General features: G+C 64.5%; 59 protein-coding genes (2 of these 59 cut by a window edge). 24 read left to right on the forward strand and 35 right to left on the reverse strand.

What is annotated here, in order from left to right; genetic code table 11:
* Positions 1–720 carry the 5' portion of an SDR family NAD(P)-dependent oxidoreductase gene (locus DT070_RS13035; RefSeq protein WP_122955788.1) on the reverse strand. The gene continues 45 nt to the left of window position 1, outside the view, so only the first 720 of its 765 coding nucleotides appear in the window; it begins with the start codon at positions 718–720; its stop codon lies off the left edge, out of view.
* Positions 721–759: 39 nt separating this feature from the next.
* Positions 760–1,467: a pseudouridine synthase gene (locus DT070_RS13040; protein WP_122955789.1), complete on the reverse strand. Its 708-nt coding sequence runs from the start codon at positions 1,465–1,467 to the stop codon at positions 760–762.
* Between the two features lie 44 nt (positions 1,468–1,511).
* Between DT070_RS13040 and atpE the strand changes: the two genes are divergently transcribed.
* The gene (atpE, locus tag DT070_RS13045; protein ID WP_092127043.1) at positions 1,512–1,748 is read left to right on the forward strand and encodes a F0F1 ATP synthase subunit C; all 237 of its coding nucleotides are present in this window, start codon (positions 1,512–1,514) and stop codon (positions 1,746–1,748) included.
* Between the two features lie 23 nt (positions 1,749–1,771).
* On the opposite strand, the gene DT070_RS13050 is transcribed toward atpE, so the two are convergent.
* The 6 genes from DT070_RS13050 to DT070_RS13070 all read right to left on the reverse strand — a co-directional run bounded on the left by DT070_RS13050 (position 1,772) and on the right by DT070_RS13070 (position 5,281).
* Positions 1,772–2,086, reverse strand: coding sequence for a VF530 family DNA-binding protein (locus DT070_RS13050; protein ID WP_122955790.1), 315 nt, complete (start codon positions 2,084–2,086; stop codon positions 1,772–1,774).
* Between the two features lie 7 nt (positions 2,087–2,093).
* The gene (locus tag DT070_RS21370; RefSeq protein WP_164483755.1) at positions 2,094–2,237 is read right to left on the reverse strand and encodes a hypothetical protein; all 144 of its coding nucleotides are present in this window, start codon (positions 2,235–2,237) and stop codon (positions 2,094–2,096) included.
* Positions 2,238–2,279: 42 nt separating this feature from the next.
* A complete protein-coding gene (locus DT070_RS13055; protein WP_122955791.1) occupies positions 2,280–3,602 on the reverse strand; it encodes an NAD(P)/FAD-dependent oxidoreductase in 1,323 nt (440 codons plus the stop codon).
* 121 nt (positions 3,603–3,723) lie between these two features.
* Positions 3,724–4,185: a DUF3995 domain-containing protein gene (locus tag DT070_RS13060; RefSeq protein ID WP_122955792.1), complete on the reverse strand. Its 462-nt coding sequence runs from the start codon at positions 4,183–4,185 to the stop codon at positions 3,724–3,726.
* Between the two features lie 2 nt (positions 4,186–4,187).
* Positions 4,188–4,706: a thioesterase family protein gene (locus DT070_RS13065; protein WP_122955793.1), complete on the reverse strand. Its 519-nt coding sequence runs from the start codon at positions 4,704–4,706 to the stop codon at positions 4,188–4,190.
* On the reverse strand, positions 4,703–5,281 hold the full coding sequence (locus DT070_RS13070) for a helix-turn-helix domain-containing protein (protein ID WP_122955794.1): 579 nt from the start codon (positions 5,279–5,281) through the stop codon (positions 4,703–4,705). The genes DT070_RS13065 and DT070_RS13070 overlap by 4 nt, the downstream gene beginning before the upstream one ends.
* 293 nt (positions 5,282–5,574) lie before the next feature.
* Here DT070_RS13070 and DT070_RS13075 point away from each other — a divergent pair, with 293 nt between their 5' ends.
* On the forward strand, positions 5,575–6,810 hold the full coding sequence (locus DT070_RS13075) for an MFS transporter (RefSeq protein ID WP_194965921.1): 1,236 nt from the start codon (positions 5,575–5,577) through the stop codon (positions 6,808–6,810).
* Positions 6,811–6,838: 28 nt separating this feature from the next.
* Here the strand turns inward: DT070_RS13075 and DT070_RS13080 are convergent, their stop codons facing one another.
* From DT070_RS13080 to DT070_RS13105, 6 genes are all read right to left on the reverse strand, one after another.
* Positions 6,839–7,270, reverse strand: coding sequence for a hypothetical protein (locus DT070_RS13080; protein ID WP_153976369.1), 432 nt, complete (start codon positions 7,268–7,270; stop codon positions 6,839–6,841).
* A gap of 130 nt (positions 7,271–7,400) precedes the next feature.
* Positions 7,401–7,778: a hypothetical protein gene (locus DT070_RS13085; RefSeq protein ID WP_122955796.1), complete on the reverse strand. Its 378-nt coding sequence runs from the start codon at positions 7,776–7,778 to the stop codon at positions 7,401–7,403.
* Positions 7,779–7,837: 59 nt separating this feature from the next.
* Positions 7,838–8,275 carry a DUF4262 domain-containing protein gene (locus DT070_RS13090; RefSeq protein ID WP_122955797.1) on the reverse strand — a complete coding sequence of 146 codons (438 nt, stop codon included), beginning with the start codon at positions 8,273–8,275 and terminating at the stop codon, positions 7,838–7,840.
* Between the two features lie 54 nt (positions 8,276–8,329).
* Positions 8,330–8,626, reverse strand: a complete 297-nt coding sequence (locus tag DT070_RS13095; RefSeq protein ID WP_153976368.1) for a hypothetical protein — start codon at positions 8,624–8,626, stop codon at positions 8,330–8,332.
* A 263-nt stretch (positions 8,627–8,889) separates the two neighbouring features.
* A complete protein-coding gene (locus DT070_RS13100; RefSeq protein WP_122955799.1) occupies positions 8,890–10,176 on the reverse strand; it encodes a cytochrome c in 1,287 nt (428 codons plus the stop codon).
* Entirely contained in the window at positions 10,173–10,973 is an 801-nt protein-coding gene (locus DT070_RS13105) for a c-type cytochrome (protein ID WP_122955800.1), read from the reverse strand. The genes DT070_RS13100 and DT070_RS13105 overlap by 4 nt, the downstream gene beginning before the upstream one ends.
* Positions 10,974–11,095: 122 nt before the next feature.
* Between DT070_RS13105 and DT070_RS13110 the strand changes: the two genes are divergently transcribed.
* Complete coding sequence (locus DT070_RS13110; protein WP_122955801.1) at positions 11,096–12,556, forward strand: PLP-dependent aminotransferase family protein; 1,461 nt, start codon at positions 11,096–11,098, stop codon at positions 12,554–12,556.
* On the opposite strand, the gene DT070_RS13115 is transcribed toward DT070_RS13110, so the two are convergent.
* The 5 genes from DT070_RS13115 to DT070_RS13135 all read right to left on the reverse strand — a co-directional run bounded on the left by DT070_RS13115 (position 12,557) and on the right by DT070_RS13135 (position 16,213).
* A complete protein-coding gene (locus DT070_RS13115; protein WP_122955802.1) occupies positions 12,557–12,979 on the reverse strand; it encodes a hypothetical protein in 423 nt (140 codons plus the stop codon).
* A gap of 146 nt (positions 12,980–13,125) precedes the next feature.
* Positions 13,126–13,896: an alpha/beta fold hydrolase gene (locus DT070_RS13120; RefSeq protein ID WP_122955803.1), complete on the reverse strand. Its 771-nt coding sequence runs from the start codon at positions 13,894–13,896 to the stop codon at positions 13,126–13,128.
* Positions 13,896–14,999 (reverse strand): M14 family zinc carboxypeptidase, encoded by a 1,104-nt coding sequence (locus DT070_RS13125; protein WP_228778500.1) that lies wholly within the window; start codon positions 14,997–14,999, stop codon positions 13,896–13,898. Before DT070_RS13125 ends, DT070_RS13120 begins: the two co-directional genes overlap by 1 nt.
* 134 nt (positions 15,000–15,133) lie before the next feature.
* Positions 15,134–15,457, reverse strand: a complete 324-nt coding sequence (locus DT070_RS13130) for a multidrug efflux SMR transporter (RefSeq protein WP_122955804.1) — start codon at positions 15,455–15,457, stop codon at positions 15,134–15,136.
* A 15-nt stretch (positions 15,458–15,472) separates the two neighbouring features.
* On the reverse strand, positions 15,473–16,213 hold the full coding sequence (locus DT070_RS13135) for a 3-oxoacyl-ACP reductase family protein (RefSeq protein ID WP_122955805.1): 741 nt from the start codon (positions 16,211–16,213) through the stop codon (positions 15,473–15,475).
* A gap of 160 nt (positions 16,214–16,373) precedes the next feature.
* Between DT070_RS13135 and DT070_RS13140 the strand changes: the two genes are divergently transcribed.
* A complete protein-coding gene (locus tag DT070_RS13140) occupies positions 16,374–16,976 on the forward strand; it encodes a TetR/AcrR family transcriptional regulator (protein ID WP_122955806.1) in 603 nt (200 codons plus the stop codon).
* A 12-nt stretch (positions 16,977–16,988) separates the two neighbouring features.
* Here DT070_RS13140 and DT070_RS13145 read toward each other — a convergent pair whose 3' ends face one another.
* Positions 16,989–17,891: a LysR family transcriptional regulator gene (locus DT070_RS13145; protein ID WP_122955807.1), complete on the reverse strand. Its 903-nt coding sequence runs from the start codon at positions 17,889–17,891 to the stop codon at positions 16,989–16,991.
* 73 nt (positions 17,892–17,964) lie between these two features.
* Between DT070_RS13145 and DT070_RS13150 the strand changes: the two genes are divergently transcribed.
* Complete coding sequence (locus DT070_RS13150) at positions 17,965–18,564, forward strand: GNAT family N-acetyltransferase (protein ID WP_122957394.1); 600 nt, start codon at positions 17,965–17,967, stop codon at positions 18,562–18,564.
* On the opposite strand, the gene DT070_RS13155 is transcribed toward DT070_RS13150, so the two are convergent.
* Positions 18,549–18,821, reverse strand: a complete 273-nt coding sequence (locus DT070_RS13155; protein WP_122955808.1) for a 2Fe-2S iron-sulfur cluster-binding protein — start codon at positions 18,819–18,821, stop codon at positions 18,549–18,551. The two genes, DT070_RS13150 and DT070_RS13155, sit on opposite strands and share 16 nt — an antisense overlap.
* Positions 18,822–18,997: 176 nt before the next feature.
* Between DT070_RS13155 and DT070_RS13160 the strand changes: the two genes are divergently transcribed.
* Positions 18,998–19,519, forward strand: coding sequence for a GNAT family N-acetyltransferase (locus DT070_RS13160; RefSeq protein WP_122955809.1), 522 nt, complete (start codon positions 18,998–19,000; stop codon positions 19,517–19,519).
* 335 nt (positions 19,520–19,854) lie between these two features.
* Here the strand turns inward: DT070_RS13160 and DT070_RS13165 are convergent, their stop codons facing one another.
* Positions 19,855–20,034: a hypothetical protein gene (locus tag DT070_RS13165; protein ID WP_122955810.1), complete on the reverse strand. Its 180-nt coding sequence runs from the start codon at positions 20,032–20,034 to the stop codon at positions 19,855–19,857.
* A 257-nt stretch (positions 20,035–20,291) separates the two neighbouring features.
* Between DT070_RS13165 and DT070_RS13170 the strand changes: the two genes are divergently transcribed.
* Both DT070_RS13170 and DT070_RS13175 read left to right on the forward strand, forming a co-directional pair.
* A complete protein-coding gene (locus tag DT070_RS13170; RefSeq protein ID WP_122955811.1) occupies positions 20,292–20,627 on the forward strand; it encodes a YqjD family protein in 336 nt (111 codons plus the stop codon).
* 198 nt (positions 20,628–20,825) lie between these two features.
* The gene (locus DT070_RS13175) at positions 20,826–21,767 is read left to right on the forward strand and encodes a DUF808 domain-containing protein (protein WP_122955812.1); all 942 of its coding nucleotides are present in this window, start codon (positions 20,826–20,828) and stop codon (positions 21,765–21,767) included.
* Between the two features lie 283 nt (positions 21,768–22,050).
* On the opposite strand, the gene DT070_RS13180 is transcribed toward DT070_RS13175, so the two are convergent.
* Positions 22,051–23,085: a LysR family transcriptional regulator gene (locus tag DT070_RS13180; RefSeq protein ID WP_228778499.1), complete on the reverse strand. Its 1,035-nt coding sequence runs from the start codon at positions 23,083–23,085 to the stop codon at positions 22,051–22,053.
* A gap of 458 nt (positions 23,086–23,543) precedes the next feature.
* Between DT070_RS13180 and DT070_RS13190 the strand changes: the two genes are divergently transcribed.
* The 9 genes from DT070_RS13190 (at position 23,544) to DT070_RS13230 (ending at position 35,530) form a co-directional block, all read left to right on the forward strand.
* A complete protein-coding gene (locus DT070_RS13190; protein WP_122955814.1) occupies positions 23,544–24,416 on the forward strand; it encodes an alpha/beta hydrolase in 873 nt (290 codons plus the stop codon).
* Between the two features lie 313 nt (positions 24,417–24,729).
* The gene (locus DT070_RS13195) at positions 24,730–25,968 is read left to right on the forward strand and encodes an efflux RND transporter periplasmic adaptor subunit (protein ID WP_122955815.1); all 1,239 of its coding nucleotides are present in this window, start codon (positions 24,730–24,732) and stop codon (positions 25,966–25,968) included.
* 33 nt (positions 25,969–26,001) lie between these two features.
* Positions 26,002–29,235, forward strand: coding sequence for an efflux RND transporter permease subunit (locus tag DT070_RS13200; protein ID WP_122955816.1), 3,234 nt, complete (start codon positions 26,002–26,004; stop codon positions 29,233–29,235).
* 37 nt (positions 29,236–29,272) lie between these two features.
* Positions 29,273–30,679 carry an efflux transporter outer membrane subunit gene (locus DT070_RS13205; protein WP_122955817.1) on the forward strand — a complete coding sequence of 469 codons (1,407 nt, stop codon included), beginning with the start codon at positions 29,273–29,275 and terminating at the stop codon, positions 30,677–30,679.
* A gap of 315 nt (positions 30,680–30,994) precedes the next feature.
* Positions 30,995–31,537: a hypothetical protein gene (locus tag DT070_RS13210; RefSeq protein ID WP_153976367.1), complete on the forward strand. Its 543-nt coding sequence runs from the start codon at positions 30,995–30,997 to the stop codon at positions 31,535–31,537.
* Positions 31,538–31,763: 226 nt separating this feature from the next.
* Positions 31,764–33,014 carry a class I SAM-dependent methyltransferase gene (locus tag DT070_RS13215; protein ID WP_122957395.1) on the forward strand — a complete coding sequence of 417 codons (1,251 nt, stop codon included), beginning with the start codon at positions 31,764–31,766 and terminating at the stop codon, positions 33,012–33,014.
* A 21-nt stretch (positions 33,015–33,035) separates the two neighbouring features.
* Positions 33,036–34,061, forward strand: a complete 1,026-nt coding sequence (locus tag DT070_RS13220; RefSeq protein ID WP_228778498.1) for a tRNA-dihydrouridine synthase — start codon at positions 33,036–33,038, stop codon at positions 34,059–34,061.
* 104 nt (positions 34,062–34,165) lie between these two features.
* The gene (locus DT070_RS13225) at positions 34,166–34,576 is read left to right on the forward strand and encodes an RcnB family protein (protein WP_122955819.1); all 411 of its coding nucleotides are present in this window, start codon (positions 34,166–34,168) and stop codon (positions 34,574–34,576) included.
* 96 nt (positions 34,577–34,672) lie between these two features.
* Entirely contained in the window at positions 34,673–35,530 is an 858-nt protein-coding gene (locus DT070_RS13230) for a PA4780 family RIO1-like protein kinase (protein WP_122957396.1), read from the forward strand.
* On the opposite strand, the gene DT070_RS13235 is transcribed toward DT070_RS13230, so the two are convergent.
* On the reverse strand, positions 35,527–36,729 hold the full coding sequence (locus tag DT070_RS13235; protein ID WP_122955820.1) for a multidrug effflux MFS transporter: 1,203 nt from the start codon (positions 36,727–36,729) through the stop codon (positions 35,527–35,529). The genes DT070_RS13230 and DT070_RS13235 overlap by 4 nt on opposite strands.
* Before the next feature lie 316 nt (positions 36,730–37,045).
* On the opposite strand from DT070_RS13235, the gene DT070_RS13240 reads away from it, so the two are divergent.
* Positions 37,046–39,466, forward strand: a complete 2,421-nt coding sequence (locus DT070_RS13240; RefSeq protein ID WP_122957397.1) for a cellulase family glycosylhydrolase — start codon at positions 37,046–37,048, stop codon at positions 39,464–39,466.
* Here DT070_RS13240 and DT070_RS13245 read toward each other — a convergent pair.
* Together DT070_RS13245 and DT070_RS13250 are read right to left on the reverse strand one after the other, a co-directional pair.
* Complete coding sequence (locus DT070_RS13245) at positions 39,463–39,681, reverse strand: 2-hydroxymuconate tautomerase family protein (protein ID WP_122955821.1); 219 nt, start codon at positions 39,679–39,681, stop codon at positions 39,463–39,465. The two genes, DT070_RS13240 and DT070_RS13245, sit on opposite strands and share 4 nt — an antisense overlap.
* A 53-nt stretch (positions 39,682–39,734) precedes the next feature.
* Positions 39,735–40,478, reverse strand: coding sequence for an SDR family NAD(P)-dependent oxidoreductase (locus DT070_RS13250; RefSeq protein ID WP_122957398.1), 744 nt, complete (start codon positions 40,476–40,478; stop codon positions 39,735–39,737).
* 202 nt (positions 40,479–40,680) lie between these two features.
* Here DT070_RS13250 and DT070_RS13255 point away from each other — a divergent pair, with 202 nt between their 5' ends.
* Entirely contained in the window at positions 40,681–41,601 is a 921-nt protein-coding gene (locus tag DT070_RS13255) for a LysR family transcriptional regulator (RefSeq protein ID WP_122955822.1), read from the forward strand.
* A 10-nt stretch (positions 41,602–41,611) separates the two neighbouring features.
* On the opposite strand, the gene DT070_RS13260 is transcribed toward DT070_RS13255, so the two are convergent.
* Together DT070_RS13260 and argE are read right to left on the reverse strand one after the other, a co-directional pair.
* On the reverse strand, positions 41,612–42,571 hold the full coding sequence (locus DT070_RS13260; RefSeq protein ID WP_122955823.1) for a tripartite tricarboxylate transporter substrate binding protein: 960 nt from the start codon (positions 42,569–42,571) through the stop codon (positions 41,612–41,614).
* 41 nt (positions 42,572–42,612) lie between these two features.
* Entirely contained in the window at positions 42,613–43,833 is a 1,221-nt protein-coding gene (gene argE, locus DT070_RS13265; protein ID WP_122955824.1) for an acetylornithine deacetylase, read from the reverse strand.
* A gap of 198 nt (positions 43,834–44,031) precedes the next feature.
* Here argE and DT070_RS13270 point away from each other — a divergent pair, with 198 nt between their 5' ends.
* Positions 44,032–44,541: a DUF1993 family protein gene (locus DT070_RS13270; protein ID WP_122955825.1), complete on the forward strand. Its 510-nt coding sequence runs from the start codon at positions 44,032–44,034 to the stop codon at positions 44,539–44,541.
* Positions 44,542–44,567: 26 nt separating this feature from the next.
* Here the strand turns inward: DT070_RS13270 and DT070_RS13275 are convergent, their stop codons facing one another.
* Both DT070_RS13275 and hmpA read right to left on the reverse strand, forming a co-directional pair.
* A complete protein-coding gene (locus tag DT070_RS13275; RefSeq protein WP_153976366.1) occupies positions 44,568–45,008 on the reverse strand; it encodes a hypothetical protein in 441 nt (146 codons plus the stop codon).
* A 235-nt stretch (positions 45,009–45,243) separates the two neighbouring features.
* Positions 45,244–46,437 carry an NO-inducible flavohemoprotein gene (gene hmpA / locus DT070_RS13280; protein WP_122955827.1) on the reverse strand — a complete coding sequence of 398 codons (1,194 nt, stop codon included), beginning with the start codon at positions 46,435–46,437 and terminating at the stop codon, positions 45,244–45,246.
* Between the two features lie 158 nt (positions 46,438–46,595).
* On the opposite strand from hmpA, the gene norR reads away from it, so the two are divergent.
* Entirely contained in the window at positions 46,596–48,170 is a 1,575-nt protein-coding gene (norR, locus tag DT070_RS13285) for a nitric oxide reductase transcriptional regulator NorR (protein WP_122955828.1), read from the forward strand.
* 101 nt (positions 48,171–48,271) lie between these two features.
* Here the strand turns inward: norR and DT070_RS13290 are convergent, their stop codons facing one another.
* From DT070_RS13290 to DT070_RS13300, 3 genes are all read right to left on the reverse strand, one after another.
* On the reverse strand, positions 48,272–49,327 hold the full coding sequence (locus tag DT070_RS13290) for a bifunctional 2-polyprenyl-6-hydroxyphenol methylase/3-demethylubiquinol 3-O-methyltransferase UbiG (protein ID WP_122955829.1): 1,056 nt from the start codon (positions 49,325–49,327) through the stop codon (positions 48,272–48,274).
* 118 nt (positions 49,328–49,445) lie between these two features.
* A complete protein-coding gene (locus DT070_RS13295; RefSeq protein ID WP_122955830.1) occupies positions 49,446–49,889 on the reverse strand; it encodes a DUF4864 domain-containing protein in 444 nt (147 codons plus the stop codon).
* Positions 49,890–49,962: 73 nt separating this feature from the next.
* Complete coding sequence (locus DT070_RS13300) at positions 49,963–50,841, reverse strand: PhzF family phenazine biosynthesis protein (RefSeq protein ID WP_122955831.1); 879 nt, start codon at positions 50,839–50,841, stop codon at positions 49,963–49,965.
* A 133-nt stretch (positions 50,842–50,974) separates the two neighbouring features.
* Between DT070_RS13300 and DT070_RS13305 the strand changes: the two genes are divergently transcribed.
* Together DT070_RS13305 and DT070_RS13310 are read left to right on the forward strand one after the other, a co-directional pair.
* A complete protein-coding gene (locus DT070_RS13305) occupies positions 50,975–51,379 on the forward strand; it encodes a TspO/MBR family protein (protein WP_122955832.1) in 405 nt (134 codons plus the stop codon).
* Between the two features lie 16 nt (positions 51,380–51,395).
* The gene (locus DT070_RS13310) at positions 51,396–52,172 is read left to right on the forward strand and encodes a GDSL-type esterase/lipase family protein (protein WP_164483756.1); all 777 of its coding nucleotides are present in this window, start codon (positions 51,396–51,398) and stop codon (positions 52,170–52,172) included.
* Positions 52,173–52,174: 2 nt separating this feature from the next.
* Here DT070_RS13310 and DT070_RS13315 read toward each other — a convergent pair whose 3' ends face one another.
* A complete protein-coding gene (locus tag DT070_RS13315) occupies positions 52,175–52,411 on the reverse strand; it encodes a hypothetical protein (RefSeq protein WP_122955834.1) in 237 nt (78 codons plus the stop codon).
* A 166-nt stretch (positions 52,412–52,577) separates the two neighbouring features.
* Between DT070_RS13315 and DT070_RS13320 the strand changes: the two genes are divergently transcribed.
* Complete coding sequence (locus tag DT070_RS13320; RefSeq protein WP_122955835.1) at positions 52,578–53,240, forward strand: alpha/beta hydrolase; 663 nt, start codon at positions 52,578–52,580, stop codon at positions 53,238–53,240.
* Between the two features lie 93 nt (positions 53,241–53,333).
* On the opposite strand, the gene DT070_RS13325 is transcribed toward DT070_RS13320, so the two are convergent.
* Positions 53,334–54,315: the 3' portion of an MFS transporter gene (locus DT070_RS13325; protein WP_122955836.1), read on the reverse strand. 302 nt of this gene lie beyond the right edge of the window; 982 of the gene's 1,284 nt are visible here — the last part of the coding sequence; the start codon falls outside the window, past its right edge; it ends in the stop codon at positions 53,334–53,336.

A 54,315-nucleotide genomic window follows, 5' to 3' on the forward strand; every position in this document is an offset into this window, starting at 1 on the left:
TTCCAGGAATGCCAGGATTCGCGCCGCCGCATCCTCGGGTGATGTCAGCACACCACCCGTCTTCAAACCCACAAACGACTCGCGATCTGGAAAGGCTTTCGGGTCTGCCGCCCGCAGTTGCTCCTGCATGCCGGTGTCGATGACGCCTGGGGCGAGTGAGCAGACTTTGGCGCCGTGCGGCTTCAGGGCTTCTTCCAGTGCCAGGCAGCGGGTGAAGTGGTCCATGCCGGCCTTGGCGGCGCAGTAGGCGGCCTGCGAGGCCATGGCGCGGCGGCCCAGGCCGGACGAAATATTGAGCACCTTGCGCGGCGCCTGCCAGCCGCCGGTGGCGCGCAGGAAGGCGGCGGTGATTTGCATCGGCGCCTCCAGCCCCACACGCAGCGCCCGCGCCAGGTCGCCTTCGTCAATCTGGTCCAACGAGCCGATCTGCGGGATCACACCGGCGTTGTTGATCAGCGTGACGCTGGCCCAGGGCGTTGCGGCTTGCGAATCCTTGAGCCAGCTTTCCAGCTTGTCATTGAGCGAGCCGCTATCCGCCAGGTCGTGCTCCCATTGCAAAACGCTTGAGCCCACATGCCGCGCATGTTCGTCAAGTTCTGGCATAGCCGTACGCGAAATGCCAAGCACCGTGTGGCCGGCGGTGAGCAACTGGCGCGCCATGGAAAAGCCCATGCCGCGCGAGGCGCCTGTGATGAGGGTGAGGTGTTTGGGTTGGGTCATGGCTGCATGGTAGCGCCGGCGCCGCCGAATTGCTTACGCCTAAAACTCCGGCGCGCTTTCAAACGCCATCGCCAGCCCGCTGGCGGGGTGCGTGAACTTCAGCGCTGCGGCGTGCAGCAGCAGCCGTGGCGCTGCAGCCTGCACCGTTTCGGGGGCATACATCGCGTCGCCCAAAATCGGATGACCCAGCGCTTTGAGGTGCACACGCAACTGATGTGACCGGCCGGTGACGGGTTCGAGTTCTACGCGTGTGGTGTTGGCGGCCACGTCATGCGACAGTACCTGCCAGCGGGTCTGGCTGGGTTTGCCGCGTTCGGTATCGATGATGCGCAGCGGGCGGTTCGGCCAGTCGACGACGATGGGCAGGTCGATCAGGCCCCAGCCACTTGGATCATCGGGCGTGGGCAAGTGGCCGCTCACCACCGCCACATAACGCTTGCTGACTTCACGCGTTTCAAACGACCGGCTCAGCGCCCGCTGCATGGCCGCGCTGCGGGCCATCAGCATCAAGCCCGAGGTGGCCTGGTCCAACCTATGAACGATGAGGGCGTCAGCAAAGACCGCCTGCACGCGGGCGCTCAGGCAGTCCTGTTTGTCTTCGCCGCGCCCCGGCACCGAGAGCAGGCCGGCGGGCTTGTCCAGCACGAGCAGGGATTCATCGGCGTGCAGCAACTTCACACCTTGAATGACTGGGGTAGCGACGACATTACCTGCGGGGTAATTGTTCTGCGGCGGGCTGGCCTTCATGATTCAGTCATCGAAACAAGTTTTAAACCAAAGGAGAAAACATCATGACTGACGCAGGCGCCATTGCCATTGCATGTGGACTGATCATCGGCCTGGGCGCCATCGGCGCCTGCATGGGCATCGGGGCGATGGGAGGGCGATTCCTGGAGGGCGCCGTGCGCCAGCCCGAGTTGATGGAGCCGCTGCAGGTCAAGATGTTTTTGCTGGCGGGGCTGATTGACGCCAACTTCCTGATCGGGGTGGGGATCGCCATGATGCTGTTGTTCGCCAACCCCCTGTAGGCCCCCCTTAGGACTCAAGCGGATCAAGCCTTGGGCTTGGGCGGCGGGAAGTTATGAACCGGCGGGCTGCTGCGTTTGACTTCCCGCAGCATGAAGAGGTAAAGGCTTTCAACCTTTTCGCGGGCCCAGGGCGTCTTGCGCAAAAACTTCAGGCTGGAGGCGACGCTGGGGTCGCTGGTGAAGCAGCGGATGTTGATGCGCTGGCCCAGCTCTTCCCAGCCGTAGTGGTCTGAGAGGGCCGTAACAATCGCTTCGAGCTTGACGCCGTGCAGCGGATTACCCGGCTGGGCAGGAGCCGCAGCCAGGGTGTTCACAGGCAAGTCGCTAGAGCCGGCCATCAAGGCCTTATTTGTTCTTCAGCTTGCCGCGCAGGGGAACCTGCGTGACGATGGTCGGGCGCACCGCATCAGGAGACACCGTCTTGGGCGGCGAGGTGTCCTTCTTGGGCTTTTTGACCATCTTGTTGTTGTTTTGCTGTCCTTTTGCCATGGTTTTCTCCGTTGGTGAAGTTGAGTTGGGATGCCGTGATTATCAGTGCAACTTGATGCGCGGGCGATAGGTGCGGTCCAGCATTTCAGACAGCGTGATGAGCGCCGTTTTCTTGAAGCCGCCCAGCGCCAGCTGGTGCTGCTTGTGCAGGCCCCAGTACATGAATTTGGCCAGCTGGCCCTCGATAAAAAAGCTGCCTTTGGTCAGGCTGCCCATCAGGCTGCCGACCGACGAATACTCTGACAGCGACACCAGCGAGCCCTGGTCCTTGAAGATAAAAGGCGCCACCGTTTTTCCCGCGATCAGGTCGGGCAGCGAGCGCGCCAGGTACATGGCCTGCTGGTAGGCGGCCTGGGCGCGCGGCGGCACCCAGGTGCCGTCGGGCTGCTGGCAGGCCGCGCAATCGCCAAAGGCGTAGATGCTCGCGTCGCGTGTAGTTTGCAAATTGCCATTCACGACCAGCTGGTTGAGCTTGCTGGTCTCCAGCGCCTCGCCGCCTTCGGGCGTGCCGCCCAGGGTGCGCAAAAAGTCGGCCGCCTTCACGCCGGCCGCCCACACGGTGATGCTGGATGAAACCACCTTGCCGCTGGCCATCTTCAGGCTGTCGGCGGTGACTTCCACCACTTTTTCGTTCGTGTGCACTTCAATGGCCAGCTTGCGCAACTCTCGCATGGCCGACTCGCTCAGGCGCTCGGGCAACTGGGCCAAGAGGCGCGGTGCGGCTTCGACCAGCACGATCTGCAGGTCTTTTTCAGGGTGAATGTGGTCAAAGCCGTAGTTGGCCAGCACGCGGGCCGCGGCATGCAGCTCGGCGGCCAGCTCGACGCCGGTGGCGCCGCCGCCCACGATGGCGACTGTCAGGCGCCCGCTGCCGGCCATGCGCGGCACGGTTTGCGCGCGTATGCAGGCGTTGATGAGGCGGTCGTTAAAGCGCTTGGCGGCCTGGGGGCTGTCGAGCTTGATGGTGTGCTCGGCCGCGCCGGGCGTGCCGAAATCGTTGGTCTGGCTGCCCACGGCGATCACCAGCGTGTCGTAGCCCAGTTGCTGGGCCGGTGTGATTTCGCGGCCGGCTTCGTCGTGGCTGGCGGCCAGTTGCAGGGTTTTGGCCTGGCGGTCTACGCCAGTCAGGCTGCCCAGGCGGAACTTGAAGCCGTTCCAGCGGGCCTGCGCGAGGTATTCGATTTCTTCGGCGTGCGTGTCATAGCTGCCGGCGGCCAGCTGGTGCAGCAGCGGCTTCCAGACGTGGGTGCGGGCGGCGTCGACAAGGGTGATCTCGGCCAGCCCCTTTTTGCCCAGGCGTTTGCCCAGTTGCGTGGCCAGCGCGAGGCCTCCTGCGCCCCCTCCGACGATGACGATGCGTTGCATAACTTCCTCTCAGTGCAGCGTTGCTGTTGTTATGCCGCCATGTTAACTGCCACAGGCGCGGGCAAGGGCAACGCGCGCTGTTGTTAAGCCGCTCGCCCTAATCGTTCCGGGGATGTTGCAATCAGGAAAACGCCGTCCAGCCCACACCCAGGCCCAGCACCACACACAGCGGCGAATACACCCAGGTGTCCATGCGCGCAAAGGCCGAGCCCTTGATGCGCTTGAAAACCCCCACCAGCCGGAAGTCACCGATGGCGCGGGCGAACATCACCAGCGCCACGGCCGCCAGCATGGCCTGCAATGCGCCGTGCCGCACCGGCGCACCGAACAGCCCGCCGCGCAGGCCCACAGCCACACCCACGGCTATCAGCAGCGCCGCCACGGCCAGCGTGGTGCCGCGCCGGGGGTCAAAGGCGTTCAGCATCTGCGGCTCGCCGTGTTGCTGCCAGCCCGCCGGCACCGGCAACTGCGGTAGCGCCGCCTTGAGTCCCAGTCGCCCGCCCAGCGCCCAGTACGCGTGCACCAGGCCCAGCAGGGTGAAGGTGGCGGTCACGCCGAAAGCCAGAGATAACAAGGGTTGCATGGCTAGCCCCGGATCAGCCGGTCCGCTTCAATCCACGCGCTGACGGTGGGCGGAAACGCCGGCGAGGCCTGCCGCAGGCCCAGTGCGCCGTAGGTGTCATGGCTGCTCACAATGCCGTCTTTGCCGACGACGGCGCCCTTGGTAAAACCCACCGCCATGGTCTGGCCATGGCGCTCGAACTCAAAGCGCATGTAGTTCCAGCGTTCGTCCCAGCATTCCAGGGAAAAGCGCAGCGTGTAGACGGTGAAGGGCTTGAGCCCGCGGCGAAAGGAAATCATGCTGCCGCCCAGCATGGGCCGCCAGCCGCGCTTGAGTGCCACCGGCAAAAAGCCGGCGCGTGTGAAGTATTCAATCAGCGCCAGATCGACGATGGTCATGTAGCGGCCGTTGTTCATGTGGCCGTTCACGTCGAGGTCGTTGGGCCACACGCGCAGCTGCATCGAGATGGTGTCGCCCATCGCGATAGCGGGCTTCATGCGCGCGCGCAGCCAGGTCCAGATGAGGCGAAAGTAGAGGTTCATGAGGCGGTCACTTTTTTACGGCGCGAAGGGGAGGGCGCGTTTTCAGCACCGGCCTGGGGCACAGGCCGCGGCCCGGTGCGGCGCTGGGTTTCATAGGCCGCCACCAGCGGCGCCATCAGCGGGTGGCCGGCGCCGGGGCCCGGTTCCCAGTCCAGATCGGCCAGGCCCAGCAGCTTGCCCGCGGCGTTGCGCACGCTGATCGGCGGCAAGGCTTTTCCGGTGGCGCGTTCGACCACACGAACAGGCACGGTGTCGGGCGTTTGCAGCCAGCGGTCGCCCCACTGCATCAGCGCCATCAACACTGGCAGCAAATCCTCGCCCATCTCCGTCAGGCGGTAGCCCTGGCGGCGGCCCTCGGCCTGCAGCGGCTCCTGCACCAGGATGCCGGCATCGACCAGTTTGGCCAGCCGCGCCGACAGCACGTTGCGGGCAATACCCAGGTGCGCGGCGAAGTCGTCAAAGCGGCGCGTGCCGAACACCACTTCGCGAATCAGCAGCAGCGTCCAGCGGTCGCCCAGCAAGTCCAGCGAGCGGACAACGGAACACAGGGATTCAGACGGCTTGAAACGGGGCATAAGGACTCTTTGCCAGTCAGGTGTTGGAAACGCCCCGGAAAGCGGGGCTTTTGCCGGATGATAGTTATTTAAGTTTCTTTATGCAACTAATTTAGTTCGTAAAAGAAACTTAAACAGGTTGAGGCCACTGGCTCCGGGCAATTCCCGGTGAGCTCAAAATAAGTGATAAAAAGTGCCTCCAGCCAATACCTTGTATTGACTTTTAGCTATCAATTTCGTAGCAAAAACGGATTTACCGCGCAAGCCCCCGGGCGGCGTGACGTTGACATGGCGCTGTTAAGCTTCAGCCCCGCATGCCGACACACTCGTTTCAGGAACTCACCCGCCAGCGCGCCTTCATGCGCATGTGGTTCGCCCGGATTTTCGGCACCACCGGCAACCAGATGCTGATGGTGGCGGTGGGTTGGCAGATGTATGAGCTGACCGGCAGCGCCTGGGACCTGGGCCTGGTCGGTCTCTACCAGTTTGCGCCGGCGCTGCTGCTCACCCTGGTGGCCGGCCATGTGGCCGACCGCGTGCACCGCGGCCGCATCATCGCCGCCTGCCTTGTTGTGCAGGCCGCCGTGGCGATGATCCTGGTCGCCGCCACGCAAGGCTGGGGCGCGCACCACAGCTGGGCTTCGCGTGAGCTGCTGCTGGCGGTGTCCGTCATGCTGGGCGTGGCCCGCGCCTTCCAGATGCCGGCGCAGCAGGCGCTCACCCCCATGCTGGTGCCGCCGGGCATGCTGCCGCGTGCCATGGCTTTCAGCTCGGCCGGCATGCAGGCGGCCGTGATCGGCGGGCCGGCGCTGGGCGGCGTGATCTTTGTCGCCGGCGCCACCGCGGTCTACGCCACCTGCGCATTCCTGTTTGCCGCCGGCTGCGTGCTGATCGCCGTGCTGCGTTACGACCACGTGCCGCCGCCACGCGAGCCGGTCACGCTGCGCACGCTGCTGGCTGGTGTGGAGTTTGTCTGGCAGCGCAAGGCCCTGCTGGGCGCCGTATCGCTCGATTTGTTTGCCGTGCTGCTGGGCGGCGCTACCGCGCTGCTGCCCATGTTTGCCAAAGACATCCTGCACGTCGGGCCCTGGGGCCTGGGCCTGCTGCGCGCAGCGCCTGCGGCCGGCGCATTGCTGATGTCGGCGGTGCTGACGCGCTGGCCGCTGGAGCGCCGCGTCGGGCCGACCATGCTGTCTGCCGTGGCGCTCTACGGCGTTTGCATGATAGTGTTTGGCCTGTCGACCAGCTTTGTGCTGTCACTGCTGGTGCTGGCTGTCTCCGGCGGCGCCGACATGGTCAGCGTGGTGGTGCGCCAGACCCTGGTGCAGATCGAAACGCCGAACGACATGCGCGGCCGCGTCAGCGCCGTGAACTCGGTGTTTATCGGCGCCTCCAATCAGCTCGGCGAGTTTGAATCCGGCGCCACGGCGGCGATGCTGGGGCCGGTGGGCTCGGTGGTGGCGGGTGGTGTGGGCACGCTGCTGGTGGCGGCGGCCTGGTTCAGGCTGTTTCCGTCGCTGTCGCGGCGGGACAGGATGGTCAGTCAGTAGCTCTTATGGCCGCCTGGACCGGGGTGGGTTACTTCACCTTCTGAACCTCAGCAAAGCAGGACTTCATGTCCTCTGACCGGCAAAGAAAGAATTTCTTCCCGCTGGAATGAAGGCGGACATAGCTTACGGCCACATGACCCCGCGTTGCGGTTGCTCCCGAGCAATCGGGTTTACCGTTGGTTTTGGTGATCTTGTCCGTCCACTTGTAGACACCTGTCCCGCCTGGCGCCGGCGAGATCGCAAACTCGGACTCGTTGCGCTCTGCGCCGGAGACGGACGACTTGGTTCCGTCAGGGCGAATCTCGTATTCCTCAAAGCACTTGAGCTCCGGGATATCTATTCGCCAGGTGCCGACGAGCGGATGCCGCTCGGCCAGCTTTGTGCGGGTGGAGTCCTGTGACGACGCACCGGATGACAGGACGATGCCCATCGCTAATGCGGCAAGTGGAGTGATTTTCATGATGGGGTTCTCGGTGGCGGCCCACTTTGATGCAGAAAATGGGTGGAGGTCACGGGCGATTGATCGCAACTGATTTGAGCGCCCGGTGATGTTCGGGTAAAGACTAACGGGCATGTAGCAGGGTTAGCAGTCATTTTCCTGGAAGATTTATTTGTTGGGTACTGCCTGCATAGGCCACGCCGGGCTCACCTTCGGTTTCTGCATAAAAGGCGCTTCCATCTGACTTGACGACAAGATACCCGCCGCCGCCCTGGTCAATCTTCGCCTTGGCGTCTGTCCATGAAACGGCGGTGAAGGGCGAAGACCAACCGAGGAGCAGGCATTGATCGTCGACTTGAAAGGCTGCGGGTCGGCCCCTGTATGAGCCGTCGAAAATCTTCTCAATGTCATGGCACACGCGCCGATGGAGATCCTTGGGCTTCTTCACAGCTTCATGCAGGAAGCGGTCGCGGAACTCCGCTTTGACAAAACGGCCGACGAAGGCGGCAAGGGCTTCTGGGTTTGTCATCGTAGTGAATGTTTGATCTGAAGGGCTTGCATTGGAACCACGTCACTGCCTTTGAATGATCAGGCTGGCTTGAGAATTGGCTGCAAGTCCTCATAGCTTTTGTCGTAATCGGGATCACCGGGAAATCGGCCCTCGCGATCGGGCCAAACGATTTGGGCAATGGGAAAGCGCTCTTCGTAGAACCCAAGCGCAAATCCAAAATATCGATCCAGGTGTGCTTTGTTCGCAGCCATTACCTGGATACCGTAGCTGCCACCGATGTCCTGATGGGATCGGGGAAGTTCGCGCGTCGCGCTATTTTTCATCTTTGTCACGACGGCGTTGAGAATGTTCGCCATGACCTGCTGCGGTAACCCAAAGATGATTAGCTCTGGATGCCGCTGTGTCTGCCAAAGCCCTACGGTATAAGCGAAAGGCGGTTCTTCGTCCGAGATGGAGATAACCGAGCATCCGTAGCGCGCGATGTCTTGACGAACAGAGTCTATGAACTGGCTCATGCGGCTGCCTTACGCGTATCGGGTGTGGTTCTCACGTATGCGTCCCTGGTACAGCTATTCATCATCCGCATCGCGGAATCTCGTCCATTGACCACCAACGTCCATCCTTTCCGCCCCCATGTCCAGGGGAAGGTCGATTACCGCATGGAGTGTGGGGTCCATCGCCACGAGATGCGCGAGATGCACTGTCACCAAGTCCCTTTTCATCGCTTGCGCATCATTGAAGTCGTGATTCTCGGCGCGACAGTACATCTGCCAATCACCGCCCGCATGGGAAACAAACAGCACTGGCTTTGAGTGGTTGACGACGCATCGGCAGGCGATGACGCCAAGAGTTTCCGTGGAAGTCATTTTTGTGATGTCAGGGTAATGTGTGTTGCAAAGTCGCTGCGGTCGGCGATTCCTATCTGGTCGGGCACCAGGGGTTCCTCAAAGCTGATTGAGGATTAAATTTTAGGGACGCTTACAGAATCCGTACGAATATGGTTTCCCCGAGGGTCCGCAACAGGCTGTTGGCGTCAGCCTGGTTGCTGGATCAGACGGAAAATCGGTCGTCTGTGAGTGCACGTGGCGGCTGTGCAACCGGCCTTGCATGCGAAGTCGGGGACCTTCGTCTACCGCCCCGAATTCGCCCGTATCCGGTTCACTTCCACCGGCGTGATTTCGCTCGCGCGGTTGCCCCATGACTGCCGGATGTGGGTGAGGACCAGCGCCATGTCGGCGTCGTCGAGTACCAGCACAAAGGGCGGCATGCCGAAGGGGCGGGGGTTGCCTTCGGTGGCGGGCGCGTAGCCGCCGTTGAGGACGATCTGCACCAGGTTGGAGGCCTGGGGCATGGTCACTGCGCGATTGCCTGCAAGGGCCGGGTAGGCGTTGGCGATGCCTTCGCCTTTTGCGCCGTGGCATTGCGCGCAATTTTGTTCATAGAGTTTGGCAGCGCGCTCCACCGACTCGCCCTGGGTTTTGATGGCCGCAGGCTGCGGTGCCGCGGTGTGCGAAGCGGGCAGCTCTTTCAAAAACTGCGCCATCGCGCCCAGGTCGGCGTTGCTTAAATATTGGGTGCTGCGCTGCACGACTTCGGCCATGGGGCCGGTGACGGAGGCGCGCGGCGACACGCCGTTTTTCAAGAGGCTCACGATGTGCTGCTTGTCCCAGTCGCTCACACCGGCCTCATACGGTGAGGTGAGTGAGGGCGCATACCAGTTTTGCATCGGGATCAGGCCGCCGGCCAGGTCCAGGCTCTGCTCTGTGGCGCCCAGTGCGTTGCGCGCGGTGTGGCAGGCCGCGCAGTGGCCCAGGCCCTTGACCAAGTAGGCGCCGCGGTTCCATTCGGCGTTGCGGGCGGTGTCGGGTTCATACACGCCGGGGCTGAAGTAAAGCGCGCGCCACACGGCCAGCGCCGCCTGCGACTGGTAAGGAAAACGCAGCGCGTGCGGCTGGTTGGGTTGCACCACGGCGGGCAGGCTGCCCAGGTAGGCAAAGATCGCGTCGGAGTCTTCACGCGTGACCTGCGTGTAGCTGGTGTACGGGAAGGCCGGGTACAGCAGGCGCCCGTCTTTGGAGCGGCCGTTGTGCATGGCCCGCCAGAAGTGGGACGACGACCACGCGCCTATGCCGGTCTTGTCGTCGGGCGTGAGGTTGGAGGTGAACACGGTGCCGAAAGGCGTGGCGATGCCCAGGCCGCCCGCATAGGGCTGGCCGCCCTGCGCGGTGTGGCAGGTCTGGCAGTTGCCGGCGCGCGCCAGGTAGGCGCCGCGGGCCACCATGCTGTCGCTGGGCGCGGCGGCGGCGACCGGGGTTTTGACGTCGACCTCGCCGCGCACATTCAGGGCCCAAACCAGCGCACCCGCAGCCAGTGCCAGCAACACCAGGGCCACCACAATTTTCAGAGTTGTTTTCATCGCTGCGCCTTTGCTGGCGCGGTGCCTGCTGCGGGCACAAGCGGCACCTCAGGCGCACTGCCGCAGGTAATGCCCTGCGCACCCGCCGCCAGCGGCGGCAGCGATGTCGCCGGCTTGGTACTGGCGGGCAGCGGCTGCGCGGCCAGCCAGCTGGCCACGGCGTTGATGTCTTCGAGCGAGAGGCGCGCCACCACGTCTTTCATGCAGTCGGGCGCATGGGCGCGGCGCTGGCCGGCCTTCCAGGCGCCCAGTTGCGCATTGAGGTAGTCGCGCGGCAGGCCCAGCAGGCCCGGGATGCCCGGCGCCACGCCCGTCATGGCCTGGCCGTGGCATTGCACGCAGGCGGGCACCTGGCGTGCGGCGTCGCCTTGCATCACCAGCTGGCGGCCGTGGTTCAGGGCTTCGGGCGAAACAGCTGGGGGCAAGGGGGCGGGGTAGGGCACCTCAAGTTTGGAAAAGTACTGCGCGATTTCCATCAGGTAAGCATCGCTGAGCGGCGCGATGAGCTGCGTCATCAGGCCGTAGTGGCGGCGCCCGTCGCGAAAGTTGAGCAGCTGGTTGTAGAGGTAGCCGGCCGGCTTGCCGGCCAGGCGCGGGTAGTAGCCGTCGGGTGCGGCGCGCCCTTGCGGGCCGTGGCAGGCAGTGCAGGCCATGGTGCGCTGTGCGATGGTGTCTTCAAACGGCGGCGGGGCGGCTGATGCGGGGCTGGCGGCCAGCCATGCCGCGGCGGCAATGGCGGCGAGCGGGCGGAGCAAGCGCAAGAACAAGCGAGCGCTTGCAGGACGGGTCTTTTGCATGGGGCCATCATGCCCCAGCCGGGCTGTGGGCGTAAGGCTCAGATGCCGCCAGAAAAAGCGTATCAGATGAAAAATGGATGAAAATTGCAGTATCAGATGACATCCCATGGGAATCCTCCTTCATGAAGCGCTACGAACAACTGGCCGAGTTGCTGGCCGCCGACATCCGCACCGGGCGCCTGGCCCCCGGCACGCGGCTGCCGTCCATCCGCACCATCACGGCCCAGCACGGCCTGAGCGCGTCGACCGCCTTCAAGGCCTATTACCGGCTGGAAGAAAAAGGCCTGGTGCGGGCGCAGACGCGCTCGGGCTATTACGTGACGGCGCTGGCCGCGCAGCAGCTGGCGGCGCCGGCCCGCGGCGCGGTGGTGGCCGGCAAGCCGGGCAAGGCGCCCGCCCGCGCGTCCGCCACGGTGGCGCAGCGGCCTGATGTCAGCGAACTGGTGTTCTCGGTGCTGGGCGCGGCGCAAGAGCCCGACATGGTGCCCTTGGGTTCGGCTTTTGCGTCGCCGGGGCTGTTTCCGCTGCAGCGGCTGGGCAAGTCACTGGCCCGCAGCGCGCGCTTTTTGCAGGGGCCCGACACGGTGGCCAGCCTGCCGCGCGGCAACGAGGCACTGCGCCGGCAGATTGCGCTGCGCTACCTTGGCATGGGCATGGCGCAGCCGGCTGAAGAGATCATCGTGACGCACGGCGCACTCGAGGCGCTGAACCTCTGCCTGGCGGCGGTGGCGCAGCCCGGCGACTTGATTGCGGTGGAGTCGCCCGGCTTTTACGCCAGCCTGCAGGCGCTGGAGCGGCTCAAGATGAAGGCGCTGGAAATCCCCGTGCATCCGCAGGACGGCCTGGACCTGGCCGCGCTGGCCGATTCACTCAAGCGCCGGCCCGTCAAGGCCTGCTGGTTCATGACCTCCTTCCAGAACCCCACGGGCGCGAGTTTGCCGCTCGAGAAAAAGAAAGCGCTGGTCGCATTGCTGGCCAGCCACGACATCCCGCTGATTGAAGACGACGTGTATGCCGAGCTGTATTTCGGCAGCCGCGGTTTTTTGCCCGCCAAGGCCTTTGACAAGAAGGGCCTGGTGATGCACTGCAGCTCTTTCAGCAAGACGCTGGCGCCCGGCTACCGCGTGGGCTGGGTGTCGCCCGGGCGCTTCGGCCAGCAGATCGAGCGGCTGCGGCTGATGACCACGCTGACGGCCAGCCTGCCGGCGCAGCTCGCCGTGGCGGATTATTTGCAATACGGCGGCTACGACAAGCACCTGCGCAAGCTGCGCCACGCGATGGAGTCGCAGCTGTCCAGCCTGCTGGCGGCGCTGGCCCGCCACTTCCCGGCGGATGTGCGGGTGTCGCGCCCGGCGGGCGGCTATTTTGTGTGGGTGGAGTTTGCCGAGGGCTTTGATGCGCTGGCGCTGCACCAGGCGGCGCTGGCGCACGGTATCAGCGTGGCGCCGGGGCCGATCTTTTCGGCGCGGCGCAACTTCAGGCACTGCCTGCGGCTCAATTACGGTTATCCGTGGAGTGATGAATACGAAGCAGCCATGCAGACGCTGGGTACGCTGGCGAAGGCGCAAAGCCCGTATCGGTAGTTATTTACGCGTGTCCTGCAGGGCGCGCACGCAGGTCAGGAACTGGTCCCAGCTGGCCTGTACTTCCTTCATGCGCACGCCTTTGTCCAGCACGGCGCCGCAGGCGGCTTCAGCGCGCCGCACGACTTTGGACAGCGCGCTGGCCGGCAGCGGCGGGATCTGCGCGCGCAGGCTGTCGGCCTTGCTGCGCATTTCGGTGATGGCGTCTTTGGCCAGGGTCTTGTTGCCGGCGCAGGCAATCATGCCGATCATCTCGGCCATTTCGCCCAGGGCCGGGTCCAGGTGCCAGACGGCGGCCGTCCCCAGCGCGAGTGCCCACATGCGCTTGTTGCGCACAGCAGGTGCTGCTGCCTGCGTTTCAGCCTGGGCGTTTACCGCTTCGGCAGGCAGGGATTCAGGCGCGGGGAGAGGGGGCTTGTTCATGCGGCTTGTCTTGTATAGACAAGGAATATTTTGCCTGAGCGGCGCGGCGGCGGCAGCCCCGCCGCCAAAAACCCGAATCTTGTAAAGGAAAAGTGCCCCCAGCCCATGGTCTGCCTGGGCTGGCAGCTATCAAAAATGTAGCGACTTCACGAAATCTCTACCCAGCCCGCAATACGCCGGCAAACCCAGTCGGCGTCGTCATGCGGCAGGTCGTGGCCGGCCCAGGGGTGCGTATGGTGTTCGGCTTGCCAGGCTTCGGCCAGGCGGGCCGAGCAGCGCGGGTGCACCAGGTGGTCGGCCGCTGAAGACAGAACCAGCGTCGGGCAGGGCGCTGGCGCCGTCATGGTGAAAGCCGCCGCGGCCTTGAGCTGCCGCCAGGCGTTGGCGGCGCTCACCGGCGCGTCCCGGCGGATCTGCGCCCAGGCCGCGATGTCGGCGTCTTGTTGCGACGCGCGGTTGCAGGTGAGGCGGTGAATGGTGCGTTCGACGTAGGGTGCATGGTCGGCGTCATTCCAGCGCGCCGCCACCATCGCCAGCGGCAGCCAATTACCGGGGCGCAGGCGCTCGGTGACGCTGCCCAGGGTCCGCATGCTGGTGTTGATCAACACCAGCCGGTCGACTTCCTGCGGATGGCGCAGCGCCCAGTCGGCCGCCACCATGCCGCCCAGCGACATCGCCACGATGCGGTAGGGCGGTGGCAGGCCGCGCGCCAGCAGCTGCGCGCGCGCAAAGTCCGCCATGGCGCGCACCGTGGTCGGCGAGGCCTCGTTGTGAAAAGCGCCGTTGCCCGGCAAGTCCAGCGCCAGCACGCGTGTGGCGCTGGTGGCCGAGCCCGGCAGCGCCCGCGCGAGCTGGTCGGCGAAGTCGCCCCAGTGGCGCGCCTCGCGTGTCAGGCCTCTTAACAACAACCAGCTCATCACAACACCCGCCTGGGCCGCCAGAAGGCCGTGGCCTGCCGCGCCAGCTGGGCGCGCTGCTCGCCCTCGGGCAGCCAGCGCGGCACGGCAAAGGCGGCGCGTGTGAGGAAGTCCAGCAAGTCCGCATGGCGGCGCAGCACGCGTTTGGTGCGGTGCGCTTTCATGGGGTTGAAGATGCCGTGCCGTGAAAACAGCTGGCGCGGGTTCTTGCGTATCCACAGCCACGAGCCGAGCTCCAGCGTCATCGGCAAAAAGACGTGGCCTGGCGGCGCATGGTCGTACGCGTGGTCCCACAGGTCGCCGTGCAGCAGGTACTGGTTGCTTTGCGGCTCAAAGCTGTAGGCGTGGTGCGGGTGCGATTGTTCCAGCATGGTCCGCAGCGCAAACATCTCCGGCAGGTGGCCCAGCAGCTTGCGCGTGCGCGCGTACGGAAACCAGATGCTGTCGTGAAAGCCATAGCCCGAGTGGCAGTCCAACGCGAGGCTGAAGGGGCGGCTGGCGAGTTGCTCCTTCACCACCTGCAGCATCGCCGCGCTTTCAATTTCCATCGGCGTGCCGGGCCGCCCGCAGTACCAGGGCAGCAGCGCGCTGATCGTTTGCCCGCCCGCCAGCCAGGGCACGCGGCTGTCGGCCCGCTGCGGCGCATTGCGCATCAAATCAACGCCCTGCGGGTTGGCGCGCTTGTGCGCCCACATGCCGCCGGGGTTGACGATGGGCATGAACACCAGGCGTATTTTTTCAAGCTGGCGGTGCAGCAGCTCGTCCCACTCCAGGCGATGCAGCAGCGCGCGCATGTAGTGCAGGATGAGCTGCGTGCCGATGCGTTCCAGCCCGTGGATGCCGCCGAAGAATCCGACGGCGGGCGCCTGCGGATCTGTAGAGCCGATGCTGGCGGTGTAGAGCGGAAACGAAGGCGACGCGGTGTGCGCCTCGGCCACGACGGCAACGTCAAAGTGCGAGCCGCCCGCCAGCAGGATGGCCTTCAGCTCTTCCAGCTCCGGGAAGCTGGCGGCCGCATCCCGCGCCGGCGTGAGGCTGTAGGGGCTGTGAAGGCTGCGGGGGCTCTCGGCACCGGCGTGAATGCTCGGAGGCAGGTCGTGCATCCGGCCATCCTTGCACATTTGTTTGACAGGCGCACTACAGGCCTGGTAACAGGCCGCCGTTTTGCCGCGCGCCCGGGATTTTGCTATCAATTCAGGAGCGATATGCCCATGCTGCACCTGGGCTGAAGGCCTATTTAGCTTGAAAACAGCTTGAGCCCGGCAATGCCCGCCAGGATCAGCACCAGCGACACCACCTGCCCCACTGAGAGCGCTTCATGGAAGATCGCCGCGCCCACCACGGCGGTGCCCATGATGCCGATGCCCGTCCAGGCGGCGTAGGCCACGCCCATGGGCAGCACCCTTAAGGCCAAAGCCAGCATCCAGAAGCTGGCAACGGCCGCCGCAATGCCCAGCGCCGTGGGCCAGGGCCGGGTGAAGCCGTCGGCATGCTTGAGCGCGCTGGCCCAGACGATTTCACACAAGCCCGCGGCCAGCAGCCATGCCCAGCCGGCCGTCATGCGAAAGCTCCCGCGCTACGCATTGGCGCCACCGTCAACCGCGACGGACGCGCCAGTAACGACGCGCGCCTCGTCGCTCGCCAGGTAAGCCGCCATGGAGGCAACGTCTTCCGGCTTGCCGAAGTGGCCCAGCGCGGTGAGGGCGCGCTGGCCGTCTGCGCCGTCGGCGCTGGCGGGGTTCATGTCGGTGTCGGTGGAGCCGGGGTCGATCACATTGACGGTGATGCCCCGTGCGCCCACATCGCGCGCCAGGCCCTTGGTAAAGCCGATCAGGGCCGATTTGCTCATGGAGTAAAGCGTGACGCCGCCATGCGGCACGCGCTGGGCAAAACATGAGCCGATGGAGATGATGCGACCGCCCGCGCCCATGTGTTTGAGCGCGGCCTGAGAGGCGACAAACACCCCGCGCACATGGATGGCCAGCGTCCGGTCTATCTGTTCGAGCGTCACGTCTTCGGGCGGGCCGTAGGGAAAGATCCCGGCGTTGTTGACCAGGATGTCGAGCCGCCCGAAGGCCGCGGCGGCCTGGTTGACCGCCGCCACCAGCGGCGCCACTTCGGCGCTGTCGGCCTGGATGGCCAGGCCGCGGCTGCCGGTGGCCGCTATCTGTTTGACGACTTCCGCTGCGCGGCCTGCCGAGTTGACGTAAGTGATGGCGACGTCGGCGCCGCGCTCGGCCAGGCGCCTTGCGATGGCGGCGCCTATGCCGCGGCTGGCGCCGGTGACCAGGGCGGCCTTGCCTTTCAGATCCTGCATGCTTGCTTCCTTTTCAGTGAATGGTTTTGGGGCTCTCAATTAATATACCAATCGGTATAAAATTGGCATGGTACCCTGCAAAAGCCGTCAAAAAGCGGCGCTCCAAGAATTATTTACCTGTTGGTACAAAAACCACATTCCCGGCGGAATCCATAGACCCATGACTGAACGAGGAAGACCCCGCGCATTTGACCGTGAAGAAGCCCTGGCCAAAGCCATGCAGGTCTTCTGGTCGCAAGGCTATGAAGGCGCGTCCATGGGCGAGCTCACCGAAGCCATGGGCATCAACAAGCCCAGCCTGTACGCGGCCTTCGGCTGCAAGGAAGCGCTCTTTCGGGAGGCGGTGCAGTACTACAACAGCGTGGAATGCATCGCGCTTTCGCAGGCTTTGCAAAACGAGCCAACGGCCCGCGCGGCGATCGAGGCGGTGCTGCGCATCAATGCGGGCACCTATGTGAGCTCGGGCACGCCGCCCGGCTGCATGATCGTGGTGGCCTCCATGCGGGGCGCCGAAGAAAACGCCGAGGTGCGCAGCTTTTTGATGAAGATGCGCAAAGACGGGCAATCGGGCCTGGCCGAGCGCATTGAGCGCGGCATCCGCGACAAAGACGTGCCCGCCAAAGCCGACGCCGCCAAGCTGGCGGCCTACTACACCACGGTGATCCACGGCTTGTCCATCCAGGCGCTGGACGGCGCTTCGGCCGAAGAGCTGCAGTCCGTCGTCGACTGCGCGATGGCCAGCTGGGACACGCTGGTGCGTTGACGGCCTGGCGGCTCAGTTACCCGTTCGCTGCTCAATCGCCGAGATCACCTGCCGCATGGCCTTGTTCACCGGCTTGTCGCTGCGCATGATGAGCGCCAGCGTTCGTTGCAGGCGCGGGTAGAGCGGGTGCACGGCCAGCCCGGGGTGTTGCCCGGGTCCGGTGACGGCCATGGCCGGCAGGATGCTGCAGCCCAGGCCTGCGGCCACCATTTCCTTGATGGCTTCCACGCTGCCCAACTCCATGACGGGTTTGGGCGCGTGGCCCGCGTTACGAAACCACTGGTCGATGATCACGCGGGTATTGGCCGCCGGCTCGAACAGCACCAGCTCGCGTTTGGCCAGGAAGGCCGGCGTGATGCGGGCCGGCAGCCCGGTCTCGCGTTTGGGGATTACCGCCACAAACTCGTCGTTCAGCACCGGCGTGGTCACCAATGCGCGGCGCTGCACCGGCAAGGTCACCAGCGCCATGTCCATGGTGTTGCCTTCCACTGCCTTGACAAAATCAGCCGTGTTGCCCGTGCTGACCAGCACGCTCAGGTTGGGAAAGCGCACCCGCAGCGAGCGCAGGATATGCGGCAGCAAATACAGGCAGGCCGTGGCGCCGGTGCCCAGCGTGACCCGGCCCGCGACGTTGGCCGAGTGCGCGGCCATGGCGGTCATCACGCCTTCTACCGCTGAATCCACGTGGCGAATCTGCTCGAGCAGATCAATGCCCGCCGGCGTAGGCGCGGCGCGGCGTGCAACGCGCTCGATCAGGCGCACACGCAGGCGTTGCTCCAGCTGCCGGATCTGCAGGCTCACGGCGGGCTGCGACAAGCCCAGCCTTTCGGCCGCACCCGAGAAACTGCCGGTTTCGATGATGAGCGCGTAGGTGCGCAGGTGGTCGAGGTTGAGGGTGAGGCCGAGATTTGACATGCAAAGAAATTCTAATGAAAACCATAAGATTTTACATATTTACTTATGGCATGTCTTGGGCAACGATGAGGGCATGCAGTCTTCACACACCCTTCATCCACGCCCCATCGCAGTGGGTTCCGTCTCCATCCACCCTTGTTCCGAAGGCGATATCGAGGCGATCCAGGCCATCTACGCCCATTACGTGGCGACCAACCTCGCCACCTTCGAGCTGGAGCCGCCCACGGCGCGCCAGATGCTGTCGCGCCGCGCCGACATCCTGGGAGGCGGTTATCCCTATCTGGTGGCGCGCCTGGGCGCAGAGGTGGTGGGGTATGCGTACGGCAGCGCTTACCGGTCACGGCCGGCGTACCGTCACACGGTGGAGGATTCGATCTACGTCGCGCCCGGCCACCGCCAGGCCGGCATCGGCAGTGCCTTGCTGCGGGAATTGATTGCGCAGTGCGAGGCACGGGGTTTCCGCCAGATGGTGGGTGTGGTTGGCAACAGTGCCAACACTGGCTCGCTGCGCGTGCATGAGGCCCTGGGCTTCACAAGGGTCGGCACGCTGGCCTGTGTCGGCTACAAGTTCGGCCAGTGGGTCGACACGGTGCTGATGCAGCGGATGCTGGGCGAGGGCGCCTCAACGCCCGCGGCTTCGGTGGCCATTGCGCCGGCTCAATCGGCCGGCTGAATCACCACATCCGACAGCGGGTAGGCCACACAGGGCAGGATGAATCCGTCGCGTTTCTCCTCGGCGCTCAGGCCCGGCCACTCGATACGGTAAGCCACCTGGCCGCTGGCCAGCCGGCAAATGCAGGTGCGGCAGGTGCCGTTGCGGCAGGAGCTGGCCAGGCCCAGGCCCGCCAGCTCGGCAGCCTTCAGCAAGGGCATATCGGCGGGCGCCGCGAACGCGGGGCCGTCAGGCGCAAGGCGGGCGGTAAAGGGCATGGGGAAACGGGAGCAGTGGGGAGGTCAGGCGCGGAGGGCTGAATTTACCCCAGAAGCCGCCAATTGCAGCCCAGAGGGGCGTTGCCATGGCGCGGGGCCGCTGAATTGCGCGACAATTCCGCTCCCCGCGCATTTTTCGCATCGATTCACAGAACAAGCACAAGCGACCTTTTTCCATGTCCAGTTACTCCGTCCGCCACGCCACGCCCCGTGATGCCAAAGCCATCGCAGAGATCCATGTCGCCACCTGGCACGCCGCCTACAAAGACCTCATGCCGGAGGAATACCTGGCCAAGATATCCGTCGACAAACGCCTGGCCTACTGGAAAGAAGCCATCGAGTTCAGTGAGCCGCAACTGCTGGTGGCCACCGAGGGCGACGAAATCGTGGGTTTTGTCGGTTTCGACCGCTCGCGCGATGCGGGCACCAAATCCACCGTGGGCGAAATCTGGGCCCTGTACGTGTCGCCTGAGCACTGGGGCAAAGGCGCTGGCCTGGCCTTGTGGGACGGCGCGCGCGAGGGCCTGAAGGAAGAAGGCTGCACACAGGTCACGCTGTGGGTGCTGCTGCGCAATGAGCGCGCGCTGCGTTTTTACGAGCAGGCTGCGGGGTTCAAACGCGAAATGCCTTCGCTGAAGACGGTGGCGTTTGGCAGTGTCAAGCTTGAAGAGATCCGGCTCAAGCGGGCAGTGGACTAGGATTTTCTTCTGGGCGGTTTTTTAGGTGTTTTGGCCTCTAGTCCAGGTGGTTCCTTGGGTTTTAGCTCCTGAATTGATAGCGTTCACCGCACACCGTACACCGTACCCGTACCCGTACCCGTACCCCACATCCGTTCGGGCTGACCCTTCGACAGGCTAAGGACAAGGTACGCCTGACGGCGTATCGAAGCCTTTACCCCTTCCGTTCGGGCTGAGCTTGTCGAAGCCTGGTGGTGCTCCGGCGGGGTGCTCTCTGCTGAGGCTTGCTGGCCGGGCAACCCCCGGCCAGCAACCCTTAGACGAGGGAGCACGGGCCGGGGCAACCACAGCCCCTCTCAAGAAGGCACGTTCACCACCCGCTCATCATCATCCGGAATCAGCGGCATCCCCTCATCCGGCTCCACCGGCAAAGCCAGCGCATCATCATCGTCCTCCGCCTCCTCGGGCGGCCCGAAGCGGGGCTGGCCGTTGTCGGTCACTGGGGCCTTGAAATCATGTTTGGCGGTCCTGGGCATGAAACTTCTCCTTGGGCATGAAGCCCTGATGATGCGGGCGTGTGGCGCGCAGCCCGCCAAGCCAAGTGGCTGTTCTTCTGTCAGTGCGTGCCGACAAGCGCCCAGCCGCGGCAACACTCTCTTGTCCTACATGCACGCTGTCTTGCCGCGCACAGCCGGCGGCCCGGCGCGTGCCTACAGTGAATAACTGACCCGAGGCCCATCAACCCCATCATGGCCGCACCGGTATTTTGTAGAAATTTTTTGAAAGAAGCATCATGGACAAAACCACAGCATCCTCCGCCAACGACAACCCCATCCAGCGTGGCGTCGAATCCGCCGGCGCGGCTTTGCACAGCAGCATCGACAAGGTGGCAGAACCCGCGCGCAGTGCGGTAGAGCGCGCATCCTCCGCGGCGCACGAGGGCGTGGACAAACTGGCCAGCGGCGCCACGCATGTGGCCGACCGTTTTGCCGACCAGACGCGGCTTGTGAGCGAGGCGCCCGGCCGAGTGCTCGAGGCTTCGAAATCCTGGGTGCAGGAAAAACCGCTTGAAGCAGTCGGTGTGGCCCTGGCGCTCGGTTTTATTCTGGGCCGGTTGACGGCGCGCTAAGCCGCACCGGCTGCCGCTGCTCCCGTTCAGCCAAAGCCGCCCTTGGGCGGCTTTTTGCTGCACCGTGCTTCTGCGGAGGGAGTGACACCAAATTTGGGTACAGTAAGCCACCTTTCCCGGCGCGCTACAACGACAACATCTCAGCGCCGGATCTTGCAGGTCCTCACCGGCATGTCCCACCTCTTCTGAATAAAACTTATGGCCAGCAGCCTCCTTGCCCTGATTGATGACATCGCCACCGTGCTCGACGACGTGGCATTGCTCTCCAAAGTCGCCGCCAAAAAAACCGCCGGCGTGCTGGGCGACGACCTCGCGCTCAATGCCCAGCAAGTCTCCGGCGTCAAGGCCGACCGTGAACTGCCCGTGGTCTGGGCCGTGGCCAAGGGCTCTTTCATCAACAAGGCCATCCTGGTGCCGGCGGCGCTGGCCATCAGCGCTTTTGCGCCGTGGGCGGTGACACCGCTGCTGATGGTGGGCGGCGCCTTTCTTTGCTACGAAGGTTTTGAAAAGCTGGCGCACAAATTCATGCACAACGCCGACGAGCAGGCGGCGCAGCACGAGGCCCTGACGGCCGCACTGGCCAATCCGGCGGTTGATTTGCTGGCGCTTGAAAAGGACAAGATCAAGGGCGCGGTGCGCACCGACTTCATCCTGTCGGCCGAAATCATTGCGATCACGCTGGGCACCGTGCAGGCCAGCCCTTTCATCACGCAGGTGGCGGTGCTGTGCGGTATCGCGCTGCTGATGACGGTGGGGGTTTACGGCCTGGTGGCCGGTATTGTCAAGCTCGACGACGGTGGTTTGTACCTCAGCCAGCGTGAAGGCAGCGGCGCCTTGCAGCGCCTTCAGCGTGCTGCAGGACGCGGCATTTTGCTGGCCGCGCCGTGGCTGATGAAGGGACTTTCCATCGCGGGCACGGCGGCAATGTTCCTGGTGGGCGGCGGCATATTGACGCACGGTATCGCACCGTTGCACCATGCGATTGAAGCGCTGGCTCAAAAAGCCGCGGCGATGGGCAGCCTGGGCGGTTTTCTCGCCGCCCTGACGCCGTTGCTGATGGACGCTGTTGTGGGCCTGATCGCCGGGGCGCTGGTGTTGCTGGCAGTGACGTTGGCCAAAAAGGCGTGGCCTCGCCGTTAATACGCGCCGCGCGACTTTCGCGTCAGTCCTTTAGCCTGCCCGGTTTTTCCGGCTGGCCCGGCTTTCCACGATCCCCATGGGCCTCGCCGGCGGGCTGGTTGTCCTGAACGGAAAAGGGCCAACGGCCTTTTTGCTCAGGCAGCACAGGCTTGGCTGCTTCCCGTGCTCGTTGCTCCAGCGCCTTGCGGCTTTCGGCATCGGGTGCGGGTACTTTAAGTCTGGGCATCGGATCTTTCTCCAAGATAAAGAGGGCGTTTTAAAAAGGGCGTTCAACGCATTTCATTCACGCTTTCACTTTAGTCCTCGAAGAGACGGGCGCCTGTAGGTTGGCAATGACGCCGGCTGTAGGAGAGCCGGGGCCACGTGCCAAGGCAGCCCTGATACCCGGCCCGCCCGGCAAGCTGCTCTTGCGCTGGATCAGGTCGTGCTTGGCAAAGAGCTCGGCGATCCAGTCCACAAACACGCGCACCTTGTTGCTCAGGTGGCGGTTGGGTGGGTAGACCACATGGATAGGCTTGGCCTCCGAGCACCAGCCGTTAAAGAGCGGCTCCAGCGCGCCGCTGCTGATGTGGTGCTGCACAAGGAAGGTGACCGTCTGCAGGATGCCCAGGCCGGCCAGCGCCGCCGCCACACCGGCGTTCGAGTCATTGACCGACAGCTGGTGGTGGCCGTCGATCTCCACCACCTCACCGTCCTTGTGCAGCGTCACGTTGTAGAGCTTGCCGTCGCGCGGTGAGAAGTAGCGGATCAAGCGGTGCCCGTCGACCAGTTGCCTGGGGTGCTCGGGCGTGCCGTGGCGCTTGAGGTAAGCCGGCGAGGCACAGGACATCAAATAGAACTCGCCGATGCGGCGCGCCACCAGCGACTGGTCGGTGATCTCGCCGCCGCGGATCACGCAGTCGACGTTTTCCGCCAGGATGTCGATGGGCCGGTCGCTCACGCCCAGCTCCAGCTGGATGTCCGGGTAGCGCGCATAAAAGTCCGGCAGGGCCGGGATCACCACCGCCATGCCCAGCGATGAGGGGATGTCCACCTTGAGCCGCCCGCGCGGGCTGGCTTTGGCGCGCGACATGCTCGACTCCAGCTCTTCCATCTCGCCCAGCAGCCGGCCGGCGCGCTCGTAATAAGCGGCGCCGTCGGCGGTGACGGTGACTTTGCGCGTGGTGCGATTGAGCAGCTTGGTGTCCAGCGACAGCTCCAGCGTCTGGATCAATCGCGTCACGGTCGGCTTGGGCATGCCCATGGAGTCGGCCGCCTTGGTGAAGGTGCCGGCTTCCACGACCCGTACAAAGGCCTGCATTGCGGAAAACTTGTCCATGAAGAGTCCAGTCCTTGTGAAGGTGGTCAGCGGGTGTCGCGTTGGGTGAGCCGCCTGCCCCGCCCCCTGGCTGTGTTGGCCGTGGGGTGGCAGGTGGCTCTAAGGGTCTGTAAACGTAGGCCCGTCAGGCGGGCATGGGCTGAAGGCGAGGGGCGATTGTGACGAGCATGGCCGCTTTCTGCGGCGGGCGGCAAATAGCCCTGCCATTCGTCAGGGATTACCCGCAGATCATTGACCCTGCCATGGAGGGAAGGCCGAAGCTGCGCGCCTATGTCATTCAAGAGTGTCTTCATGAGCGGGGGCCGCGGTTCAGCAGGCGAAATGCCCTGCAGCGCCTCGGCATACCCCGATTGTTGCACTGGTGAAATAAAGTATGAATGGAATGGCTATTTATTAAGTGATTCCCGGCGCGTATCTTCTGCTGCATCGCAACAAACAGGAGCCCCGCGCGGTTCATCATGATCAAAAGCCACCAGCCCGCCCTCACCGGCGCCGACAAAGCCACACCCCTTTGGGTGGACAAACAGATCCAGCTGGCGCTGAAAAAGCCGCTGGACGTGCGTTTTTATGGCCGTCGCAGCAGCAAGGGCGCGTCTCCCCTGGTGGTGCATTTTCATGCCGGCGCTTTTGTGGGCGGCTCGCTCGAGGGCGGTTCCTGCGTCGCGGGGCTGCTGGCCGATGCCGGTGCGGTGGTGATGTCGCTGGACTACCCGTTGGCGCCCGAGCATCCATTTCCCAGTGCCGTTGAAATGGGCTACGCCGCACTGGTGTGGGCCTTCAAGTCCCGTGCCAAGCTGGCCGGCGCCGGCGCGCCCGTCTTTGTGGCCGGTGAAGAAGCCGGCGGCAACATCGCCGCCGCCGTGGCGTTGATGGCGCGCGACCTGCATGAGCCGGCGCTGGCCGGGCAAATCCTGCTGTCGCCCATGCTGGACCCGTGCCTGGCCACCGCTTCGCTGCGCGACGCCGAAGCCGGCCCGGTCGGCTGCACCTGGGCCGACGGCTGGCACAACTACCTGCCGCGGCTTGAAGACGCGAGCCACCCGTACGCGGCCCCGGGCTCGGCCTATCGCCTGACCGGCCTGCCGCCCACGCTGCTCATCACCGCGCAAGACGACCCGCTGCGCGACGAAACGCTGGCCTATGCCGCACGGCTGCGGGCCGCCGGGCTGGCCGCGCGCGATGTCGTGCTGCCGGTGCCCACCGGCTGGCCTTGCAGCTACCTGGAGCCGGCCGGCCGCAAAACCGCCTGGGGCCCGATCCTGCACGAGCAGTTCAGCGGCTTCCTGAACGGCGCATTGGCGGCGCCGGCGGCGGCACACAGTTTTTCCTGATCACACATAACTATTTTTTCTGGAGGGAGTTCACATGCAATCCATTCACCCGACCACGCTGCACCGCGCCACCGCAGCAGCCGGTTGTTGTCGCAGCGAATAGGCAACGCGGCAGGGCAGAAGCCCTTGGTGTTCCGGTGCTATTGCGTATGGCGCTTGACCTCAACTTAAGTTGAGGTTTTAGATTCGCAGCCTTGTACGCAGAACTCCTATCAGGTAAGCAGGTTCGTTTAATTTTTTCAATTTCTTTGTTCATTCCTTTATTCATTTCCTTATTCATTTCCTTATTCATTCACTTCTAGCGAGAACTCTGATGCCTTCGATCAAACTTCATACCCCCCAACGCCGTGTCCTGGCGATTGCACTGGCCGTGCTGGCGCTGACCGGCGTGACCGCCGCCATCTTTGGCGTGTCCGGCACGCGCGCCCAATCTGGTGCGCCCGGCGAGCCGCAAGCCACGCCCGTGTCGGTGGCCACCGTGGTGCAAAGCGACGTCTCCGCCTGGGACGAGTTCTCCGGCCGGCTTGAAGCGGTCGAGCGGGTGGACATCCGCTCGCGCGTTGCCGGCAACATCCTGTCCGTGCATTTCCGCGAAGGCGCACTTGTCAAGAAAGGCGACCTGCTGCTGACGATCGACCCGGCGCCTTATGCCGCCGATGTCGAGCGCGCCGACGCGCAAGTCGCCGCCGCGCAGGCCCGTGTGACCCAGGCCAAGGGCGAGTACGAGCGCTCACAGCGCCTGTGGAGCGAACAAGCCATTTCCAAACGCGAGTTTGACGAACGCACCAACGGCAAGGGCGAGGCCGACGCCAACCTGCGCGCCGCGCAGGCCGCGTTGCAGACTGCGCAACTGAGCCTGGGCTACACCCAGGTGCGCGCGCCTGTCGCCGGCCGCGTCGGCAAGCTGGAAGTGACCGTGGGTAACCTGGTCGCCGCAGGCCCGGGCGCCCCGGTGCTGACCACGCTGGTGTCGGTGAGCCCGATCTACGCGAGCTTTGATGCCGACGAGCAGGTTGTCGCCAAGGCCCTGAAAGACGTGGGCGGTAATGGCGGCGGCGGCGCGGGCAGCCGCAACCTCGAACGCATCCCGGTTCAGATGGGCACGGCCGCCAGCACCGACACGCCGTTTGAAGGCAAGCTGCAGCTCGTCGACAACCAGGTCGACGCCAGGAGCGGCACCGTGCGCGCCCGCGCCGTGTTCGACAACAAGGACGGCCAGCTGATGCCCGGCCAGTTCGCGCGCATCCGCATGGGCCAGGCCACCAAAGGCACGGCGCTGCTGATCAACGAGCGCGCCGTCGGCACCGACCAGAACAAAAAGTTTGTGCTGGTGGTGGGCGCCGACAACAAGGCGGTCTACCGTGAAGTCACGCTGGGCGCCAACATCAACGGCCTGCGTGTCGTCAAGGGCGGCCTGGCTGCCAACGAACGCATCGTCGTCAACGGCCTGCAGCGCATCCGCCCCGGTGCACTGGTGGCGCCGCAGCCGGTCGATATGTCGGCTAAAGCCGAACTCACCGAAAAAGCCGTGAAGGTCGCGGCCAAGTCCTGAGCCGTCCTTGATACCTGAACAAGAAGAATCGCCATGAATCTATCGAAATTTTTTATTGACCGGCCGATCTTTGCCGGCGTGCTTTCGCTATTGATGTTCATCGCCGGACTGATCGCGCTGCGCTCGCTGCCGATCGCCGAATACCCCGATGTCGTGCCGCCCACGGTGGTGGTGCGCGCCAACTACCCCGGCGCCAACCCCAAGGTGATTGCCGAGACCGTGGCCACGCCGCTGGAGGAATCCATTAACGGCGTGGACGGCATGCTCTACATGAGCAGCCAGGCCACGACGGACGGCATCATGACGCTGAACGTCACCTTCAAGCTGGGCACCGACCCCGACAAGGCCCAGCAGCTGGTGCAAAACCGCGTCTCGCAAGCCGAACCGCGCCTGCCTGAAGAAGTGCGCCGCCTGGGCATCACGACCATCAAGAGCTCACCCGACCTCACGATGGTGGTGCACTTGCTCTCGCCCAACGACCGCTATGACATGACCTACCTGCGCAACTACGCGGTGCTCAATGTCAAGGACCGCCTGGCGCGCATCAACGGCGTGGGCCAGGTGCAGCTGTTCGGTTCGGGCGACTATTCCATGCGCGTCTGGCTGGACCCGCAAAAAGTGGCTGAGCGCGGTTTGTCCGCCGGCGACGTGGTGCGCGCCATCCGCGAGCAGAACATCCAGGCCGCCGCCGGCGTGGTGGGTGCTTCGCCCGGTTTGCCCGGCGTGGACATGCAACTGTCCATCAATGCCCAGGGCCGCCTGCAAAGCGAAGAAGAGTTCGGCGACATCATCGTCAAGACCGACAAGGGCGGCGCCGTGACGCGCCTGCGCGATATCTCGCGCCTTGAGCTGGGCGCTTCGGATTACGCGCTGCGCTCCCTGCTGGACAACAAGCAGGCCGTCGCCGTGCCGGTGTTTGCCGCTCCGGGCTCCAACGCCATCCAGATCTCGGACGACGTCCAGGCCGTGATGAAGGAGCTCAAAAAGAGCATGCCTGAAGGCGTGGACTACGAAATCGTTTACGACACCACGCAGTTCGTGCGCTCTTCCATCGAGGCCGTGGTGCACACGCTGCTCGAAGCCGTGGCGCTGGTCGTGCTGGTTGTGATCATCTTTTTGCAGACCTGGCGCGCTTCCATCATCCCGCTGCTGGCGGTGCCCATTTCGGTCATCGGCACCTTCGCGGTGATGCACCTCTTTGGTTTTTCGATCAACGCGCTCAGCCTGTTCGGGCTGGTGCTGGCCATCGGCATTGTGGTGGACGACGCCATCGTGGTGGTGGAAAACGTGGAGCGCAACATCGAGGCCGGCCTGAGTCCGCGTGACGCCACCTACCGCGCCATGCGGGAGGTGTCGGGGCCCATCATCGCGATTGCGCTGGTGCTGATCGCCGTGTTCGTGCCGCTGGCTTTCATCACCGGCCTGTCGGGCCAGTTCTACAAGCAGTTCGCGCTGACGATTGCGATCTCGACCGTGATCTCGGCGATCAACTCGCTGACGCTGTCGCCCGCGCTGGCCGCCTTGCTGCTCAAGGGCCACGATGCACCGAAAGACGCGCTGACCCGCGGCATGGACAAGGTCTTCGGCCGCTTCTTCAATGCCTTCAACAAGGCCTTCAGCCGCGGTTCTGAAAACTACAGCCGCGGTGTCAAGGGCGCGATCTCGCGCAAGGCGATCATGTTGGTGGTGTATGGGGTGCTGGTGCTGGCCACCACGGGCCTCTTCAAGGCTGTGCCCAGCGGTTTTGTGCCCGGCCAGGACAAGCAGTACCTGATCGGTTTTGCCCAGCTGCCTGACGGCGCCACGCTGGACCGCACCGAAGACGTGATCCGCCGCATCAGCGACATCGCCATGAAGCAACCCGGCGTGGAGCATGCGATTGCCTTCCCGGGCCTGTCGATCAACGGTTTTACCAACAGCTCCAACTCGGGCATCGTGTTCCTGTCGCTCAAACCGTTTGACCAGCGCACCACCGCCGACCTCAGCGCCGGCGCCATTGCGGGCCAATTGAACGGCAAGTTCGGCGGCATCCAGGAAGCGTTTATCGCGATGTTCCCGCCGCCGCCTGTGCAGGGCCTGGGCACCACCGGCGGCTTCAAGCTGCAGCTGGAAGACCGCGCGTCGCTCGGCTATGAAGAGCTGGACAAAGCCACCAAGGCCTTTATGGCCAAGGCCTACCAGACGCCAGAGCTGGCCGGCATGTTCTCGAGCTTCCAGGTCAATGTGCCTCAGCTTTACGCCGACATCGACCGCACCAAGGCCCGCCAGCTTGGCGTGCCGGTGACCGACGTGTTCGACACCATGCAGATCTACCTGGGCAGCCTGTACGCCAACGACTTCAACAAGTTCGGCCGCACATACAGCGTGCGTGTGCAGGCGGATGCGCCTTACCGCGCCCGTGCCGAAGACATCGGCCTGCTGAAAGTACGCTCGGCCACCGGCGAGATGGTGCCCCTGTCGGCGCTGATGAAGGTCACGCCGAGCTTCGGCCCTGAACGCGCCATGCGCTACAACGGCTTCCTCTCGGCTGACATCAACGGCGGCGCCGCGCCCGGTTATTCCTCGGGCCAGGCACAGGATGCGGTCGCCCGCATTGCGGCGGAAACCCTGCCGCCCGGTATCAGCTACGAATGGACGGACTTGACGTACCAGGAAATCATTGCCGGCAATTCCGCCATGTGGGTGTTCCCGCTGGCCCTGCTGCTGGTCTTCCTGGTGCTGGCCGCGCAGTATGAAAGCCTGACCTTGCCGATCGCCATCGTGCTGATCGTGCCCATGGGCCTCTTGGCCGCCATGCTGGGCGTGAAGCTGACCGGCGGTGACAACAACATCTTCACGCAGATCGGCTTGATCGTGCTGGTGGGGCTGTCGGCGAAGAACGCCATCCTGATTGTGGAGTTTGCGCGTGAGCTGGAGTTTGCCGGGCGTACCCCGCTGCAGGCCGCGATTGAAGCCAGCCGCCTGCGCCTGCGCCCCATCCTGATGACCTCGCTGGCCTTCATCATGGGCGTGCTGCCCCTGGTGCTGTCGACGGGCGCCGGCGCCGAAATGCGCCACGCGATGGGTGTGGCGGTGTTCTCCGGAATGATCGGGGTGACGGCTTTCGGCCTCTTCCTCACGCCGGTGTTCTACGTCACGCTGCGCGCGCTGACGGGCAACCGTCCGCTCAAGCTGCACGGTGAAGTGCCGCACATCGAAGCCTTTGCCGGCGCCGGTGGTGCAGGTGCCCACGCGCAACCCGCAGCGCCCCTCAAGCTTCACGAATAACAACAAGCATCACTCAGATCACGTTAAGGAGTTCATCATGAACCGCACAACATCAAAACTGCGCACCGCCTTGCTGCCGCTGCTGGCCGCCCTGGTGCTGGCCGGTTGCGCCACCAGCGCATCGGTAGACCCGGCCAGCATCCCCGCAGCGCCCGCAGCGTATAAAGAGAATGCGACCGCGACAGCCACTGCCGCAGCGACGGCCCCGCAATCGCAGGGCACCTGGTGGAAGGTGTTTGCCGACCCCGTGCTCGACCAGCTGGTCGAGCAGGCCGGCCATAACAACAACAGCGTGAAAGTGGCCGCCGGCCGCCTGGCCCAGGCGCGCGCCATCCTGCGCAACACCGACGCCGACCGCCTGCCGCAAGTGGGCCTGAGCGGCGGCGCCGTGCGCCAGAGCAACATCACCACCAACCGCGTGGCGCAAACCACGGTGACGGCCGCGGCCAACTTCTCGTATGAAGTCGATTTGATCGGCAAGCTGTCGCTCAACTCCGATGCCGCCTCGCTGGACGCCAAATCCCGCGAAGCCCTGCTGCGCAGCACCCAGCTGCTGGTGCAGGCCGACGTGGCACAAACCTACCTGAACCTGCGCGCGCTGGACACCGAGCGCACGCTGGTGCGCGACACACTGCAGGCCTACCGCAACACGCTGCGCCTGACGGAAGTCCGCTTCAAGGAAGGCGACGTGGCCGAACTCGACGTAGCCCGCGTGCGCACCGAGGTGGCATCGACTGAATCCGAAGCGCTGGCGCTGGACCGCCGCCGCGCCGAGCTGGAACACGCGCTGGCCGTGCTGGTGGGCGAGGTGGCTTCGAACTTTGCCGTTGCACCCACCGAGTGGTCGACCGCCTTGCCGGTGATTCCGGCCGGTGTGCCGAGCACCGTGCTGGAGCGCCGCCCTGATGTATCGGCCGCGCAAACCACCATGCAGGCCGCGCAGGCCCGCGTGGGTGTGGCCAAGGCCGCCTGGTTCCCGACCTTCTCGCTGACGGGCAACGGCGGTTATGCCGCGCCGCAGATCCAGGACCTGTTCAAGGTCTCCACCCAGGCCTGGGGCGTGGGCGCATTGCTGTCGCTGCCGATCTTTGACGGCGGCCGCCGCCAGGCCGGCGTGCAGAACGCCAATGCAGAACTCGACATCGCGCTGGCCAACTACCGTGAACAGATTCTGGTCGCCTTCAAGGATGTGGAAGACCAGCTTTCGGCCCTGCGCCTGCTGGCGGAGCAATCGGAAGCGCAGTCGCGCTCGGTGGCGTCTGCCACACGCGCCACCGTGCTGTCGGATTCACGCTATCGCAACGGCTTTGTCAGCCAGCTCGAACTGCTGGACGCCCAGCGCAGCGAGCTGCGCAACCGCCGCCAGGCGCTGCAGGTGAAGACTTCGCAGTACCTGGCGACGGTGGGCTTGATCCGGGCGCTGGGTGGTGGCTGGACAGTCTGATTGCACACCCCTGTTGAGGCTCACTTCGTGTAGCTTCCTCTCCCCTTGCAGGGGACGGCGCTTGCGGCCTGGCAAAGCCAGTTCCGCGGCGCCCTTGCTTGGGGGAATTTGGGTTTGCTATCGATTTAATAGCTGCTTGCCAAGGTGGGTATTGGGCTGGAGCCCGATTTGACTGCTAATTGACCACCCCTGTCGGCGCTCACCTTGTGTAGCGCCGTTTTCATTTCATGCAGGCGGCGCCTGCCGGCCCATGCCGGGCAGCTACCATCCGTTCAACAAGTTTCCGTTTTTTTAGAACAAACCAGGGGGAAAAGAATGAAGTTGAACGTTCGGGTTTTTATGGCCATTGGCGCCGCATTGACGCTTACGGCCTGTGTGAAAACCATGCCGCCGCTCGCACAGACTGATGAGGCGGCTCCTGTCAAAGTGATCATTTCCCAGCCAAACCACACCTATGCCGTGACGGGCGTCGTGTTCAAGCTGGAGCCGGACGAGAACGGCTGTTTGAGGCAAAAAAGGCTGAAAAGCCAGTTGATGGGTGGATCGTACAAGCGCGTATTCAACGCGCACCCCGGTGACCTCGTCGCTGTTGCGGTGGCCTCCGAATACGACATCAGCACAAAAAGGGCCTGCAGCGCCGCCTATGCTTTCAAGATCGATCCTGGGTTCAAACGCTACGAAATGGGCTCGACGGGGACATGTGCGACCCTGGGTTTTTCCATGCCGGACGAAGAAGGTTTCAAGGGATCGAAGAATGTGAAAACTGTCGTTTTCTCTTATCCCCTGACCCCTACCCTGGAAGAGAGAAAGGCTGACGCTCCCTGCATCAAGGCGCCCCGGGAGATTTTTGGCGATTGAGCCTCTGTGGGTAGCGGGGATTCCCGGGAGGGTAGGGCAGTTGCTACAAGTTTGATAGCTGCTTGCCAAGGTGGGTATTGGGCTGGAGCCCGATTTGGCTTGTAAAAGTCGGGTAGAGGCACGGCGGGGGAGCCTGGCTGATCAGCCCTGCGTGAGGCGTTTGAAGGCCCATCTGTTAAAACAGTCGGTTCGCTTCGGCGCTTTTCGCTCTTTTGACGCTCCCCTGATGACCACGACCCCAACGACCTCCAGCCCAGCCCCTGCCGGCGCTGCCCCCCTTATCCACTGGACAGAGGGCGGCCAAGCGCGTTCTGCGCGCTGGCGCTCCGAGCGGGGCGCCAACCCGCCCAAAAAAGTCGTTGTCGCCGATGACAGCATGGCGGCCGACACGGCTTACCGGCTGGCCTGCGAAGGCACGGGACTGCTTTGGCGGGGTGACTTCCAGAATGCGCGTTTGCTGCTGCAGGCCCTGGCGCGCCGTGTCGACAAGCCGGCCAAACCCAAGCGCGAGAAGCGCGTGAAAGACACGAAACCCGGTGAAGCCGTTGCTGCACCGGTGGCTGCAGCGCCCGTTTTCCCCGAAGCCTTTCACCTGCACCGCCAGGCCCAGGCGCAGCGCGCCCGTGTGCTCAGCATGGTGCTGATCCCGTTTGATGCCGACTACAGCATCCCGTTGCGCCGTGCGCCGGATGCGAAGAAGGCCTGCTCTGAAGCCTGGGGTCCTGCCAAAGAAGGAAACGGTTCTTCGGTGGCGTCGCTGCGTGAGCTGATGGGCTTCATCAGCTCGCACGAATGGCGCCGCAAGGGCGTGCCCATTCCAGCGCTGGGCGAAGAAGGGCCGCACAACCGCATCCACCCGCATTACGGCGTGTTCTCGCCGGTGCGGGGTGAATACATTGACCTCGTCGCGCAGGCGCCTGTGCCTGAGGGCACCGACGACCTGCTGGGTTTTGACATCGGCACCGGCACCGGCGTGCTGGCCGCCGTGCTAGCGCTGCGTAGCGGTGTGCAGCGCGTGATCGCCACAGACCAGGACCCGCGCGCGCTGGCGTGTGCGCGTGACAACCTCAAACGGCTGGGCTTTCCGCAAATCGAAGTGCGTGAGGCCAACCTGTTCCCGGAAGGCAAGGCGCACATCATTGTGTGCAACCCGCCGTGGTTGCCGGCACGCCCGGGCTCGCCGATTGAGCACGCGGTGTATGACGAAGACAGCCGCATGCTGCTGGGCTTCCTGAATGGCCTGGCGGCGCACCTGGAGCCCAAGGGTGAGGGCTGGCTGATCCTGTCGGACATCGCCGAGCACCTGGGCCTGCGCACGCGCCCCTGGCTGCTCGCCGCGATAGACACCGCCGGCCTCAAAGTGATTGACCGGCTGGACGCACAGCCGCATCACCCCAAGGCTGCTGACGCCACCGATGCATTGCATGCGGCGCGCGCGGCTGAAGTCACGTCCTTGTGGCGCTTGGCTGCCAAATAAACCCTGGAGCTTGTGGGTGCGATGAAAGCCGAGACACGCGAGACCGTCCTGCTGGCCCCGATGGAGGGTTTGCTGGATTTTGTGCTGCGCGACATCCTCACCCGCGTGGGCGGCATAGACCGCTGCGTGTCTGAATTCATCCGCATCACCGACCAGTTGCTGCCCGAGCGGGTGTTTTTGCGCATCGTGCCCGAACTGCACAACGGCGGCCGCACGCTGGCCGGCGTGCCGGTGCGCGCCCAACTGCTGGGTTCAGACCCGGGCTGCATGGCGGAAAACGCCGCGCGGCTCGCGGGCCTTGGCCCCGCCGGCATTGACCTGAATTTCGGTTGCCCGGCGGCGGTGGTCAACCGCCATGGCGGCGGCGCGTCGTTGCTGAGAGAGCCCGAAACCCTGACGGCTGTGGTGGGTGCGGTGCGCCGCGCGGTGCCCGCGCATATGCCGGTGTCGGCCAAGATGCGCCTGGGCTACGACGACGATGCGCGGGCCGTGGAGTGCGCGCTGGCGATCGAGGCCGGCGGCGCGGGCGAGCTCGTCGTGCATGGCCGCACCAAGGCCCAGGCCTACCGGCCGCCGGCCTACTGGGAGCGCATTGCCGACATCCGCGAGGCCGTCAAAATTCCGGTCGTGGCCAACGGTGAAATCTGGACGGTCGAAGATGCGCGCCGCTGCCGTGAAGTTTCCGGCTGCGACATGTTGATGATCGGCCGTGGCGCGGTGCGCGACCCGGGGCTGGGGCTGGCGATCAAGGCTGACCGCCTGGGCCAACAGTCGGCGGTGAGCTGGCCGGCCTTGTTGCCGCTGATCCACGACTTCTGGCACATCGTTTGTTCGCGCATCGAGCCGCGGGCCAGGGCCGGGCGGCTCAAGCAGTGGCTTAATTTTTTGCGGCGGCGGTTTCCCGAGGCGGAAGTCGCGTATCAGGCCATCAAAATCATTAACGACCCGGCGGTGGTGGATGCATGGCTGGCGCGCCTGTTGCAAGACAGTGAAGGCAGCAGGCTTTCCTTGGGTGCGTCGCACATGCCTGCGGCGGCGTTGGTTTAAGCCCGCACAGTTTGCAACCAGGCTTTACACAAACACCCCCGCGGCTTTGCAACCCCTACACCGCAGGGGAACACCATGAAGACTCACCAACCAAGGAGTCGATCATGAAATCAAAAGCCATTGTGTGCGCCATAGCAGCCGCCTCGCTGGGCTTTGCCTCGCTCTCGTTCGCGCAGGGCTATGACGGACGCGGCCCAAGGGGTGAGGCGCCCCGGTATCAGCAGCAAGGCCCTGTGTATGCACCTGCCCAGGGTCATGCGTATGGCCACGGCCCACGCGGCTTTGACCGCCGCGACGTGCGCAATGACCGCCACTTTGACGGCCACGGCCGGCAGTTTTACCGCGGCGCCCGTGTGCCCAATGAATACCGCGGCCGTCACTATGTGGTCAACGACTGGCGCGGCCGCCACCTGCATGCGCCACAGCGCGGCCAGCAGTGGGTGCAGGTCGGCACGGATTACGCGCTGATCGCCATCGCCACCGGTGTGATCGCGCAGCTGGTGCTCAACAATTGATAGCGACCTGATTGCAACCCGGTTCACACCAGCCTGCCTGTTCACACGGGCAGGCTTTTTTTCGACCTTGCGGCGCGCAAGCGCAAAATGGGCTTTATGAAAACACCGAAGAGATTGCAGTCGCTGCTGGAGGAAGGCCTGATCGACACCGTCGTGCGTCAGCTCATGAGCGGCAAGGAGGCGATGGTCTACGTGGTGCGCTGCGGCGACGAAACCCGCTGCGCCAAGGTCTACAAGGACGCGACCGAACGAAGCTTTCGGCAGGCGGTGGACTACACCGAAAACCGCAAGGTCAAGAACACGCGCCAGGCGCGCGCCATGGCCAAGGGCACACGCTTTGGCCGCGAGGCGACCGAGGCTGCCTGGCAAAGCGCCGAGGTCGATGCGCTGTACCGCCTGGCCGCTGCCGGTGTGCGGGTGCCTAAACCCCATAATTTTTGCGATGGTGTTTTGCTGATGGAACTGGTGACGGACGAGCATGGCGACGCAGCGCCGCGATTGAACGACGTGGAGTTCAGCGCCGAAGATGCGCGCCTGCACCACGCCACCCTGCTCAAGGAAGTGGTACGCATGCTGTGCGCCGGCGTCGTGCACGGCGATTTGTCAGAGTTCAATATCCTGCTGGGCGTGACGGACGGCCAGCCTGGCCCGGTCATCATCGATTTGCCGCAGGCAGTCGACGCGGCGGGCAACAACCACGCCGGCCGCATGTTGCTGCGCGACGTGGCCAACCTGCGCGCTTTCTTCGGCCGCTTTGCGCCGGAGTTGCTGCGCACCGATTACGGCAGCGAGATCTGGGATCTGTACCAGCGCGGCGTGCTGCAGCCCGAGACGGCGTTGACGGGCCGCTTCGCGCACAAGACCGGCCCCGTCAACCTGGGCGCGGTGATGGGCGAGATTGACGATGCGCGTGCTGAAGAAGCGGCGCGGCGTCTGCGGATGCAGCAGGTTTAGGGCGCAGCGGCGGGGGCTGCGCGCACACCGCCCAGCGTGATGCGCGTCATCGCATACGCCAGCAGCCCGCAGCCGGCGATCCCCGCGACCATGGGCAGGGCGCTGCCGTCGGCAAACACGCCGACCAGCGCCATCACCACCGCGCCGGTCACAAACTGCAGGGTGCCCATCAGGGCCGATGCGGTGCCGGCGATGGCGCCGTGTTCTTCCAGCGCGAGCACGGCGGTGGTGGGCACCACCAGGCCTAGGAAGCCGTAACCCACCAGCAGCAGCGCAATCATCACGTCCAGCCGCTCTATGCCTGCGATGTTGAGCACCAGAAGCAGCGTCATCACCACCGCGTAGCCGGTGACCGCCACCTTCACGATAGGCTCCAGGCCAAAACGCGCGGCCAGCTTGCCGGTGAACTGCGACACCCCGATGAAGGAGGCTGCATTGACGGCAAAGGCGATGCTGTACTGGCGCGGCGTCAGGCCGTAGTGGTCAATCAGCACAAAAGAAGAATTGGCCAGGTAAGCAAAGAAGCTGGAGATACCGAAGGCGCCGATGAACACCAGGCCCATGAAATGGCGGTCGCGCAGCAGGATGCCGTAGGCGGTGAGTGCGCTGCCGAAACTGCTGTCCACGCGCTGCTCGGGCGGGCGTGTCTCGGGCAGGGTGAAGCCCACCAGCAGCAGCCCGGCGGCAGCGGCCACGGTCACGGCCCAGAACACGCTGCGCCAGCCGAAGGACTCAATCAGGATGCTGCCGGCCAGCGGCGCCAGGATGGGCGAGACGCTGAAGACCAGCATCAGCAAGGACATCAGGCGTGCGGCATCGTGGCCGGTGTGCAGGTCGCGCACGATGGCGCGCGGCACCACCATGCCGGCGCAGGCGCCCAGGCCCTGGATGAAACGCAGCACGACCAGCGTGTGGATGTCGGGCGCCAGCGCGCAGCCGATGCTGCCGGCGGCGAACAGCACCAGGCCGAAGTAGAGCGGCGCCTTGCGGCCGATCATGTCGGACACCGGGCCGTAAATGATTTGCCCTATGCCCAGCGAGATGAAGAAAGCCATCAGGCTGGCCTGCACCGCACCCATGGAGGCGCCCAGCGTCTGCCCGATGGAGGGCAGGGCGGGCAGGTACATGTCGATGGCGAAAGGGCCGATGGCGGACAGCAAACCCAGCACCAGGGCTGCCCGGAAAAAACTTTTGGTCATGGATGGAAGGGGGGAAGTGAAACAGGCCGGTCGTGCATGCAGGTGGCGGACCTGGGCCTCGCACAAAACGGCATGGTGAAAGCCGTCATTGCGAGTGCGTGAGCCTTGCAACACCGGCGAAAAAACCTGCCGCCATTGTCGCCGACCTCGCGCCTGCGTGCTGGCGCCGCGCAAAAACCTGTCAGGACTGACAGGGCCGAAAGAACCTGAAATGTAAGCGGGACACTGCCTTGCTTCAAACTGTAATGAAGCGGAAATACCGGGCTTAACCTGAGTCTTCACCAACAAAGACATGAAGAAAAAGGGAAGCTTTCCGATGCAAAGACGCGAATTTTCTCAAGCAGCCCTGGCTGCGGCTGCGCTGGCCGCGCTGGGCCCTCTCGCGGTGAGCCGCCTGGCCCAGGCCGCGGCCGCACGCGCCGCCGCCGGCATGCCCGCGATGGGCACCAACCTTTCGGGCATGGAATGGGCCAAGCCCGGCTTGCGCGCCAACACCAGTTCGGCGCCCAACCTGCATTTCACCGTGCCGCGCAAGGCCGACGTGGCTTACCTGGCCGCCTGCGGCTTCAGCAAAAACAGGCTGCCCATCCAGTGGGAGCTGCTCCAGCCCATGCTGCATGACACGCAGGCCAATGCCGCCGCAAAGGCCGCTATCGGCAACCCGGGCGTCTTTCATGTGGGGTATGAAAGTTTCATCACCGGCGTGCTCGACGCCCATGCGGCCGCCGGCACGCGCTGCATCATCGACAACCACAACTACGGCCGTTACCAGGACTTCCGCTTCCAGCCCGACGGCTCGGTGATCGGCCTGACCGTGCCGCCCGCGCCCATGCGGCCCTACACCACCGACGCGGTGCAGATCCAGTCGCGGATTTTTTCGCTCGCGGCGGGCGCGACGCTCAAGCCCGCGCACTTCGCCGATTTCTGGACGCGCGCGGCCGCGAAGTGGAAGGACCACCCCGGCTTTGGCGGCTACGGCCTCATGAACGAGCCGCACGACATGCCCAAGCCCGGCGGCGTCATCGCGTCAAACGAAGAAGCGGTGAAGGGCGGTGAAGACCTGACGATCTGGCCGACGTTTGCGCAGGCGGCCGTCCAGGCGATACGCGCGGTCGATCCCATCAACCCGATCTATGTGGCGGGCAACCAGTACGACTCGGCCATGGTGATCGGCACCAAAAACCCGGGCTTTCCGCTAGCGGGCGCCAACCTGGTTTATGAAGTCCATATGTACCTGGACGCCTTCAGCAACGGCGCCTTCTTTGACTACGACACCGAAGTGGCCAAAAACTACAGCGCCGGTTTCGGCTCCGGCCCCATCAAGGCATCGACAGGTGTGGACCGCTTGAAGATCGCCGTCGACTGGGCCAAGGCCAAGGGTGTGAAACTGGCGCTCACCGAAGTCGGCATGCCGATTGACGACCCGCGCTGGGAAGCGATGTTCGCGCAGGTGGCGGTGTACGCCGCGCAATCGGGTTGCGAGCTCTACACCTGGATGGGCGGCAACCACTGGCCCATACGCAACTACGCCATCAACCACGTGCCCGGCTGGCACCAGAGCAAAACGCTGGAGCCGGCGGTATCGGGCGTGTTGAAGGCCGCCATCGGTATTGCGCAGGCAACGCTGTTCGACGACGGGCCGGGCTACGCACCGGTGGGCACACCCTTGACGATCACGGTCTATGCACGCGGCAACCTGGCCCAGCCGGTGGTGCTGACAGTGGCGTCGAACAAGGGCGGCACGTTCAGCAAAACGCGGCTGACCATTCCGGCCGGCGCGAACGGGCAAGACAGCTTTACTTACACGCCTGCGGCCAACCTGGTTGCCACGCTCACCTACATCAGCGATGGGCAACTGGCCGGCCAGTTGCCGCCGCCGCGCAAGGTGTTTTCATTGGCCGACCCGGTGGCTTACGCGGCCACCAGCCTCGCCGACGCGGCGCTGGCCATCATCGCCAAATACAGCGCCTGCAAGTGGGAGCTGGCCGACGGCCACACTGATTACATGCTGGGCGCACCGGCCGCGGCGGGGCAGGTGGTGCGAGCAGTATCGGATTCGGGATATGGCTCCAGCCCGGGCAATGCGATGGAGATGATCAACTGGATCAACAAGGACAACGGCGCGGCGGGGCCGATGTCGCTGCCCGTCATGCGTGTGACCAACGGCAAGAAGAACTCCGACCATTCGGTGCCGGAGTCCTTCGGTTTCTGGTGCAAAAAATCAGCCCGCATGGCAGGGGTGCAGCCCAATCCGCGCAACCGTGTGCCCTACAACATTGAGGATGCGCACTTTGCCATCGCGGCGCTCAGCGTGCCTGCGTCGAACAACACGGGTGTAGCCTTCCAGGCCTCCAAAACGGAAGACCTGCAACTGTCGGAGCTGGGTTTTACCAACGGCCAGCCGCGGGCCAGGTGGATCGATGCCAAGGGGCTGACAGTGCAGTTGCTGGCGCCTTCAAAGCTGGCAGTCAACACGCCGGCGGTGCTGGCCTTGACCTCGGTTGCCGGCACGCAAAAGCTGCGCATCAATTCCGCCGAGCTTGCCAGCGGCGCCGCCACCTTTGCGCCCAGCGCCTTCAGCCAGATGCTGATGGGCTGCGGTTATGTCAGCTACTACCCGCGTGAAGGCTTTCGGGGCAACCTCTACGCGGTGATTGCCGGCAAAGGGGCGCCCACGGCGGCCGAGCTGGCGGTGCTGGAGCGCTACCTGGCCAGCACCGCCGGCATGACGCTCTAGGCCGGCTTTTTCGCCGCCTCCCGCTTGCGCACGGTGGTCACGTTTTCACCGGCGACACCCCAGTTGTCGGTGTCGACCTCATCGATGATTACAAAAGTGGTGGCCGGGTTTTTGTTCAGCACCTTGACCAGCAGGTCGGTGGCGCCTTCAATCAACTGCAGCTTTTGCGCGGGCGTGGCGCCTTCGCGGGTGATGCGGATATTGACATAAGGCATGACAGAAACTCCTCAGGTTGTGGCGTTGTCGCCGGTGGATGAAAAGGGATGGATTACCAGGTACCGGCCGATGCACCGCCGTCTACCGCCAGCACAACACCGGTGGTGAACTGCGCATCCGTCAGGTAGAGCACGGCATCCACGATGTCTTGCGTCACGCCGGTGCTGGCGGTCGGCGCGAGCGTCTTGAAGAAGGCTTTGGTGCCTTCGTCATCGCTGTGCATGGGCGTCGCGATGATGCCGGGCGCCACGGCCGAGACCTTCACGTTCGACGAGGCCAGCTCCAGCGCGAGTGCACGGGTGGCGTTGTTCAGGCCGCCTTTGATCAGCACCGGCAGCAGCGCAGGCACTTTCATCGTGGGCTGCATCGCGATGCTGGCGGTGATCGTCACGATATGGCCTTGCTTGTTGCCGGCCATGTGTTTGGCGGCTTGCTGCGAGGGGTAGAAGAAGCCCTTCAGGTTGGTGCCGACTATGGTTTCCAGGTCGTCTTCGGTGTAGTCGGCCAGCGGCTTGGCGGTAAAGATGCCGGCGTTGTTGACGAGGATGTCGACCTTGCCAAAGCGCGCAATCGCCTCGGCAAACAATTTTTTGGCAGTGCTGGCCTGGGCGATGTCGCCTTCGACGCCGATGAAGTTGGCCGGGTTGCCGAGCTTGGCGGCGGCGGCTTGCAGGCGCGCGGCGGTGCGGGCATTGCCGACCACGTTGTAGCCGCGTTTGAGGTAAGCCTCTGCCAGTGAGAAGCCGATGCCGCTGGATGCGCCGGTGATGACGACGGTTTTGTTGCTGTTGCTCATTTCAGTCATTTCAGTATTCCTTGGTGGGTTAACGAAACGGTGTGGAGTTCACGATGAACGCCTGCGCCGAACCGGGGTGAATGGGTTGTTCGTCTCGGTGAGATGAACTGTATTGATGCGGTCAAAGAAGATAAATACAGGTTTTCTCAAATTACTTGGTACATGGTGTAATGAATAGCTTGATATCCGGCGAAGGAACACCATGAAACGCAACTTCGACGACCTGCTGCTCGGCAGCATTGAGTTGTTTTGCCTGGCGGCCGAACTCAGCAGCTTTACCGCCGCTGCGGCGGCGGCCAGCGTCACCCCGGCGGCCGTGAGCCGCTCCGTCTCGCGGCTGGAAGAAAGGCTGGGCGTGCGCCTTTTTGTGCGCACCACGCGGCAGATCAGGCTGACCGACGCAGGCCGTGTGTACTTCGAGCAGTGCCGACAGGCCTTGTCGCAGCTGGTGGACGCCGAGCGCCTGGTGACGGGCGAGCAGGCCGCGCCGGCCGGGCTGTTGCGCATCAGCATGCCGACGCCTTATGCGCATTACCGCGTGTTGCCTTTGCTGCCGAAATTTCGCAAGCTGTATCCGCAGGTGCAGCTCGACGTGCACCTGAGCAACCGCAACATCGATTTTGCGGACGAGGGCTACGACCTGGCGATACGCGGGCGTGCGCCGGACGACTCCAGCCTGATTGCGCGCAAGCTGGAAGACGCAGAGCTGGTGCTGGCCGCTACGCCTTCATACCTCAAGCGCGCCGGCAAACCGAAGACGCTGGAAGACCTGCAAAAGCACGAATGCATCCAGTTTGAATTGCCCAGCACGGGGCGCAGGATCCCCTGGACGTTTCGGGTCGACGGCAAGGACGTGGATGTGGCAACCCCGGGCAGTTATTGCTGCTCGGAGGATGTGCTGGGTGTTGCGACGCTGGCGCGCAGCGGCGCGGGCCTGGTGCAGACCTACCGCTACATCCTGGAGAAAGATTTGAAGAGCGGCGAGCTGGTGGAGGTAATGCCGCAGTTCGGCGGCAGCTCGCGGCCCTTCATTCTGCTGTACCCGCACGCACGGCATCTGTCATTGCGCGTGCGGACTTTTGTGGAGTTCCTGGTCGAAAACCTGGCGAAGGCCAGGCGTTGACCGGAAAAAACTATTCGACCTTGGCGCCGGAAGCCTTCACCACTTCAGCCATGCGCTTGTAGTCAACCGCCAGCAGCTTGGCGAAGTCGGCGTTGTTCATGGCCAGCGGTTCGATGCCTTGTTTGTCCAGGCGCTCCAGCACCACCGGATCCTTCAACACCTTGGCCATGGCCGCGTTGACACGGTTGATCTCGGCCGCCGGCGTGGCGGCGGGGCCCAGCAGGCCGAACCAAGAATCGAACTGGTAGCCGGGCAGGCCGCTTTCGGCAATGGTCGGCACGTCGGGCAGGTATTTGGAGCGCTTGGGCGAGGTCACGCCGATCAGGCGGATGCGGCTGTCTTTGGCAAAGGCCAGCGCGCCAATGCTGGCCGCGATCACGGCCTGCGCGCGGCCCGAGATCACTTCATTGATGGCCTCGCCCGTGGCCTTGAGCGGCACATGCACCACGTCGATGCCGGCCAGCCCGTTGAAGTAGGCCATGGACAGGTGTGTGGCGCTGCCGACACCCGCCGTGGCGTAGTTCAGCTTGCCGGGGTTGGCCTTGGCGTAGCGGATGTACTCGGCGGCGGTTTTGGCCGGCACGTCGGGGTGGATCATCAGCACATAGTCGGCGGTGCCGATGTGCGCCATGGGCGCGAAGTCTTTTTGCGGGTCGTAGGCCAGCTTGGTGTAGAGCGTGCCGGCAATGTTGTGGCTGGCCGCGCCCAGCACCATGGCGCCGCTGTCGGGCGCCGATTTGGCGACATAGCCTGTGCCCACGGTGCCGCCGGCGCCGGGCCGGTTTTCAATGATGACGGTCTGGCCCAGCGCCACGCCGAGTTCGGTAGACATGGCGCGTGCCAGCAAATCCTGCACGCCGCCCGGCGCGAAAGGCACCACGATGCGTGCGATCTTGGGATTGGCCTGCGCCAGGGCGCCGCCTGCGGCAAGTGCCAGGCCGCTGCCCAGGAAATCTCTGCGTTGCATCATGAATAGTCTTTCGGTGAAGGTGGTGGTTGTTTCAGTGAGGTTCAGTTCACGCAGATCTCATCGGCCAGGCGGCGCATAAAGCGTTCGCACCAGGCGAGTTGATCGAGCGTGACCCATTCATTGGGCTGGTGTGCCTGCGCGATGTGGCCGGGGCCGCACACGATGGTCGGCACACCGACCTGGTGGAACAATGCAGCTTCCGTGCCAAACGAAACCTTGCCCGCGCCCGAGCTGGCATCGACATCCGCACACTTGAAGCACAGCTGCGCGATCTCGCTGTCCGCGTCGGTGGCAAAGCCGGGCAGCACCGAGTTGAGCTTGTGCGTGATGCCGGTATCGGCAGCGACCGCCTGCATGGCCGGGATAAGGCTGTCGGCAAACGCTTTCGCTTCATTGAACAGCTCTACCGGCGAATTCATGTGATGGTGGCGGATCTCCCAGGTCACATCGCAGTCGCGCGGGATGATGTTGAGCGCGGTGCCGCCGGCAATCACGCCGGTGTGAATGGTGGTGTGCGGCACGTCATAGATCGGGTCGAACGGGCCTTCCTTCACCAGGCGCTTGTGCATGGATTTGAGGTTGGCGACAAACTCGCAGGCGATCTCGACCGCGTTGACACCCAGCGGCGTCAGCGACGAATGCGCCTCAAAGCCGCGCACCGAAGTCTTGTAGGCATGCTTGCCCTTGTGCGCAATCACCACCTGCATGCCGGTAGGCTCGCCCACGATGCAGCCGGCGGGTTTGTAACCCTGGTCCACCATGTCGGCGATCAGGCGGCGCACGCCGATGCAGCCGACTTCCTCGTCGTAGCTGAAGGCCAGGTGCACCGGGCGCTTGAGTTTTCGCTTGAGCAGCTCGGGCACCATCATCAGCGCGGTGGCGCCGTAGCTCTTCATGTCGGTCACGCCGCGGCCGTACAGCTTGTCGCCTATGACCTCGGCCTTGAAGGGGTCGGTGTTCCAGGGCTGGCCGTCGACCGGCACCACATCGGTGTGCCCCGACAGCACCAGGCCGCCCACTTTGGTTTCGCCGTTTTCGGCGGGCAGCGTGGCCCACAGGTTGGCTTTCTTGCCGCTGTCGTCGTAGGTGCGCCGGCATTCAATGCCCAGTGCTTCCAGCCGGGCCTGCGTCCAGTCGAGAAGGGGCAGGTTGCTGTCGCGCGAGACAGAAGCAAAAGAGACCCATTTTTCAATCAGCGGCAGGGCGGCCAGGTCGGCGGCCTGTACGGCGCTGCGGGTGGCGGTGGGGAGGGGGGCGTTCATGGTGGGGCCTTTGTGGGGGCGACGGCGGGGACGGGCAAAACAGCAGGCGCAGTCGCAAGAAAATTGTATGACAGCTTACTATTTTGCGCCGCACGGCGCGGGGCGGTGCGCCAAGGGCGCAACGCGGCGAGAATGCATGCGGGCCGCGTGCACTGCGCCGTGCCCGTCCACTCCCCATTTTTCTACCGAAAGCATTCCATGACCAGCAGCATCTACACCACCTCCATCCCCGTTTTCAAGCAGATGCTGGGCGGCCTGAAGGGCGTACTGGCCAAGGCGGAGGCCCACGTTTCCGCCAAAAACATCGACCCGAACGCGCTGTTGCAGGCGCGCCTTTTCCCCGACATGTTCCCCCTGCTGCGCCAGGTGCAGGTGGCCACCGATTTCGCCAAGAGCGTGTCGGCCCGTCTGGCCGGTGTGGAAGTGCCCAAGATCGAAGACAAGGAAACGACGTTTGCCGAACTGCAGGCGCGCATCGACACCATCCTGGCTTTTATCGAAGGGCTGGACGCGGGGAAGTTTGATGACGCAGCCGTGCGCGAGATCGTGACGCAAGCCGGCACGCCCAAGGAAAAGCGTTTTACCGGCCAGTCGTACTTGCTCAACTACGGCCTGCCGCACTTTTTCTTCCACACCACGACGGCGTACGCCATCCTGCGCCACAACGGCGTGGAAGTGGGCAAGAAGGACTACATCGGCACGTATTGAGCCGTCGGCGCGCGGACCGGGCTCGGCTAGTGGCTGCCCGGCGGGCGCCGCCAGAGGGTGGGGTCGGGCAGGTCCTTGTGGGGGCAGCTGTCGCCGCCGTCCAGTTGCCATGAAATGCCGTGCAGCCATTCATTGGCACGCGGCTCAAAACGCATGATGTCGACCATCAGCGCCTTCTGGAATGCGGCCGCGTACGTCAGCATGCGTATGTCCCAGTGTTTCATGATGATGTGCACGTACATGCCTTCGTTGCCCGACGCGCTCGAGGTCATCAGCATCTGGCAATCCAGCCAGTCGGCCGGGATGCCGGCCCGGCGCGCGGTGTCGCGCAGCAGGACCTGGATCAACTGCCGCCGCACCACGATGGGCGAGGTTTCCTCAGGCGGAAGGCTGCGGCCGGAATCGGGTGCCAACGCGGGGGCAGGGTTGGCCTGGTTTTTCACCCCAAACAGCTGTTGTAGTTTCATGGAAGTACCCGGATCGCTTGTTTGCAGCCGCCGGGGCCGGGCATTTGCTGCCGCGGCCGTCGCCTGCATGAATGTTACAAAGTGTTAACAATGTCGGCGATGCGGGCCCTCCGGTCAAGATGGCCGTCCCTCTCAAAGCGGTACTTTTTCATGAAACCCGCGAGCGTTTGACGTCAGGCTTGTAACAATTAGGTACAGATGATCCGGCGGGCTTGGTTGCCCGGTCTGGGGGGGGCTATTCCAGCGCTGAAGCAGGACCAAAAAACTCGTAGCGCGTTTGCGCCGGCGGGATGCCCAGCTCCAGCAGTTGCCTGCGAAGCTGCCGCATAAAGGGCTTGGGACCGAGGAAGTAGGCATCGACATCGCGCGAGGCCGGCAGGTACTGCGCCAGCTGTTCGCTGCTGAGCCGGCCTGTGGCGTGCGGCGCGTCGCTGTCGTCGGTGTGATCGCCGGTGTGTTCGTCGTACACATAAAAGCGTTTGAGCTGCGCGTGTTGGGCCTGGCGCGCATCGACCGCCTCGCGAAACGCATGCACCTTGCGATTGCGTGCGAAGTGGATGAAATGGACCGGCCTGGCGCCTTGCAGTGCAGCGTCCAGCATGGCCAGCGTCGGCGTGATGCCGACGCCGCCGCTGATCAGCACCAGCGGTTTGTCGCTGTCGGCCAGCACAAATTCGCCGGCGGGTGGGAACACGTCCACAACGTCACCTTCGAGCACCCGCTCGTGCAAAAAGCCGGAAGCGATGCCGCCCGTTTCGCGTTTGACGCTGATGCGGTAGTCGCGGCCGTTGGGCGCGGCCGAGAGCGAGTAGTTGCGGCGGATTTCCTCGCCGTCCACCACCAGGCGCAAGCCCAGGTACTGGCCGGGCCGGAAGGCCACGATCGCACCGCCGTCCTCCGGCTGCAGGTAAAAAGAGGTGATCTCGGCGCTTTCAGGCGCCTTGCGCACCACCCGAAAGCGCCGCGCACCGCGCCAGCCGCCGGGCGCGGCTGCGCTGGCGGCGTGGATTTTTTCTTCGGCGCCGATCAGGATGTCGGCCAGCTGCCCGTAGGCCACGCCCCAGGCCGCGATCACCTCGTCGGTCGCGATGCCGGCGCCCAGTACTTCGCGGATCGCCCGCAACAAGCAGGCGCCCACCACCGGGTAGTACTTCGGCTCGATCTGCAGCGAGGCATGTTTGTTGATGATTTGCGAGACCAGCCCGCCCAGCGCCTCCAGCTTGTCGATGTGCCGCGCGTACATCAGCACCCCGTTGGCCAGCGCACGCGGCTGGTCGCCGCTGACCTGGTTGGCCTGGTTGAAGAAGGGGCGCACTTCCGGATGCTCGTCCAGCAGGATTTTGTAGAAGTGCGTGGTCAGCGCTTCCCCGCCGCTTTCGAGCAGCGGAACGGTGGACTTGATGATGGCGCGTTGCGAGTCGGTGAGCATGGCGGGGTTCTTTCACTACAAGGTTGAAGCGGATTGCTGCCTCTTCTTATTCAAGACTTGTGCCACCGGAAAATTCCATATAGATCAACCACTTGTGTTTAAATGAAGTCAAAAAGATTCTCACCTTAACAAGTCAAAATGATCCTGATGGAATCAAAATGATCGAAAACCGCATGATGCAGGCGCTGGTGGCGCTGATTGACGACCTCTCCCGGGAAGTGCCCGACAGCGAGCGTTACCGGCGCCTGCTGGACACCATGCGCGCCTTGCTGCCCTGCGATGCGGCGGCGCTGCTGCGGCTGGAGGGCGACTGGCTGGTGCCGCTGGCCGTCAACGGCCTGAGCAGCGATGCGCTGGGCCGGCGTTTCAAGGTGTCCGAGCACCCGCGCTTTCGCCTGCTGCTGGCCGCCGACGGGCCGACCCGCTTTCCTGTCGATAGCGAGCTGCCCGACCCGTACGACGGCCTGGTCGAGGGCTTGCAGGGGCATCTGGAAGTGCACGATTGCATGGGCTGCCCGGTGCAACTGGGCGAAAGCCACGAAAAGCCTTGGGGCGTGTTGACGATTGACGCGCTGGACCGCGAGCGCTTTTCCAAGGTAGACCTCGGCGACCTGCAGGCCTTTGCCAGCCTGGCGGCCGCGACGGTCAGCGTGGCCGAACGCATTGACCGCCTGGCCTCGCGGGTGGAAGACGAACGCCAGCGCGCCGACACCTGGCGCGCGCTGGCCGGTGAGCACGGGCCGGCCGCGCTCATGGGGCAAAGCGGCGCGCACCAGCGCCTGCTCGAAGAAATCGCCATCGTCGGCAACAGCGAACTCACGGTGCTGGTGACCGGCGAGACCGGCACCGGCAAAGAGCTGGTGGCGCAGGCGCTGCATGCCGCCTCGCCGCGCGCTGCGCGCCCGCTCATCAGCCTGAACTGCGCGGCCCTGCCCGAGACGCTGGTCGAAAGCGAACTCTTCGGCCATGTGCGCGGCGCGTTCTCCGGCGCCGTGGCAGACCGGCGCGGCAAGTTCGAGCTGGCCGACGGCGGCACCTTGTTCCTGGATGAAGTCGGCGAGCTTTCGCTCGCGGTGCAGGCCAAGCTGCTGCGCGTGCTGCAAAACGGCCAGCTGCAGCGCCTGGGCTCCGACCGTGAGCACAAGGTGGATGTGCGTGTGATTGCCGCCACCAACCGCGACCTGGCCGAAGAGGTACGCGCCGGGCGCTACCGGGCGGATTTTTACCACCGCCTCAGCGTCTACCCGCTGGTGGTGCCGCCGCTGCGCGAACGCGGGCACGACGTGCTCTTGCTGGCCGGCTATTTCCTGGAGCAGAACCGCTCGCGCCTCGGCCTGGGCAGCCTGCGGCTGGATGCCGGCGCGCAGGCCGCGCTGCTGGCGCACGGCTGGCCCGGCAATGTGCGTGAGCTGGAGCACCTGATAGGCCGCAGCGCGCTCAAGGCGCTGTCGGGCCTGGCCAGGCGCCCGCGCATCGTCACGTTGACGGCCGTGCACCTGGATTTGCCGGGCAAGGCCGCGGCCGGCAGGGTGCTGCAGGCCGGCGCCGCCGCTGCGGCAGAAGTTGCGTTGCCGATGGACCTGCGCGCCTCCACCGACGCGCACCAGCGCCAACGCATTGAGGCCAGCCTTGCGCGCCACCAGAACAACTGGGCCTCAGCCGCGCGCGAGCTGGGCCTGCACCGGGCCAACCTGGTGCGCCTGGCCCGGCGGCTGGGGCTGCGGGAGCCGTGAAGCGTTGATTCGGGAAATTTAAGGAAAAAGAGGCTGTAGCCAAGGCGGTGACTTGGCCTTTAGCTATTAAATTAATAGCAATTTCCGGGGCGCCAGCGCACCTAGCCGCGCACAAAATACACAAACGTCGTGCGCGGGAAGACGTGCCGGTAAAAAGGCCGCGCAATCACCCGCGCAAGGTTTTTGGGCTGCATCAGGCCTGACGCGCTGTTGAACAGGCGGTACAGCGAGGGGCGCAAAGGCTTCAGGCCGAACTCCTTGCCGAAGGCCACCAGCGACGCATGGCTGAAGGCGTTGATGTGTTCCAGCGGGGCGATTGGCATCTGGTCGTTCACTGAAAGCGCGCCGAAATTTTTCCCCTCGTTGATTTTTTTCAGCGCGCCCACTGCGTTGGGAACGCTGATCTTGATGATGCCGTCGCCCGACAGCGCGTCGCGCAGTTTTTCCAGCACCAGCCGCGGCTCCGTCAGGTGCTCAAAGACCTGCTCGGTGTTGATGAAACGAAAGCGCCGGGCCGGCAGGTCGCCCAGGCCGACGACGCGCAGGCCGGCCGAGCGGCCGTGGCGGGCGCGTTCTTCAGACAGTTCCACGCCCCACACATTGCAGCCGAAGCCCATGGCCATCTTGGACCAGTGCGCCCAGCCGAAGCCGAAGTCCAGCGCATCGAGCTCGCCCGGCGCAAGCCCGAAGTGCTGGATGATGAACTGCACCTGCTCGGCCAGGTAGCGGTATTCGTCCAGGCTGTAGTTGCGGTGCTCGCGCTCCAGCTCGGTCCCCGGCACCCAGCTGTTGTAGATTTCTTCCAGCAGGGCGCCCTCAGGCACCTGCCGCTGAAACACCAGGCTGCATTTGTTGCATCGGGCGAGTGCGTACACACCGCCATCGGCCGCCGCGCCGGCATGGCCTTCGTAGTGCCTGGCCAGGTAGGCCTGCATGCCCTTGCCGGTGTAGGGTTCCTCATACACCACCGACAAAGAGGCCGACAGGCAGGCCGGGCATTGCGTGCGGGTTTTCAGCGCCGACGCGTGCGGGTGCGCCAGGCCCTGGAGCGGCTGCGCCTGGGACTGCGCCTGCACGCCGCCCCTGCGCAGCAGCGAGGCCGGCTCAAGCGGCAGGCGATGGAGTTCAAGTTCCAGGGAACTGGCGGGAAGGTGCATGGAGGTGTCCGGGGAATGCCGCAGAGCGGCGCTGCAAGCACCTTAGCCCGCCGCTGCGGCGCACGGGGTAACCCGCTGTAAGTGTGCGTATCCGGCGCTTACGCCGCTGGGCCGGGCATCACGCCATGCGGCCCTTGTTTTCGACCACCATGCAGCCGGTGATGCGCCAGGCCTTGTTGCCTTGCTGTTGCAGGCTGTAGACCGCCAGCCACGACGTACCCTGCGCGTCGGACATCTGCACGCGCTGGATCACCTGGCCGTCCTTGCCCTCCGGTTTCAGGAAGGCGACGGAGGCGGGCCGGTACACCACCGGGTAGTCGCGGCGCACCATCGCGATAAAGGCATCGGCCGTTCCCACGGCCTTGCGCACATTGGGTGCGGCAAAAGAAAAGGCCTTGGCCGCGTCATCTTTGGCCAACGCGTCCAGCTGGGACTGCACCACGGCGCGCACGTTTTTTTCGTCGGCAGCCGTCAGGGGCGCTGCGCTGGCCGCCATCGCCATGCAGAGCAGCCACAGCGCAATCAAGAGGCGTGTGAGGTGGCGGGCGGGGGAGGCGGTCATGGGGGTCACTCTTTGCGGATGGATGAACACAGGTATTGAAGATACGCGGTGACGCGGCTGCTGGATGTGCGGCCTACAGGAACTCGCCGCGCGCCAGCACCACGACACCGCCGCTGACCCGCATTTCGCCCGCAGCATTGGCCGCGACCGTGATTTTGCTGGGGCGGCCGACAAAGCGGCCCTGCTTGAGCGTGATGGTTTCGGCCATGGCCGCCGCGCGGTGCTGCCGCAGGTAAGCGCCCACCGGACCGGCGGCGCTGCCGGTGGCGATGTCTTCGACCAGCCCGGCGTTGTCCCAGGTGCGGCCTTCGCGCGCCGCCACATCCAGCACGTAGGCAAATTTGGCGCCCACCGTGGCCAGCAGCGCCTCGAAATCAGGGTGCACGATCCTGGCGTGCTCCAGGCCGCCGGCTGCCGGCACCAGCAGGTAGGGCAGGCCGGTCGACACCACCTGCAGCGGAAAACGCACATCCAGTTGCGACTCTTCCAGGTTGAGCGCAGCCAGAAACGGCCGGCTGTCGGCGCGGCTCAGGGCGGGCTGGAAGCTGGCCACGCCCTGGTTCATGCTGGCCTCGTAGGTGCCGGGTTTGCCTTCATGCCGCGTGGTGGTGAGCTGGACGGCGCGCGTGCCCAGCATCAGCGTCCATTCGGCATCGGTTTGCTGCGGTGCCTGCAGGTGATGCAGCAGGCCCGCCGCGCCCAGCAGCGGGTGGCCGGCGAAGTCGAGCTCTTCTTCCATCGTGAAGATGCGCGCCTCAAAACGGGCGCCGGGGCCGTCGGGCGTCAAAAAAATGCTCTCGAACTGCCGCATCTCGATGGTCAGGCGCTGCATCACGCGGGCGGGCAGCGGGCTGTCGGGCAGGAACACCGTCAGGCCGTTGCCGGCCAGCGCTTCATGGGTGAAGACGTCGACCTGGTAGTAGCTGAGGCCGTGCAGGGGAGAGGGGGTCATCAAGGGGCTCCTTCAGCGGATTATCGCGGCGGCGTCCTACCTGTGTATCAGCGCTTGCAGCCCGGGCCGGCGCCGGGACGATGGTACAAAAAGCCATCCCCACTTCTTTTCCGGCCATTCGCCGGCCTCATTCATGGACAGCACCAGCAGCGCCGCGTGGTACGCGCAACTCGCCAAACCGTTCTTTGCACCACCGGCTTCCGTCTTCGGCCCGGTGTGGACGGTGCTCTATGTCGTCATCGCCGTCAGCTTCGGCTATGTGCTGCTGCAAACACTCAAACGCCGTTTGCCTTTCAGCGTGCTGCTGCCCTTCATCCTGAACCTGGTGTTCAACCTGGCCTACACGCCCATCCAGTTCGGCCTGAAGAACAACATGCTGGCCAGCGTGGACATCCTGCTGGTGCTGGGCACGCTGGTGTGGGCCATGGCGGCCATCTGGCGGCGCGTGCGCTGGGTGGCGCTGGCCAACATTCCTTACCTGCTCTGGGTGGCGTTTGCCACCGTGCTGCAGCTCAGCATCACCTGGCTGAACCGTTAATCACCTGGATACGCCCATGCCACCCACCCACACTCACTTGCCGCAACGCCCGCGCATGCTGCCCGCCATCGCACTGATCGCCGCGCTCGCCGTGTTGACCACCTCAGGCTGCGCCGTCTGGCGTATCCGCCAGTCGGCCGAGCTGGCGCGCCAGAGCGAACCCTTTGAAGCCTCTCCCGCCGGCGCCGCCGCCAGCCTGCTGGTGGTGGGCGACAGCACGGCCGTCGGCACCGGGGCGTCGTCGCCGGCCAACAGCGTGGCCGGCCTGATCGGGCAGGCGCACCCGCGGCTGAAGATCACCAACCGCGCCAAAGACGGTGCAAAGTTTGCCGACATCGCGGGGCAACTGAACGCCCTGGGCGACCAGCGGTTTGACGCCATCCTGGTGCTGGGCGGCGGCAACGACGTGATCCGCCTCACACGCTACGAGACGCTGGAGCAGGACATCGCCCGCACCGCCGAGCTGGCGCGCACCCATGCCGGCCTGGTGGTGATGATGCCCAGCGGCAATGTGGGCAATGCGCCCTTTTTCTTTGCGCCGTGGTCGTGGTGGATGACGAAACGCTCGCAGGTCCTGCACGGCTTTGTGCGCGAGGCCGCCAAAGACAACGGCGCGCTGTATGTGAACCTGTACAAGGACAAGGAACAAGACCCCTTTGCCCAGCGGCCGGATGAACTCAACGCCAAGGATGGGCTGCACCCCAGCGATGCGGGCTACCGCCTGTGGTTAAACGAACTCAACCAGCAGGCGGATTTTTCAAACCGGCTGGCGGCTTTGCGCCGCCAAGGCTGAGTTCAGATACCGAGCAGCTTCTTGGCGCCACCCAGCGCTTTCATGGAGTCGTCGTGCTTGCCTTCCTTGTGAAACTTTTCGCCGTCGGCGCGAAGCTCTTTGACTTTGGTCATGTCGGCGGCCGACAGTTTGGGGCTGGTCGCGAGTTTGGCGTCGATCGCCTTCATCTCGTTGGGGCAGTTGTGGGCAAAGGCCAGTGAAGATGTGGCAAGTGCCACGGCGGCGATGAGGAACTTCATGGGAATCTCCGGCACGCGTCAGAAAATGCTGACCTGAAAATACTAGCCCACACGGTGCGGGGCTGCAAGGGCGCTTGCCCGCCCCATGGAGCCACCGCCTAAAATCCCGCATGGCCCCCGGCCTCCCCTGTTTTCTTCCATTCATCCATCCTCACCGGATCACCGCATGTCCCTCCAAGTCATCGAAGCCCAGACGGGCGAGAACCCTGTCGCCACCATCATCATCATGCACGGCCTGGGCGCGGACGGGCGCGACTTCCTGCCGTTTGCCGAGCAGATCGACCTGAGCGGCGTGGGGCCGGTGCGCTGGCTGTTTCCCAATGCGCCGCAGATCCCCGTCACCATCAACGGCGGCTATGTCATGCCCGCCTGGTACGACCTGCTGGGCGCCGACCTGGTGACGCGCCAGGACGAAGCCGGCTTGCGCAAGTCGCAGCTTGAAATCGACGCGCTGATCGAACATGAAAAGTCGCGCGGCATCCCGGCCCGCAAAATTGTGGTGGCGGGCTTTTCGCAAGGCTGCGCCATGGCGCTGATGACGGGCCTGCGCCATCAAGAACGCCTGGCCGGCATTGCCGGGCTGTCGGGCTACCTGCCGCTGGCCGACAAGACGGCTGCCGAGCGCAGCGCCGCCAGCAAAGACACGCCGATCTTTCTGGCCCACGGCACGCACGACGGCGTGGTGATCCTGCCGCGCGCCACCGCCTCGCGCGACGCGCTCACCGCCATGGGCCACCAGGTCGACTGGCATGAATACCGGATGGAGCACTCGGTATGCCCCGAAGAAGTGGCAGATCTTGAAGAATGGCTGCAGCGCGTGCTGGCCTGAGATTTATATAAAAAGTGCCTCCAGCCCAGGATCCGCCTTGGCTTTTAGCTATCAAAAATATAGCAACTTGCCTGCGGATCCTGCGCGGCCGGTTCAGGCCGCTTGCCCGGCCGGCACGCCCCGTGCCATTTTCCGCACGCGCCACAGCAGGAAAAACGCGATGCTGAAGTTCAGCAGGTTCCAGGCAATGCCGTTGACGAACGCCGCCTGGTAGGACCCCGTCAGGTCAAACACCTTGCCCGACATCCAGCCGCCCAGCGCCATGCCCAGCAAGGTGGCCATGATGACGGTGCCCACGCGCGCGCCGGCTTCGGCGGGCTCAAAGTACTCACGCACGATGATGGCGTAGGCCGGCACCAGGCCGCCCTGGAACAGGCCGAACAGCGCCGCAATCAGGTACAGCGACACCAGCCCGTCAAACGGCAGGAACAGCAGCAGCGCGATGCCTTGCAACACCGAGCCCAGCAGCAGCGTGCGCAGCCCGCCGATGCGGTCGCAGATCGCGCCCGACACCAGCCGGCTCACCACGCCGCAGGCCAGCATCAACGACAGCATTTCGGCGCCGCGCGCGGCGCCGTAGCCCAGGTCGGTGCAGTACGAGACGATGTGCACCTGCGGCATGGCCATTGCCACGCAGCAGGCCACACCGGCCACGCACAGCAGCAGCTGCGCCTTGCCCACGCTCAGGCCAAAAGGCATGCTGCTGATCGTCGCCGCGGCGCCGCTGCTTCCCACGGCGGAGGCCACGGCCACAGGCGGGCGTTTGCGCATCAACAGCGCCAGCGCGGTCATCGCCACAAAACTGAACAGGCCCAGGGCCAGGTAGCTTTGCCGCCAGCCGACGGTTTCCACAAAGTGCTGCACGATGGGCGGCCAGATCGCGCCGCCCAGGTAGTTGCCGCTGGCGCACACCGCCACCGCAAAACCGCGCCGGCGCACAAACCACAGCGAGGTGTCGGCCAGCAGCGGCGCAAAGGTGGAGGCCGAGCCCAGAAAGCCGATGAAGAGGCCGTGCGCCAGCGAGAACATCCAGATGTTGCTGGACATGGCCGCCAGCACAAAACCCAGGCCCAGG

Source organism: Polaromonas sp. SP1 (assembly GCF_003711205.1).
GTDB lineage: Bacteria > Pseudomonadota > Gammaproteobacteria > Burkholderiales > Burkholderiaceae_C > Polaromonas.

Coding starts and splice junctions, on each gene's coding strand:
- DT070_RS13040 (WP_122955789.1), bottom strand. CDS start 1,467: ATGAAGGCCAGCCCGCCGCAGAACAATTACCCCGCAGGTAATGTCGTC.
- atpE (WP_092127043.1), top strand. CDS start 1,512: ATGACTGACGCAGGCGCCATTGCCATTGCATGTGGACTGATCATCGGC.
- DT070_RS13050 (WP_122955790.1), bottom strand. CDS start 2,086: ATGGCCGGCTCTAGCGACTTGCCTGTGAACACCCTGGCTGCGGCTCCT.
- DT070_RS21370 (WP_164483755.1), bottom strand. CDS start 2,237: ATGGCAAAAGGACAGCAAAACAACAACAAGATGGTCAAAAAGCCCAAG.
- DT070_RS13055 (WP_122955791.1), bottom strand. CDS start 3,602: ATGCAACGCATCGTCATCGTCGGAGGGGGCGCAGGAGGCCTCGCGCTG.
- DT070_RS13060 (WP_122955792.1), bottom strand. CDS start 4,185: ATGCAACCCTTGTTATCTCTGGCTTTCGGCGTGACCGCCACCTTCACC.
- DT070_RS13065 (WP_122955793.1), bottom strand. CDS start 4,706: ATGAACCTCTACTTTCGCCTCATCTGGACCTGGCTGCGCGCGCGCATG.
- DT070_RS13070 (WP_122955794.1), bottom strand. CDS start 5,281: ATGCCCCGTTTCAAGCCGTCTGAATCCCTGTGTTCCGTTGTCCGCTCG.
- DT070_RS13075 (WP_194965921.1), top strand. CDS start 5,575: ATGCCGACACACTCGTTTCAGGAACTCACCCGCCAGCGCGCCTTCATG.
- DT070_RS13080 (WP_153976369.1), bottom strand. CDS start 7,270: ATGAAAATCACTCCACTTGCCGCATTAGCGATGGGCATCGTCCTGTCA.
- DT070_RS13085 (WP_122955796.1), bottom strand. CDS start 7,778: ATGACAAACCCAGAAGCCCTTGCCGCCTTCGTCGGCCGTTTTGTCAAA.
- DT070_RS13090 (WP_122955797.1), bottom strand. CDS start 8,275: ATGAGCCAGTTCATAGACTCTGTTCGTCAAGACATCGCGCGCTACGGA.
- DT070_RS13095 (WP_153976368.1), bottom strand. CDS start 8,626: ATGACTTCCACGGAAACTCTTGGCGTCATCGCCTGCCGATGCGTCGTC.
- DT070_RS13100 (WP_122955799.1), bottom strand. CDS start 10,176: ATGAAAACAACTCTGAAAATTGTGGTGGCCCTGGTGTTGCTGGCACTG.
- DT070_RS13105 (WP_122955800.1), bottom strand. CDS start 10,973: ATGCAAAAGACCCGTCCTGCAAGCGCTCGCTTGTTCTTGCGCTTGCTC.
- DT070_RS13110 (WP_122955801.1), top strand. CDS start 11,096: ATGAAGCGCTACGAACAACTGGCCGAGTTGCTGGCCGCCGACATCCGC.
- DT070_RS13115 (WP_122955802.1), bottom strand. CDS start 12,979: ATGAACAAGCCCCCTCTCCCCGCGCCTGAATCCCTGCCTGCCGAAGCG.
- DT070_RS13120 (WP_122955803.1), bottom strand. CDS start 13,896: ATGAGCTGGTTGTTGTTAAGAGGCCTGACACGCGAGGCGCGCCACTGG.
- DT070_RS13125 (WP_228778500.1), bottom strand. CDS start 14,999: ATGCACGACCTGCCTCCGAGCATTCACGCCGGTGCCGAGAGCCCCCGC.
- DT070_RS13130 (WP_122955804.1), bottom strand. CDS start 15,457: ATGACGGCCGGCTGGGCATGGCTGCTGGCCGCGGGCTTGTGTGAAATC.
- DT070_RS13135 (WP_122955805.1), bottom strand. CDS start 16,213: ATGCAGGATCTGAAAGGCAAGGCCGCCCTGGTCACCGGCGCCAGCCGC.
- DT070_RS13140 (WP_122955806.1), top strand. CDS start 16,374: ATGACTGAACGAGGAAGACCCCGCGCATTTGACCGTGAAGAAGCCCTG.
- DT070_RS13145 (WP_122955807.1), bottom strand. CDS start 17,891: ATGTCAAATCTCGGCCTCACCCTCAACCTCGACCACCTGCGCACCTAC.
- DT070_RS13150 (WP_122957394.1), top strand. CDS start 17,965: ATGCAGTCTTCACACACCCTTCATCCACGCCCCATCGCAGTGGGTTCC.
- DT070_RS13155 (WP_122955808.1), bottom strand. CDS start 18,821: ATGCCCTTTACCGCCCGCCTTGCGCCTGACGGCCCCGCGTTCGCGGCG.
- DT070_RS13160 (WP_122955809.1), top strand. CDS start 18,998: ATGTCCAGTTACTCCGTCCGCCACGCCACGCCCCGTGATGCCAAAGCC.
- DT070_RS13165 (WP_122955810.1), bottom strand. CDS start 20,034: ATGCCCAGGACCGCCAAACATGATTTCAAGGCCCCAGTGACCGACAAC.
- DT070_RS13170 (WP_122955811.1), top strand. CDS start 20,292: ATGGACAAAACCACAGCATCCTCCGCCAACGACAACCCCATCCAGCGT.
- DT070_RS13175 (WP_122955812.1), top strand. CDS start 20,826: ATGGCCAGCAGCCTCCTTGCCCTGATTGATGACATCGCCACCGTGCTC.
- DT070_RS13180 (WP_228778499.1), bottom strand. CDS start 23,085: ATGGACAAGTTTTCCGCAATGCAGGCCTTTGTACGGGTCGTGGAAGCC.
- DT070_RS13190 (WP_122955814.1), top strand. CDS start 23,544: ATGATCAAAAGCCACCAGCCCGCCCTCACCGGCGCCGACAAAGCCACA.
- DT070_RS13195 (WP_122955815.1), top strand. CDS start 24,730: ATGCCTTCGATCAAACTTCATACCCCCCAACGCCGTGTCCTGGCGATT.
- DT070_RS13200 (WP_122955816.1), top strand. CDS start 26,002: ATGAATCTATCGAAATTTTTTATTGACCGGCCGATCTTTGCCGGCGTG.
- DT070_RS13205 (WP_122955817.1), top strand. CDS start 29,273: ATGAACCGCACAACATCAAAACTGCGCACCGCCTTGCTGCCGCTGCTG.
- DT070_RS13210 (WP_153976367.1), top strand. CDS start 30,995: ATGAAGTTGAACGTTCGGGTTTTTATGGCCATTGGCGCCGCATTGACG.
- DT070_RS13215 (WP_122957395.1), top strand. CDS start 31,764: ATGACCACGACCCCAACGACCTCCAGCCCAGCCCCTGCCGGCGCTGCC.
- DT070_RS13220 (WP_228778498.1), top strand. CDS start 33,036: ATGAAAGCCGAGACACGCGAGACCGTCCTGCTGGCCCCGATGGAGGGT.
- DT070_RS13225 (WP_122955819.1), top strand. CDS start 34,166: ATGAAATCAAAAGCCATTGTGTGCGCCATAGCAGCCGCCTCGCTGGGC.
- DT070_RS13230 (WP_122957396.1), top strand. CDS start 34,673: ATGAAAACACCGAAGAGATTGCAGTCGCTGCTGGAGGAAGGCCTGATC.
- DT070_RS13235 (WP_122955820.1), bottom strand. CDS start 36,729: ATGACCAAAAGTTTTTTCCGGGCAGCCCTGGTGCTGGGTTTGCTGTCC.
- DT070_RS13240 (WP_122957397.1), top strand. CDS start 37,046: ATGCAAAGACGCGAATTTTCTCAAGCAGCCCTGGCTGCGGCTGCGCTG.
- DT070_RS13245 (WP_122955821.1), bottom strand. CDS start 39,681: ATGCCTTATGTCAATATCCGCATCACCCGCGAAGGCGCCACGCCCGCG.
- DT070_RS13250 (WP_122957398.1), bottom strand. CDS start 40,478: ATGAGCAACAGCAACAAAACCGTCGTCATCACCGGCGCATCCAGCGGC.
- DT070_RS13255 (WP_122955822.1), top strand. CDS start 40,681: ATGAAACGCAACTTCGACGACCTGCTGCTCGGCAGCATTGAGTTGTTT.
- DT070_RS13260 (WP_122955823.1), bottom strand. CDS start 42,571: ATGATGCAACGCAGAGATTTCCTGGGCAGCGGCCTGGCACTTGCCGCA.
- argE (WP_122955824.1), bottom strand. CDS start 43,833: ATGAACGCCCCCCTCCCCACCGCCACCCGCAGCGCCGTACAGGCCGCC.
- DT070_RS13270 (WP_122955825.1), top strand. CDS start 44,032: ATGACCAGCAGCATCTACACCACCTCCATCCCCGTTTTCAAGCAGATG.
- DT070_RS13275 (WP_153976366.1), bottom strand. CDS start 45,008: ATGAAACTACAACAGCTGTTTGGGGTGAAAAACCAGGCCAACCCTGCC.
- hmpA (WP_122955827.1), bottom strand. CDS start 46,437: ATGCTCACCGACTCGCAACGCGCCATCATCAAGTCCACCGTTCCGCTG.
- norR (WP_122955828.1), top strand. CDS start 46,596: ATGATCGAAAACCGCATGATGCAGGCGCTGGTGGCGCTGATTGACGAC.
- DT070_RS13290 (WP_122955829.1), bottom strand. CDS start 49,327: ATGCACCTTCCCGCCAGTTCCCTGGAACTTGAACTCCATCGCCTGCCG.
- DT070_RS13295 (WP_122955830.1), bottom strand. CDS start 49,889: ATGACCGCCTCCCCCGCCCGCCACCTCACACGCCTCTTGATTGCGCTG.
- DT070_RS13300 (WP_122955831.1), bottom strand. CDS start 50,841: ATGACCCCCTCTCCCCTGCACGGCCTCAGCTACTACCAGGTCGACGTC.
- DT070_RS13305 (WP_122955832.1), top strand. CDS start 50,975: ATGGACAGCACCAGCAGCGCCGCGTGGTACGCGCAACTCGCCAAACCG.
- DT070_RS13310 (WP_164483756.1), top strand. CDS start 51,396: ATGCCACCCACCCACACTCACTTGCCGCAACGCCCGCGCATGCTGCCC.
- DT070_RS13315 (WP_122955834.1), bottom strand. CDS start 52,411: ATGAAGTTCCTCATCGCCGCCGTGGCACTTGCCACATCTTCACTGGCC.
- DT070_RS13320 (WP_122955835.1), top strand. CDS start 52,578: ATGTCCCTCCAAGTCATCGAAGCCCAGACGGGCGAGAACCCTGTCGCC.